Source organism: Marinobacter sp. ANT_B65, assembly GCF_002407605.1.
Taxonomy (GTDB): domain Bacteria; phylum Pseudomonadota; class Gammaproteobacteria; order Pseudomonadales; family Oleiphilaceae; genus Marinobacter.
Genome location: NZ_NXGV01000004.1, coordinates 1 through 56,855, shown reverse-complemented (window position 1 = coordinate 56,855; position 56,855 = coordinate 1). Strand labels below are relative to the sequence as shown.

At 54.5% G+C, this 56,855-nt stretch carries 53 protein-coding genes, 1 tRNA gene and 1 rRNA gene (1 of these 55 running past the window's edge); 20 read left to right on the top strand and 35 right to left on the bottom strand.

Translation table 11 applies throughout. The annotated features are described in order from the left end of the window. Positions 1-620: the 3' portion of an alpha/beta hydrolase-fold protein gene (locus tag CPA50_RS16325; protein ID WP_179397251.1), read on the top strand. The gene continues 970 nt to the left of window position 1, outside the view; only the last 620 of its 1,590 coding nucleotides appear in the window; its start codon lies beyond the left edge, outside the window; it ends in the stop codon at positions 618-620. A gap of 15 nt (positions 621-635) precedes the next feature. Here the strand turns inward: CPA50_RS16325 and CPA50_RS16320 are convergent, their stop codons facing one another. Further along, entirely contained in the window at positions 636-1,454 is an 819-nt protein-coding gene (locus tag CPA50_RS16320) for an RluA family pseudouridine synthase (protein ID WP_096783606.1), read from the bottom strand. Further along, on the bottom strand, positions 1,454-2,341 hold the full coding sequence (locus tag CPA50_RS16315) for a universal stress protein (protein WP_096783605.1): 888 nt from the start codon (positions 2,339-2,341) through the stop codon (positions 1,454-1,456). The genes CPA50_RS16320 and CPA50_RS16315 overlap by 1 nt, the downstream gene beginning before the upstream one ends. Before the next feature lie 179 nt (positions 2,342-2,520). On the opposite strand from CPA50_RS16315, the gene gmk reads away from it, so the two are divergent. The 4 genes from gmk to CPA50_RS16295 all read left to right on the top strand — a co-directional run bounded on the left by gmk (position 2,521) and on the right by CPA50_RS16295 (position 6,255). Next, entirely contained in the window at positions 2,521-3,165 is a 645-nt protein-coding gene (gene gmk / locus CPA50_RS16310) for a guanylate kinase (RefSeq protein ID WP_096783604.1), read from the top strand. A gap of 88 nt (positions 3,166-3,253) precedes the next feature. After that, positions 3,254-3,466, top strand: coding sequence for a DNA-directed RNA polymerase subunit omega (gene rpoZ / locus CPA50_RS16305; protein WP_096783603.1), 213 nt, complete (start codon positions 3,254-3,256; stop codon positions 3,464-3,466). A gap of 180 nt (positions 3,467-3,646) precedes the next feature. Further along, a complete protein-coding gene (locus CPA50_RS16300) occupies positions 3,647-5,788 on the top strand; it encodes a RelA/SpoT family protein (RefSeq protein WP_096783602.1) in 2,142 nt (713 codons plus the stop codon). Positions 5,789-5,868: 80 nt separating this feature from the next. Next, complete coding sequence (locus CPA50_RS16295; protein ID WP_096783601.1) at positions 5,869-6,255, top strand: RidA family protein; 387 nt, start codon at positions 5,869-5,871, stop codon at positions 6,253-6,255. Positions 6,256-6,299: 44 nt separating this feature from the next. Here CPA50_RS16295 and CPA50_RS16290 read toward each other — a convergent pair whose 3' ends face one another. Next, positions 6,300-7,181, bottom strand: a complete 882-nt coding sequence (locus tag CPA50_RS16290; protein WP_096783600.1) for an NAD-dependent epimerase/dehydratase family protein — start codon at positions 7,179-7,181, stop codon at positions 6,300-6,302. A 76-nt stretch (positions 7,182-7,257) separates the two neighbouring features. Between CPA50_RS16290 and CPA50_RS16285 the strand changes: the two genes are divergently transcribed. The 3 genes from CPA50_RS16285 to CPA50_RS16275 all read left to right on the top strand — a co-directional run bounded on the left by CPA50_RS16285 (position 7,258) and on the right by CPA50_RS16275 (position 11,746). After that, positions 7,258-8,193 carry a hydrogen peroxide-inducible genes activator gene (locus CPA50_RS16285; RefSeq protein ID WP_096783599.1) on the top strand — a complete coding sequence of 312 codons (936 nt, stop codon included), beginning with the start codon at positions 7,258-7,260 and terminating at the stop codon, positions 8,191-8,193. An 8-nt stretch (positions 8,194-8,201) separates the two neighbouring features. Next, positions 8,202-10,277 (top strand): ATP-dependent DNA helicase RecG, encoded by a 2,076-nt coding sequence (recG, locus tag CPA50_RS16280; RefSeq protein WP_096783598.1) that lies wholly within the window; start codon positions 8,202-8,204, stop codon positions 10,275-10,277. A gap of 104 nt (positions 10,278-10,381) precedes the next feature. Next, entirely contained in the window at positions 10,382-11,746 is a 1,365-nt protein-coding gene (locus CPA50_RS16275; protein ID WP_096783597.1) for an aminoacyl-tRNA deacylase and HDOD domain-containing protein, read from the top strand. A 287-nt stretch (positions 11,747-12,033) separates the two neighbouring features. On the opposite strand, the gene CPA50_RS16270 is transcribed toward CPA50_RS16275, so the two are convergent. The 11 genes from CPA50_RS16270 to rpsU all read right to left on the bottom strand — a co-directional run bounded on the left by CPA50_RS16270 (position 12,034) and on the right by rpsU (position 23,288). Continuing rightward, a complete protein-coding gene (locus CPA50_RS16270; protein WP_096783596.1) occupies positions 12,034-12,489 on the bottom strand; it encodes a DUF2489 domain-containing protein in 456 nt (151 codons plus the stop codon). Between the two features lie 19 nt (positions 12,490-12,508). Continuing rightward, entirely contained in the window at positions 12,509-14,806 is a 2,298-nt protein-coding gene (locus CPA50_RS16265) for a molybdopterin oxidoreductase family protein (RefSeq protein ID WP_096783595.1), read from the bottom strand. A gap of 188 nt (positions 14,807-14,994) precedes the next feature. Continuing rightward, positions 14,995-15,252, bottom strand: a complete 258-nt coding sequence (locus CPA50_RS16260) for a YdcH family protein (RefSeq protein ID WP_096783594.1) — start codon at positions 15,250-15,252, stop codon at positions 14,995-14,997. Between the two features lie 123 nt (positions 15,253-15,375). Continuing rightward, positions 15,376-16,185 (bottom strand): OmpA family protein, encoded by an 810-nt coding sequence (locus CPA50_RS16255; RefSeq protein WP_096783593.1) that lies wholly within the window; start codon positions 16,183-16,185, stop codon positions 15,376-15,378. 26 nt (positions 16,186-16,211) lie between these two features. Next, positions 16,212-16,586, bottom strand: a complete 375-nt coding sequence (locus CPA50_RS16250; RefSeq protein ID WP_096783592.1) for a DUF4398 domain-containing protein — start codon at positions 16,584-16,586, stop codon at positions 16,212-16,214. Between the two features lie 395 nt (positions 16,587-16,981). Next, complete coding sequence (locus CPA50_RS16245) at positions 16,982-17,548, bottom strand: hypothetical protein (protein ID WP_096783591.1); 567 nt, start codon at positions 17,546-17,548, stop codon at positions 16,982-16,984. Positions 17,549-17,958: 410 nt separating this feature from the next. Then, positions 17,959-18,534 (bottom strand): hypothetical protein, encoded by a 576-nt coding sequence (locus CPA50_RS16240; RefSeq protein ID WP_143750759.1) that lies wholly within the window; start codon positions 18,532-18,534, stop codon positions 17,959-17,961. Between the two features lie 527 nt (positions 18,535-19,061). Then, positions 19,062-19,138 (bottom strand) — tRNA-Ile (locus tag CPA50_RS16235). Positions 19,139-19,234: 96 nt separating this feature from the next. Beyond that, positions 19,235-21,076 (bottom strand): RNA polymerase sigma factor RpoD, encoded by a 1,842-nt coding sequence (gene rpoD / locus CPA50_RS16230; protein ID WP_096783589.1) that lies wholly within the window; start codon positions 21,074-21,076, stop codon positions 19,235-19,237. A gap of 118 nt (positions 21,077-21,194) precedes the next feature. Next, positions 21,195-22,922: a DNA primase gene (dnaG, locus tag CPA50_RS16225; RefSeq protein WP_096783588.1), complete on the bottom strand. Its 1,728-nt coding sequence runs from the start codon at positions 22,920-22,922 to the stop codon at positions 21,195-21,197. A 150-nt stretch (positions 22,923-23,072) separates the two neighbouring features. After that, positions 23,073-23,288, bottom strand: a complete 216-nt coding sequence (gene rpsU, locus CPA50_RS16220; protein WP_072794797.1) for a 30S ribosomal protein S21 — start codon at positions 23,286-23,288, stop codon at positions 23,073-23,075. A gap of 240 nt (positions 23,289-23,528) precedes the next feature. On the opposite strand from rpsU, the gene tsaD reads away from it, so the two are divergent. Then, entirely contained in the window at positions 23,529-24,587 is a 1,059-nt protein-coding gene (gene tsaD / locus CPA50_RS16215; protein WP_096783587.1) for a tRNA (adenosine(37)-N6)-threonylcarbamoyltransferase complex transferase subunit TsaD, read from the top strand. A gap of 12 nt (positions 24,588-24,599) precedes the next feature. Here tsaD and plsY read toward each other — a convergent pair whose 3' ends face one another. Further along, positions 24,600-25,190, bottom strand: a complete 591-nt coding sequence (gene plsY, locus CPA50_RS16210; RefSeq protein WP_096783586.1) for a glycerol-3-phosphate 1-O-acyltransferase PlsY — start codon at positions 25,188-25,190, stop codon at positions 24,600-24,602. 142 nt (positions 25,191-25,332) lie between these two features. Between plsY and folB the strand changes: the two genes are divergently transcribed. Both folB and folK (CPA50_RS16200) read left to right on the top strand, forming a co-directional pair. Beyond that, on the top strand, positions 25,333-25,710 hold the full coding sequence (gene folB / locus CPA50_RS16205; protein ID WP_096783585.1) for a dihydroneopterin aldolase: 378 nt from the start codon (positions 25,333-25,335) through the stop codon (positions 25,708-25,710). Continuing rightward, positions 25,703-26,224: a 2-amino-4-hydroxy-6-hydroxymethyldihydropteridine diphosphokinase gene (gene folK, locus CPA50_RS16200; protein WP_096783584.1), complete on the top strand. Its 522-nt coding sequence runs from the start codon at positions 25,703-25,705 to the stop codon at positions 26,222-26,224. Before folB ends, folK (CPA50_RS16200) begins: the two co-directional genes overlap by 8 nt. On the opposite strand, the gene pgi is transcribed toward folK (CPA50_RS16200), so the two are convergent. The 10 genes from pgi to dksA form a co-directional block, all read right to left on the bottom strand. After that, complete coding sequence (gene pgi, locus CPA50_RS16195) at positions 26,210-27,871, bottom strand: glucose-6-phosphate isomerase (protein ID WP_096783583.1); 1,662 nt, start codon at positions 27,869-27,871, stop codon at positions 26,210-26,212. The genes folK (CPA50_RS16200) and pgi overlap by 15 nt on opposite strands. A gap of 34 nt (positions 27,872-27,905) precedes the next feature. Further along, positions 27,906-28,754: a pantoate--beta-alanine ligase gene (panC, locus tag CPA50_RS16190; RefSeq protein WP_096783582.1), complete on the bottom strand. Its 849-nt coding sequence runs from the start codon at positions 28,752-28,754 to the stop codon at positions 27,906-27,908. Then, on the bottom strand, positions 28,751-29,545 hold the full coding sequence (gene panB, locus CPA50_RS16185; protein ID WP_096783581.1) for a 3-methyl-2-oxobutanoate hydroxymethyltransferase: 795 nt from the start codon (positions 29,543-29,545) through the stop codon (positions 28,751-28,753). The genes panC and panB overlap by 4 nt, the downstream gene beginning before the upstream one ends. A gap of 62 nt (positions 29,546-29,607) precedes the next feature. After that, positions 29,608-30,105, bottom strand: coding sequence for a 2-amino-4-hydroxy-6-hydroxymethyldihydropteridine diphosphokinase (gene folK / locus CPA50_RS16180; protein ID WP_096783580.1), 498 nt, complete (start codon positions 30,103-30,105; stop codon positions 29,608-29,610). Next, a complete protein-coding gene (pcnB, locus tag CPA50_RS16175) occupies positions 30,105-31,430 on the bottom strand; it encodes a polynucleotide adenylyltransferase PcnB (protein WP_413772173.1) in 1,326 nt (441 codons plus the stop codon). Before pcnB ends, folK (CPA50_RS16180) begins: the two co-directional genes overlap by 1 nt. A gap of 759 nt (positions 31,431-32,189) precedes the next feature. Continuing rightward, on the bottom strand, positions 32,190-33,587 hold the full coding sequence (locus tag CPA50_RS16165) for a sigma-54-dependent transcriptional regulator (RefSeq protein WP_096783787.1): 1,398 nt from the start codon (positions 33,585-33,587) through the stop codon (positions 32,190-32,192). A 7-nt stretch (positions 33,588-33,594) separates the two neighbouring features. After that, on the bottom strand, positions 33,595-36,558 hold the full coding sequence (locus tag CPA50_RS16160) for an ATP-binding protein (RefSeq protein ID WP_096783579.1): 2,964 nt from the start codon (positions 36,556-36,558) through the stop codon (positions 33,595-33,597). After that, entirely contained in the window at positions 36,548-36,724 is a 177-nt protein-coding gene (locus CPA50_RS19490; protein ID WP_179397250.1) for a hypothetical protein, read from the bottom strand. The genes CPA50_RS16160 and CPA50_RS19490 overlap by 11 nt, the downstream gene beginning before the upstream one ends. A gap of 50 nt (positions 36,725-36,774) precedes the next feature. Beyond that, positions 36,775-37,650 carry a tRNA glutamyl-Q(34) synthetase GluQRS gene (gene gluQRS, locus CPA50_RS16155; RefSeq protein WP_096783578.1) on the bottom strand — a complete coding sequence of 292 codons (876 nt, stop codon included), beginning with the start codon at positions 37,648-37,650 and terminating at the stop codon, positions 36,775-36,777. A gap of 63 nt (positions 37,651-37,713) precedes the next feature. Beyond that, positions 37,714-38,145 (bottom strand): RNA polymerase-binding protein DksA, encoded by a 432-nt coding sequence (gene dksA / locus CPA50_RS16150; protein WP_096783577.1) that lies wholly within the window; start codon positions 38,143-38,145, stop codon positions 37,714-37,716. Positions 38,146-38,326: 181 nt separating this feature from the next. Between dksA and sfsA the strand changes: the two genes are divergently transcribed. Continuing rightward, complete coding sequence (gene sfsA / locus CPA50_RS16145; RefSeq protein ID WP_096783576.1) at positions 38,327-39,058, top strand: DNA/RNA nuclease SfsA; 732 nt, start codon at positions 38,327-38,329, stop codon at positions 39,056-39,058. On the opposite strand, the gene CPA50_RS16140 is transcribed toward sfsA, so the two are convergent. The 3 genes from CPA50_RS16140 to CPA50_RS16130 are packed head-to-tail and all read right to left on the bottom strand — an operon-like array spanning position 39,042 to position 41,409. Then, the gene (locus CPA50_RS16140) at positions 39,042-39,428 is read right to left on the bottom strand and encodes a Rieske (2Fe-2S) protein (RefSeq protein WP_096783575.1); all 387 of its coding nucleotides are present in this window, start codon (positions 39,426-39,428) and stop codon (positions 39,042-39,044) included. The two genes, sfsA and CPA50_RS16140, sit on opposite strands and share 17 nt — an antisense overlap. Beyond that, a complete protein-coding gene (locus CPA50_RS16135; RefSeq protein WP_096783574.1) occupies positions 39,425-39,781 on the bottom strand; it encodes a pentapeptide repeat-containing protein in 357 nt (118 codons plus the stop codon). Before CPA50_RS16135 ends, CPA50_RS16140 begins: the two co-directional genes overlap by 4 nt. A 50-nt stretch (positions 39,782-39,831) precedes the next feature. Then, complete coding sequence (locus tag CPA50_RS16130; RefSeq protein ID WP_096783573.1) at positions 39,832-41,409, bottom strand: AAA family ATPase; 1,578 nt, start codon at positions 41,407-41,409, stop codon at positions 39,832-39,834. A gap of 207 nt (positions 41,410-41,616) precedes the next feature. On the opposite strand from CPA50_RS16130, the gene mrcB reads away from it, so the two are divergent. Further along, positions 41,617-43,860 carry a penicillin-binding protein 1B gene (gene mrcB, locus CPA50_RS16125; RefSeq protein ID WP_227519694.1) on the top strand — a complete coding sequence of 748 codons (2,244 nt, stop codon included), beginning with the start codon at positions 41,617-41,619 and terminating at the stop codon, positions 43,858-43,860. After that, positions 43,857-44,429, top strand: coding sequence for a tetratricopeptide repeat protein (locus CPA50_RS16120; protein WP_096783571.1), 573 nt, complete (start codon positions 43,857-43,859; stop codon positions 44,427-44,429). Before mrcB ends, CPA50_RS16120 begins: the two co-directional genes overlap by 4 nt. A 111-nt stretch (positions 44,430-44,540) precedes the next feature. On the opposite strand, the gene hemL is transcribed toward CPA50_RS16120, so the two are convergent. From hemL to CPA50_RS16095, 5 genes are read right to left on the bottom strand one after another with little or no spacing between them, the layout of a single operon-like run. Next, positions 44,541-45,821, bottom strand: coding sequence for a glutamate-1-semialdehyde 2,1-aminomutase (gene hemL / locus CPA50_RS16115; RefSeq protein ID WP_096783570.1), 1,281 nt, complete (start codon positions 45,819-45,821; stop codon positions 44,541-44,543). Then, positions 45,818-46,504 (bottom strand): thiamine phosphate synthase, encoded by a 687-nt coding sequence (thiE, locus tag CPA50_RS16110; protein WP_179397249.1) that lies wholly within the window; start codon positions 46,502-46,504, stop codon positions 45,818-45,820. Before thiE ends, hemL begins: the two co-directional genes overlap by 4 nt. Beyond that, entirely contained in the window at positions 46,492-47,280 is a 789-nt protein-coding gene (gene thiD, locus CPA50_RS16105; RefSeq protein WP_413772172.1) for a bifunctional hydroxymethylpyrimidine kinase/phosphomethylpyrimidine kinase, read from the bottom strand. Before thiD ends, thiE begins: the two co-directional genes overlap by 13 nt. 12 nt (positions 47,281-47,292) lie before the next feature. Beyond that, positions 47,293-47,715 (bottom strand): protoporphyrinogen oxidase HemJ, encoded by a 423-nt coding sequence (gene hemJ, locus CPA50_RS16100; RefSeq protein WP_096783567.1) that lies wholly within the window; start codon positions 47,713-47,715, stop codon positions 47,293-47,295. 3 nt (positions 47,716-47,718) lie between these two features. Next, entirely contained in the window at positions 47,719-49,494 is a 1,776-nt protein-coding gene (locus CPA50_RS16095; protein WP_096783566.1) for a chloride channel protein, read from the bottom strand. A gap of 154 nt (positions 49,495-49,648) precedes the next feature. Between CPA50_RS16095 and argC the strand changes: the two genes are divergently transcribed. From argC to erpA, 4 genes are all read left to right on the top strand, one after another. Continuing rightward, positions 49,649-50,686: an N-acetyl-gamma-glutamyl-phosphate reductase gene (gene argC / locus CPA50_RS16090; protein WP_096783565.1), complete on the top strand. Its 1,038-nt coding sequence runs from the start codon at positions 49,649-49,651 to the stop codon at positions 50,684-50,686. Positions 50,687-50,695: 9 nt separating this feature from the next. Continuing rightward, a complete protein-coding gene (locus CPA50_RS16085; protein ID WP_096783564.1) occupies positions 50,696-51,436 on the top strand; it encodes a DUF6776 family protein in 741 nt (246 codons plus the stop codon). 2 nt (positions 51,437-51,438) lie between these two features. Next, the gene (locus CPA50_RS16080) at positions 51,439-51,918 is read left to right on the top strand and encodes a bactofilin family protein (protein WP_096783563.1); all 480 of its coding nucleotides are present in this window, start codon (positions 51,439-51,441) and stop codon (positions 51,916-51,918) included. A gap of 84 nt (positions 51,919-52,002) precedes the next feature. Then, the gene (gene erpA / locus CPA50_RS16075) at positions 52,003-52,335 is read left to right on the top strand and encodes an iron-sulfur cluster insertion protein ErpA (RefSeq protein ID WP_202971786.1); all 333 of its coding nucleotides are present in this window, start codon (positions 52,003-52,005) and stop codon (positions 52,333-52,335) included. Between the two features lie 42 nt (positions 52,336-52,377). Here the strand turns inward: erpA and CPA50_RS16070 are convergent, their stop codons facing one another. Further along, positions 52,378-53,475 (bottom strand): anhydro-N-acetylmuramic acid kinase, encoded by a 1,098-nt coding sequence (locus CPA50_RS16070; RefSeq protein WP_096783561.1) that lies wholly within the window; start codon positions 53,473-53,475, stop codon positions 52,378-52,380. A gap of 5 nt (positions 53,476-53,480) precedes the next feature. Continuing rightward, positions 53,481-54,866 carry a M23 family metallopeptidase gene (locus tag CPA50_RS16065; protein WP_096783786.1) on the bottom strand — a complete coding sequence of 462 codons (1,386 nt, stop codon included), beginning with the start codon at positions 54,864-54,866 and terminating at the stop codon, positions 53,481-53,483. Between the two features lie 302 nt (positions 54,867-55,168). Here CPA50_RS16065 and tyrS point away from each other — a divergent pair, with 302 nt between their 5' ends. Both tyrS and CPA50_RS16055 read left to right on the top strand, forming a co-directional pair. Continuing rightward, the gene (gene tyrS / locus CPA50_RS16060; protein WP_096783560.1) at positions 55,169-56,371 is read left to right on the top strand and encodes a tyrosine--tRNA ligase; all 1,203 of its coding nucleotides are present in this window, start codon (positions 55,169-55,171) and stop codon (positions 56,369-56,371) included. Positions 56,372-56,739: 368 nt separating this feature from the next. Further along, a 16S ribosomal RNA gene (locus CPA50_RS16055) occupies positions 56,740-56,855 on the top strand; the annotation flags it as partial.

Below are 56,855 nucleotides of genomic sequence, written 5' to 3'. Positions count from 1 at the left end.
TGGTTATTTTCTTTGACGGAGATGATTATCTGAGCAAAGTGCCTGCACCGAGAATTCTGGATAACCTGAGCCGCAGTGGAGAGATTCCTCCGGTTGTTGCTGTGTTTGTGAGCAATCCGAACCGCAGCGCGCGCAATAGTGAATTGCCTTGCAACGAAACCTTTGCCGATTTTATGGCGCTGGAGCTGCTGCCTTTTGTCGCGGGCAAAACCGGACTGGTATTTTCCGGGGAGCAGACGCTGCTGGCCGGCGCCAGTTTCGGGGGGCTGGCATCGGCCTGCACGGCCTACCGTTACCCGGAGTTGTTTGGTCTGGTGTTGAGCCAGTCCGGATCCTTCTGGTGGAGTCCGGAAGAGGATGTACGTCCGGAGTGGTTGAATGCAAGGCTGGCGGAAGCCCCCCTTTTGCCGGTCCGTTTTTATCTGAGTGCAGGGGTATTCGAGACTGATTTTGGTGAAAGTGGCATCCTGAATGCCAATCGACAACTAGAACAGATCCTTTCCGTAAAGGGTTACGATGTGATGCTGGAGGAATTCGGTGCCGGGCATGATTACTATCATTGGCGTGCCACGTTGGGGCGGGGGTTAGTCCACTTGCTGGGTGAGTTTGCCGATCAGTGATTCAGCCCTGGCCGGTCAGACAGGGCTCAGTCTGTTCAGAGGCTCTGGCAGTTCCAGTTTTACCCGTTGCCGGCTCAGAGGGCAGTCGAATTCGAGGCTGAGGGCCAGAAGTTGCAGGGGAGTCTTGGCAGGCCTTCCGTAAAGGCGATCCCCGACAATCGGATGCCCGATGCTCTGCAAGTGCTTGCGGATCTGGTGTTTTCGCCCGGTTTCAATGGCTACTTGCAAGAGGCTGGTCTGACTGGGCTCATCTGTGGTCAGGGTGGTGGCCCTGCTAATGGCGGCTTTGCCGTCAACCGGCATGTCGATGAGCTGGTCCTGGATGCAGATAATGCCTGTAACTCTGGCCAGGTATTGCTTGGTTATGGTGCGCCCGGAAAAACACTGGGAGAGGGCGCCGGCGGCTTTCGAGTCGTGGGCGATGAGCATCAGCCCCGCTGCATCGGCGTCGAGCCTGTGGATCAGATAGCACGGGCGCTTGAGTTCAAGCTCGGCCCAGCGTAGCAGGCTGCAGTGATCACCCCACTGTGAGCCCTGTGCCAGCATGCCGTGGGGTTTGTACCATACGCTGTAACGGGCTTTGTCCGTTATCAGGGTTGCGGGTTCAGGCTTCCGGTCCAGTACGTTTTCGTCATAGTACAGTTGTAGTCGCGTACCCGCCTTGACCTCCTTGGTTGCACGTCGCAGACGTACAAGTTTGCCTTTAAGTGTCCACCAGCACGCGCCCTTGTTCATGGCGTCTTTTATGCGTTGGCGTGGAAGCCCTGATGCCTGGCACAGGGCGTCAGCAGCGGTTTCAGGCTGGTCAGTCGTGATGTCGAATTTTCTGCGCATTACTCTCCAGCCTCTCCGGGTTTGATGGCAAGCAGGTCGGTTCTCAGGTGAGTAAGGACTTTCTCCGCAGTATTGCCAATGACTCTCGCTCTGAGGCCGGTTTTGCCGCTGGTGCCAATGACTACCATGTCGGCTTTCAGTTTGCTGGCAACGCTGGGGATTACCTTGTGTGCAGGGCCAACGGCCAGGTGGATCTGATCGGGGCGCAGGTGCCAAGTATTACACAGGTGGGTGATGGCAGGTTCCAGCGTTTCTTTACGCTTCTTCTCGTGCTCAGCCACATTAATAATCTCAAGATCTGCCAGTATTTCGGAAATATGCAGCGCGTGAACCAGGTGCAGCTCCACTCCGAAGGCTTTTGCCAGGGCGTTGGCCTGTTCGATGATTTTCGTATTGAGCGCTTTTTTGACTGGCTTACCAGAGCTCAGGTCTATAGCTGCGAGAATCGGGTGGGCATGGTTCCATTTCTGCTCCGCAACCAGCATGACCGGCACAGGGCATTCCCGGATAAGGTGCCAGTCGGTCGGCGTATAGAGTAATGTCTCTGAGCGTTGGCCGGTTTTGATGACGGCCTTGAAGCGGTTGGGGTGGCAGTGTTCGATGATCCACTGGTGTATGTGTTTTTCCCACACCGTATGGGTGGTGATGTTCAGGTCGCTGCAGTCAGAAAGTGCCAGTATCTGGTCCAGCCAGCGCTGGCGGAGCTCAATCATGGCACCCCGTGCCTGCTGCTGTATGGCGGGATCTGAAGGCAGGGCGCCAAGGTGTTCATGGGTGAAGGCCACGACTTCCAGATGAGCGCCGGTGGCGCGTGCCAGTTCGATTCCCCGGGCCAAAGCCTTTTGGTGCTTTTGGGCTGGGTCCATGACAATCAGAAATTTATCCATGCTACCTTTCCGTCATTTTGCTGTGCTTGGGGATGATGTTGCGGTATTTCCGGCCGCCAGCCCAATGTTACCAGTTGTCGGGGTATCCGGGATGCGGTGTTTGGTCAAAGCCCGTATAATTTCCGGTTTTCCGGGCCTTCAGTGATGGTGGCCAGATCCAGTCCAGGAGTTGTTGAGTCATGAGTCAGGCCGGTGAAACGGGTACTCTGTTTGTCATTTCTGCACCGTCGGGTGCTGGCAAGACCAGTCTTGTGGCAGAAATGGTGCGTGCGGACCAAAAGCTTGGAGTGTCTGTTTCGCACACTACCCGCCCCATGCGCGAAGGGGAGAAGGACGGCGTTAACTACCATTTCGTGAGCCGTGCTGAATTTGAAGCCATGATTAGCCGCGGGGAATTTCTGGAACATGCTGATGTTTTCGGTAATTACTACGGTACGTCCATGGTGTGGGTGCGGGAAACTCTGGCCAGAGGGCACGATGTCATTCTCGAGATCGACTGGCAGGGTGCCGAACAGGTGCGGCGGCTGATTCCCGAGTGTGTCAGTGTTTTCATTGTGCCGCCTTCGTATGAAATATTGAGGGATCGCCTTGTGGGCAGGGGGACCGATGCCTCGGATGTGGTGGAGCGGCGATTGTCTGAAGCCCGGGAAGAATGCCGTCATGCTGAGGAGTTTGACTATCTGGTCGTGAACGACGATTTCCGGGAAGCCCTGGCCGATTTGCTGGCCGTTGTGCGCAGTCAGCGCCTTCAGATTATTATTCAGCGGTCACGACACCGGCATCTGCTTGCGGGGCTTTCGGGCGAGAATGATAAGCCTGCATGATTAAGGCTTTTTCTGTATACAAATTGTGCCGCTGGCAGTAAACTACGCGGTCTGCTAAATCAGTCATTTTTATTTTGTCGGGGAAGTTATGGCACGAGTTACCGTTGAAGATTGTCTGGAACACGTTGATAACCGCTTCCAGCTGGTCATGCTGGCTACCAAACGTTCCCGTCAGCTTGCCACCAAAGGTGCTGAGCCGATGGTCGCTGAAGAAAACGACAAGCCTACAGTAATTGCTCTGCGCGAAATTGCTGCAGGCCTGGTCAGCCGCGATCTCCTGAACGAAATCGAAGAAGATTAAGGCTGGTGCGGGCATTTTAGTCCGCCCGGCACAGGAAAGCATTGAAATCTGTCTCTGCAGTTTATAGTGTGTCTATAGATTGTTGCTGGAAGGACAGAGTACAAACCCGAATGCCTGCATTCGGGTTTTTTTGTTTCTGTCCCATATAATAGTAGGAAGTCGGAATAATACGGAGGCGCGGTGTCGCTTGAGGCTACAGTAGAAGGGCTGGCGGTTGAGCTTAGCACCTATCTGGATACCAATCGCATTAATCAGGTGCGAAGGGCCTACTATTATGCGGAGCAGGCCCATGAGGGCCAGATGCGCAAAAGCGGCGATCGCTATATAACTCACCCCCTTGCCGTTGCTCATATCCTTGCCGGTCTGAAACTCGATCATCAGAGTCTGATGGCGGCGATGCTTCACGATGTTATTGAAGACACAGGTATTCCCAAGGATGCTCTTGCCGAGCAGTTCGGAGAAGACGTAGCTGAGCTGGTTGATGGGGTCAGCAAGTTGACTCAGATAGAGTTTCGCTCCCGTGCAGAAGCCCAGGCGGAGAACTTCCAGAAAATGACCCTGGCGATGGCCCGGGATATCCGGGTTATTCTGGTGAAGCTTGCTGATCGCCTGCACAATATGCGTACTCTGGGGCCCATGCCCTATGAAAAACGCCAGCGTATTGCCACTGAAACTCTCGACATATATGCCCCGATAGCCAATCGTCTTGGTATGCATGCGATCTCTACCGAGTTGGAAGATCTGGGCTTTTCATCTCTGCATCCGATGCGCTCCCGTTATATCTCCAAAGCCGTAGACAAACTGCGCGGCAGTCATCGGGAGATTATTGAGGATATTCGCGGCAAGCTTCAGGAAAAGCTGGAAGAGCGTGGGCTTCCGGGCAGGATACTCGGCCGTGAGAAGCATCTGAACAGTATCTACAACAAGATGAAGCTCCAGCAGAAGTCGTTCTATGAAATCATGGACGTGTATGCTTTCCGCATCATCACGGATACTGAAGACGACTGCTACCGGATTCTTGGTGCGGTTCATAACCTTTACAAGCCAATGCCGGGCCGGTTCAAAGATTACATCGCAATGCCCAAGGCCAATGGCTACCAGTCGTTACATACCACCCTGTTTGGCATGCATGTGAACATCGAAATCCAGATCCGCACAGAGGAAATGGAGCATATTGCTAACGATGGTATCGCCGCGCACTGGATGTACAAGAACGAGCCGACCAATGCGACCAGCGTGAATCAGACAAGGGTCGACCGTTGGGTTAAAGGTCTCATGGAGATGCGTGAGCGGGCAGACGACTCCCTCGAGTTTATAGAGCACGTAAAAGTGGATCTCTTCCCGGATGAAATCTATGTGTTTACTCCAAAGGGTAAAATCATGGAGTTGCCCCGGGGCGCAACGCCAGTGGATTTTGCCTACACGATTCATACGGATATTGGTAATGCAACCGTAGCCTGCCGGATAAACCGGAATCTCGGGTCTCTCAGCAAACCCCTGCAGAGTGGCCAGACAGTGGAAGTGATTACGGCACCCGGCGCGCGGCCCAACCCCGCATGGCTGAGCTTTGTGGTTACTGGTAAGGCCCGTAGCAGTATTCGTCATACACTCAAGAGTCAGAAGCTGGCGGAGTCGCTGGAGCTGGGGCGTGCCCTGCTGAAAAAGTCTCTCAATGGGTTCGGTGCCAGCCTGTCCGATATCAGTGACGAACAGAAGCAGACTGTCGTCGGCCACAATCAGGTCAGCAGTTTCGATGATCTGGTCAGCGATATTGGTCTGGGCAAACGCATGGCTTACCTTGTCGCTCGCCAGCTTGTCAGTGGTGCTGAAAGTCCAGAGCAGCAAGATCCGGCTGGGGATGTAAGTGAGAGTGACGAAACGCCTGTAACCATACGTGGTACGGAAGGAATGCTTGTTCGTTTCGCAACCTGCTGCAAGCCTATTCCCGGGGATCCTGTGGTTGGGGTAATGGAATCCGGTAATGGCATGGTTATCCATTCGGATACCTGCTCCCGTCTGCCAGAAGATAATGGCGGCCGGTCTCGACTGACCCACCTTACCTGGGCCAAGGACATTACCGATGAGTTTTCCGTAGAGCTGCGTGTTGAGCTTGAGCGCCAGCGTGGAGTAATAGCCGAAGTTGCCAAGGCTGTTGCCATGGCAGATGGAAATATAGAGCGTATCAGCGTGGATGAGCAGAATGCGCGTTTTGGTGTGGTCAGCGTGGTCGTCAAGGTTCACGGCCGCAGGCATCTGGCTCGCGTAATGCGCCGGGTCCGTAATATCAAAGCGGTCACATCGATTAACCGTGTAAAATACTGAGCCCGCGGGGACTGTCTTATTGACAGCTCCCGCGGGTAACAGCGACGATTGGCGTTTTGGACGAGAGGAAGCAGAACGGTATGACCAACAAATCCATAATTCAGACTGAAAATGCACCACGTGCAATTGGCACATACTCCCAGGCCGTAAAGGCGGGTGACACGGTCTATATTTCAGGTCAGATTCCTCTGGTCCCTGAGACCATGGAGGTAGTTTCCGGAGACTTTGCTGCCAATACCCGCCAGGTGTTCGATAACCTCAGGGCTGTGTGTGAAGCTGCAGGAGGGGAGCTGAAGGATATTGTAAAGGTAAATATCTACATGACCGACCTGTCGAACTTCGCGACGGTCAATGAGATCATGGCGACGTATTTCCAGGAGCCATATCCAGCCCGGGCTGCGGTAGAGGTATCGGCGCTACCCAAGGGTGTGCCTGTAGAGATGGAAGCGGTAATGGTGCTGAGCTGAACCAGCTCAGAGTCACGGAATAAAGGCAGCCACACTGGCTGCCTTTATTCGTTCCAGGCCGGGCTTTTATCGATCATTTCACGGTACCCGGCCCGGAAATCCGGATAGCGAAATCTGAACCCGGTTTGTAGCAATCTCTGATTGTTGCAGCGTTTACTGCCGGCCCGTCCGCCCTTTCTGGCCTCTGCTACCGGCTCGGCGCAGGGAACCTGCTGGCGGACCCATGCAACCACGTCATCAAGGCGAACCGGCTCGCAGTCGCTGGCCACATAGCAGTTGTCCAGAGGTTTTCCAGCAAGTGCCAGCCCACTGAGATAAGCCACAACTGCGGCAGCGTCTTCCTCATGAATACGATTGCTGAAAGGTGCAGGCTTCTCCGGGTTCATGCGCCCCTCAATAACTTCCTCAAGAAAGCGCCTCCGTGAAGGCCCGTAAATTCCGCTGAAGCGGACAACTGTTGCGGGATGGCCGCTATCCAGTGCTGTCTGTTCGCCGGCAAGTATCTGTTGGCCTGTGACGCGGGCAGGGGAAGCCGGGCTGGTTTCATCTACCAGGCTGTCGTCGTCCTGGGCATAAACACTGGTGCTGCTGATAAAAAAGAGCCGTTTGAGCTTTTGGTTGCCCAAGGCTTCAAGCAGGTTGAGGAGGCCGTTAACATAAGCATCTCTATACCCCTGTTCGTCGTAACTCGAAGGGGTCAGACAGTAGATAACGCTGTCCAGATTCGCCGGTAGCATATCCTTCAGGCTTTCCGGGCGGTTCAGATCTGCGCCGATGGGCAGTATGCCTTCCGGAACCCTGGACGGATTGCGGCGTAGTCCATAGACCTGTGCAGAGTCTTTCAGCAGATCGGCGATAGCACCACCGAGCTTGCCGCAACCGGCAACAAGAATTCCTGGCATACTATTGCGTTCAGTGATTGCCATAGACAATATCAATCCTTATCCTTTGACTCATTCATAAATGAAATCTCGACCCGTATCCTTTTGACCGGAGATCACCATGACTCTTACCGAGTTACGATACGTCGTTACGCTTGCCCGCGAAAGGCATTTTGGCAGAGCTGCAGAGCGCTGCCATGTGAGTCAGCCTACACTCAGCGTTGCGGTCAAAAAACTGGAAGACGAGTTGGGTGTCCCGCTTTTTGAACGCAGTAAAAGCAGTATTCGGGTAACGGAAACCGGCCAGCGTATTGTTGAGCAGGCCCAGCGGGTTCTCGATCAGGTCAGCGTGATCCGCGACATGGCTCAGGATGGTAAAAACCAGTTGTGCTCACCCTTGAAGGTCGGGGCAATTTATACCATTGGGCCTTATCTGTTCCCTCATCTGTTGCCGGAGTTACGCCGTGCAGCGCCTGAGATGCCACTCTATATCGAAGAAAACTACACAGCCAGTCTGCGTCAGAAGTTGCGACAGTCGGAGCTGGACGCAATTATCATTGCATTACCGTTTGAAGAAGCGGAAGTGTTGACGCTGCCGCTATACGATGAACCCTTTGTAGTACTTCTGCCTGCCGGCCACCCGCTCGCCGCGAAGAAAGAGATCACTGGCGACGAACTTGCCCGTGAGCAATTGCTGTTGCTGGGCCCCGGGCATTGCTTCCGGGATCAGGTGCTGGAATCCTGCCCACCGCTGGTGGATGCGGTTACCCGTCGTGCTGACATAGGCTCGCCATCGCTGGTTACTGAGGGCAGCTCTCTGGAGACTATTCGTCATATGGTTGCCTCTGGCCTGGGGATTACCGTTCTTCCGCTCTCCGCGGCTACCGCCATGGGGTATAGCGAAGACGTACTTGTTACCCGGCCTTTTGCGGCTCCTGTGCCTTTTCGGACAGTGGCTCTGGCCTGGAGGGTCACCTTCCCGAGGCCCAAAGCCATTGATGTTCTTTCACTGGCAGCAAGTCAGTGCCGGGTGATTGAAAAAGCAAAAGCGGACTGATCTGACGCATGGCATCACTGGATGATATTCCGGTTACTGAGCTTAAAGGCGTAGGAAGCGCCCTGGCTGAGAAGCTGGCGCGACTGGGAATCGCATCGCTGCAGGATTTGCTGTTTCACCTCCCTCATCGTTATGAAGACCGCACCCGCATTGTGCCCATGGGCAACCTGAGAGTAGGTGACGTGGCTGTGGTGGAAGGTGAGGTGATGAAGGCGGATCTGGTGATGGGGCGGCGTCGCAGCCTGCAGGTTACCTTGAAAGACAGCAGTGGATTTCTGGTGATGCGGTTTTTTCATTTTAACGCAGCACAGAAAAATCAACTTTCCGAAGGCTCGCTGGTCAGGTGTTTTGGTGAAGTACGCCCGGGCCGCGCCGGGTACGAGTTTTATCACCCCGAGTATCAGGTCAACCCTCCACCCATGCCTGCTGACGGCCAGGCTACCCTGACGCCAGTTTATCCTCTGACGGAAGGCATACAGCAGCCGCGCGTCAGAGGGCTGTGCCAGCAGGCTCTGGGATACCTTCAACGTCATCCGATACATGATTGGTTGCCGGCAGAGTTGTTGGCCAAGTTCCAGTTGCCAGGCATTACAGAGGCTGTCCAGCTGGTACATTCTCCTCCTGCCAATGCTCCGGTTCATCTGCTCATGGAGGGGCTTCACCCGGCACAGCAGCGACTTGTTATGGAAGAACTGCTTGCCCACCAATTGAGTATGCTGCAGGTCCGGCAGCAGATTCAGGCCCGCCAGTCTTTACCCCTGCTGCCTGCCGGCGATTTGTCTGAACGATTTCTGGAAGAGCTGCCATTTGCGCTGACGGGTGCGCAACGTCACGTTATGAGCGATATCCGGCAGGATCTCAGCCAACCTTTGCCAATGCTGCGACTGGTTCAGGGCGATGTGGGTTCCGGTAAAACCGTGGTTGCCGCTCTGGCGGCGCTTCAGGCGATGGGTGCGGGTGCCCAGGTTGCGCTTATGGCACCGACAGAAATACTGGCCGAGCAGCATTACCAGAACTTTTGTAGTTGGTTTGAGCCCTTGGGAGCCCGCGTGGCCTGGCTGTCCGGCAAGGTCAAAGGGAAAGCCCGAAAAGAGACTCTGGAAGCCGTTCATAGCGGCGTCGCAGACATTGTAATCGGAACCCATGCTCTGTTTCAGGATGATGTGTTGTTTCACCGTCTGGCTCTGGTAATCGTAGACGAGCAGCATCGGTTTGGTGTGCACCAGCGTCTTGCGTTACGTGAAAAGGGCGTGGGGAGCACTCTGGCACCACACCAGTTGATTATGACAGCGACTCCAATCCCGCGCACATTAGCGATGAGCGCGTACGCGGATCTTGATACCTCGGTGATTGACGAGTTGCCGCCGGGCCGTAAGCCCATAGAAACTATTGTAATCCCTGACAGCCGCCGGGAAGATGTGATTGAGCGTGTGCGTGGGGCCTGCAACGATGGTCGACAGGCTTATTGGGTCTGTACTCTTATTGAAGAGTCGGAAGCATTGCAATGTCAGGCGGCTGAAGTAACTGAACAGGAACTGACGGAGCGGTTGCCGGGCCTGAAAATCGGGCTGGTCCATGGGCGCCTGAAATCCGCAGAAAAAGCGTCTGTTATGGACCAGTTCAAACGGGGTGAGCTTGATCTTCTGGTTGCTACCACTGTAATTGAGGTGGGCGTTGATGTTCCCAATGCATCGCTGATCATCATTGAGAACCCGGAGCGACTGGGGCTGGCTCAGTTGCACCAGCTTCGTGGCAGGGTGGGGCGGGGTGAACAGGCCAGCTTCTGTGTGCTTATGTACCACCCACCCCTCTCTGCTAATGGCAAGGCGCGGCTGCAGGCCCTGCGTGAGAGTCAGGATGGCTTTGTGATTGCCGAGAAAGATCTTGAAATACGGGGGCCAGGTGAAGTGCTTGGCACGCGTCAGACTGGCATGATGCAGTTCCGGCTGGCAGACTTTGAACGAGATAAGGGCTGGATTGAACCCGTGCGCGAGATGGCGCCGGGGCTCATGGGGCACCCCCGGCTGGTGCAGGCACTGATCAGGCGCTGGCTGGGTGAAAAAATGCGGTATGGAGATGTGTGAACAGACTCAATATCAACTTCAGACACAGACTATGTCCTATACTGAGGCCCTCACGGTTGATTTGAAGGCCGTACGGCAAGCAGCAAAACACTTGGGAGAAAACGATGGAATTACCTGTCACGGTTCAGCAGGCCTTGGGCGATGCCGCTAAGGGCGTGTCGCTGAGAGACGCACGTCAGGCTAACAGGCACGAGCTGTTGCGGATGGTGTTGCTCGAAGACGGGCAGGATAATCTCCAGGTCATTTGCTGCAAAGAAGATTTGATTGACCTCGAGCGCTTGAACAAGCAACTGGAGCGGAATTTTCGTCTTATGAAGCCCCGGGAGCAGGTACGTGTAAAAAAACGCGCCGGCCTGAGGGAGCTTCCGGCTCTGCCTTCGCTTACAGGCTGGCCTACCATAGTGGATCGCAGGGTAGATGATTTGCCCGCAGTAGCCCTGGAGCTGGGTGAACAGAATCTGGCCCTGGTGATGCCTGCTGAAGATTTTCGCGCGCTGACGTCATCTGCGGATCGCCGGTCGTTTACGGTGGCATCGGAAAATATAGCTGTAAATCTGGATGACCCGGACAAAGACCGTGCCCAGCTGACTTTCGCCCTGAAAAAATTTACAAGCCTGCGCATCCGGCAGCGTCTTGAAGACACGATGGAACTTCCACCGTTGCCGGAAACAGCTCAGCGAATCATTCACTTGCGGGTAAATCCCAATGCAGTAATGGGTGATCTAGTGGATATCGTTGAGAGTGATCCCAGCCTGGCCGCTCAGGTTGTCAGTTGGGCATCATCTTCCTTTTACGCGGCCGCCGGGCAAGTTCGGTCCGTGCACGATGCCGTATCCCGGGTACTCGGGTTTGATATGGTCATGAATCTGGCGATGGGGCTGTCCCTTGGGCATACGCTCAAGCCGCCCCAGGACCACCCTGATGGCTATGTGGATTACTGGCAGCAGGCAATATGGCAGGCGCAGTCAGCGGGCATTCTCGCCAGTATGATGCCCCGGGGTGAGCGCCCTGCGATCGGGCTGGCATATCTTTCGGGTCTTCTGCATAACTTTGGCTACCTTCTGCTTGCGCAGGTTTTTCCTCCCCATTTCAAACTGGTATGCCGCTCCCTGGAAGTAAACCCAGCCATTGATTCCTCGGTTACGGAACATTACCTCCTGGGTATCACCCGTGAACAGATTGCCGGCCAGTTAATGGAGAACTGGGGTATGCCGGACGAGGTCACTATGGCTCTCAGGTATCAGAAGCATCCAGGATATAAAGGTGATCACAGTGTTTATGCCAGGCTGCTGTGGCTGGGCCGGCAACTGTTGGCTGCCAGAGGCATAGCTCTTGGTGCCAGCGAAACCGTAGAGCAGGAAGTTTTCGACGAGTTAGGGCTGGATCGCAAGCAGGTAGAAGAACAGTTTGATGAACTCGTAGACGGCAAAGACAACATTATGGCTATGGCCGGCATGATGACGCAGTAACAAAAAAAACCGGCCCAGAATAAAGGCCGGCAAGGCTTTCGCTTATAGCAGAGTCGTCCGAACATATCAGGAGAAACAACGCAGGGCGGTCATCGATGCAGTAAAAAATCACCGCCCTGATTTCAATTTAGACAAGGTTTGTAAAAAGAAAAGGTATTGAGGGTGGGAGATTGAGCCTGAGCGCTTTGTCATTTTTGACTGCTTGGGACAAGCTGCTGATATTCAGAATAATAAATGCACAGGCTACACATTTCCCGGTTACAAAAAGATACAAATGTGGGAGCTGATCAGAACGGGTGATTCCGGATGGCGGTCGCGGCGCTGCGAATTTCATCAGCATGGCGCTTCTCTACCGAGAACCGTTCCTTGTCCATTTTTTCCACGAAACGTGCTTCCGTATCCTGGCGCGCCTGGTGAGTGGGCATATGGCGAAGTTGCTCATATACCTCCAGAAATACCCGGTAGGGTGCTTGTTCCATGAGCGCAGGCTCCACATGATCAAGCAGGCCCTTGATGCGTAAGCAGGCTTCCGAGTATTCGACCTGATTTTCCTCAATAGCCATAGCGATCATACGGATACTGTCGATCATGTCCTCGCGCCGTCGGGCCTGAAATGCATCTGCTTTTTGCTGGCGTTTGCGGTTGTCAGACAGAATAACCGTTTGCCTTCGGATAAAACCCAGTAATACAACAATAGCGATAGCACCGGTAATAATCAGGCTCCACTGCAGCCACTCAGGCATTTTCTTCTCCCCGTTTTGTTCAGGCCGGTACAGGTTTCTGTTCCGGTTGCCAGACTTTGACAGTTACCGACTGACCATTCAATACGGATGTACCCGCCACCGGATCTGTATGTTCGTCGCTCAATACGTCGTTAATGCTTGCGCCTGGATGACTGGCTGCGGTGGACTGGCCTGTACCGTCGCGGTCATGACCCCAGCCGTGGGGAATGGAAACCACGCCTGGCATCATGTCTTCGGTAACTTCCACCGGCAACAGGATCCGGCGGTCAGCAGAACTTATCTCCGCCTGACAGCCGTCTTTAAGGCCCAGCCGGCCTGCATCATTGGGGTGGACCAGTAAAGTGCAGCGATCTTTGCCCTTCACCAGTCTGCGGCTGTTGTGCATCCATGAGTTGTTGCTGCGAACATGGCGCCGGCCAATCACCAGCAGCTCACCGGGTGAGTCCGGTTCAGACAGTTTCCGGTGAAGACGTTCTACATCTTCAAGATAGCGCCGTGGAGCCAGATGTATCTTTCCGTCCTGTGTGAACAGTCTGTTGGGCAGGGCTGGTCGCAGAGCTCCCAGATCAATTCCGCTGGGACTCTGCTTCAGGCGCTTGAGGGAAAGCCCTTTGGGCAGTTCCTGCCATTGAGGATTAAGGGAGCTCAGTCTGGTGAGGGCGCGCAGAGGGTGGCGTTTGGGTAACAGGTCCATAGCCAGGCTTGTGGCCGGCTCCAGTATCGCACGAGCACGCCCGGTATCTGTGCCATAAGGGCCGGTTCGGAGAAGCAGATCAATGATCGGATCGGGACCTGCCTGTTTGAACGCTCGCCAGCCCAGTTCGGAGCGAATAGCCAGTTTTCCGCCTTTACGCAACTTCTCTAACCTGTGAGCCAGTTCCAGTAGAATCTCCCAGTCATGCCGGGAGTCCGGGCCTGCATCAAACAGCGCCTCGCTGTATTTTGATACGTTCCGTACGGCCAGCATGTTGAATACGATATCGTAGTGACTACGCTCAAGGGCTGCGGTCGGGGGCAGGATGATGTCTGCGTGGCGAGTGGTTTCGTTTATGTAGTAATCCACCGATACCATAAAATCCAGCCCGCTCAGAGCCTTGTCCAGCCGGCGCCCATTGGGGCTGGAAAGCACCGGGTTACCGGCGATGGTCACAAAGGCGCGAATCTGCCCCTCACCCGGTGTGAGTATTTCGTCGGCCATGGTGCTGGCGGGATACTCCCCGGCAAACTCCGGCAGTGCTTTAATCCGGCTATGGCGCTTACCAAAATGCCCTCGTTGACCGGACAATGCCCCCAGGGCAACGAGATCAATGGCTGGCTGAGTGAACATAACTCCGCCAACGCTATCCAGCTTTCCTGTCAGAATGTTCAGACAGTAAGCCAGCCAGGTGGCGATGCTGCCGAATGTCTGGGTGCTGGTGCCCATGCGGGTGTACAGAGCAGCTTTGGGGGTCTTTGCAAGCTGGTGCGCAAGGTTACGTATGGTCTCCGCGCTAATGCCCGTGCGCTCAGCAACAGCGTCGGGAGTGAATGGCATGCAGGCCAGGCGCAAGAGGTCCATGTCTTTAACAAGATCTTCTGCAGGGCCGGGGTGGATTAATCCGTCCGTAAACAGGCTATTCACCATAGCCATCAGCAGGAAAGCATCGGTGCCGGGGCGGATGAAATGAAATTCCTCTGCAAGTTTTGCAGTTTCTGTGCGCCGGGGATCCACAACTATCATCCTGCCATTGCGCTGCTTCAGAGCTTTGAGCCGGCCGCGAAAGTCAGGGACGGTCATCAGGCTGCCGTTGGACGCCATGGGGTTCCCGCCAATGCAGATAAACAGGTCGGTGTGATCGATATCCGGGACAGGAAACAGAACCTGATGACCGAACATCTCCAGGCTGGCAAGCATATGCGGGAGTTGGTCGTTGGAGGTTGCAGAAAAACGGTTCTGGGTGCCAAGCGCCCGTAGAAACGGCATGGTTGCGATCAGCGAGCCGTGGTTGTGGACGTTTGGGTTGCCGAGGTACACACCAATGCTGTTGCGACCATGGCTGGTGCGTGTGCGATGCAGTTTTTCCGCTACAGTTCTGAAGGCCTCATCCCATTCGATCTCCTGCCAGCCAGTGGCCGTTTTGCGAACCGGTTTACGCAGCCGGTCCGGATCTTCATGAAGATCCTGCAGAGCAACTGCTTTCGGGCAGATGTGTCCATGGCTCAGGGGGTCGTTTTCATCGCCCTTGATGGCGGCAATGCGCCCTCCCTTCATTTCAACGGCAACGCCGCACATGGCTTCACACAAATGACAGGTGCGATAGTGGGTACCGTTTTCCATGAAAGTCTCTCCTGATGTTTTTGTTATGACAGGCTGGGTTTCATTGTGCAACCAGATTAGCAGTAAAACGATCCAGGTGGGAAACCCTGTGTGGTGCTGTCATTCATTCAGAAGAAGATCGGGGAAACTAGCAGAAGGGGAAACGCACCCGGCAGACGGGCGGCAGGGTGCGCCGAAATACGCGGGACTCAGCTTGCCATCGAAGCTTCATAATCGCGGATCATGCCGTAAAGCTGATCCTTCAGGCTCAGCCGCTTTTTTTTCTGCTCCTCAAGATAGTCATCGGAAGGAGTCTCGACGCCCTGTTCGATACGACGCACTTCATGATCAAGCTCGTGATACGTTTCGAAGAGTTTCGCAAAATGCTGATCGGTCGTTTTCAGTGTATGGATGGCGTCTTTAGATTCTGGCAGTTCATTTAACAGATCGTGTTTTTCCAGTGCCATTCAGCAGTACTCCTGATGTGTGTCAACGTATTCATCAATTTCAGTTTAAGCCGTTTGGTATTGATACGCTTGACCCCGGTCAATGTGTCCGGAGTTCGAGCCTCTGCAATACCAGTACCGGCTTTACCGGGCCTCGATGTTGCCGTCTTTGTCCGAGATCACGATCTCTACACGACGGTTTTGTTGCCGCCCAGTGGAGGTGTCATTGCTGGCGACAGGGAATTGTTCACCGTAGCCCTGGATTTCTACCCGGCGGCGCTCAATGCCCTGTGCGACCAGTTCGTCCCGAACTGCCAGAGCCCGACGTTCGGATAACTGCTGGTTGTACAAGTCGTTACCAGTGCTGTCGGTGTAACCTTCCACGCGGACTCTCCTGTCTTCATACTCTCTCATGAACTGAGCGAGGCGGCCGATGGTTTTCTGCCCTGAAGCTTTAAGGTCTGCTTTATTGAGATCGAAAAGGACATCTCCCAGTGTCAGTACCATGCCTCGATCAGTACGCTCTGCCTGCAGTTCCTCCATTCTCTTGCGCAGCATCTCGGCTTCCTTGCGTGCCCGCTCTGCTTCACTGGAACGCTGGTCAAGCATCAGCTCACGGCGGCGTTCTTCCGCGGAATCAATCTGCGCCTGAAGTCGCGCGCGCTGGGCCTGTTCGCTGGCGATCTGGGCGTGGCGGTTTGCAAGGTAGGCTGCGTGCTCAATGCGGACAGTATCTTCGCCGTCAGCGAGCAAAGCTTCAGCACGTTTAAGCTCATCTCTTGCACTACGTAGCTGACGATCTCCGCTGCGTGCAACATCCGGGTCGTCTTTGATTTTGGAGTAAGAGGCGCGAGCTTCATTAACCATCGGATTTTCTGGCTGGGTTGTGGCGCAGCCGGCGACCAGTACTGAAAAGCCCACAGCCATGCCCAGTGTTATGTTGCGTTTGTTCATAACGGTCTCCTTTTTAGATATGGCGATTACTGGTCTTGATTGATTTGTTTGCGCAGCGACTCAATGTTTTTATTGATCTCCTCTACAGCGTGTTTGGCTTTAGCCGTTTCCGAACGCGTACCAGCCAGTTGGGCGTCAACAGCGGCCTGTTCAAGAAGACGCTCGGCTTCCACGTACTTTTCCTGCTCTATAAGGCTTTTTGCGTCGGCGACTTTGTTTTGCGCATTATTCAGTAGTACTGGTTCAAACTTCCGGGCGTCTGCGGCAACGGCCTGCTGAAGAGAACTCTCTGCGGATTGAAGGTCTGAATCCGGTCGCTCGCCAGGGCTGGCACAGCCGCCGATAGAAAGAGCAATGCCGGTAATACCGGCGGTGTATAACATCGACTTATGCTTGTTCATGCACGATCTCCTTTCAGCGGTATATATAAGCGTTACAGGAAAGTGTTGTATGCAGGAAACCTTCCTGCTGTCGGAATTGACGGATTCCTATGAACGGTGAGCCAGACCGTAAAACTGCAGAATGCCGTTTGCACCTATGAACTGAGCATAGCAGTCAGCCAGAGAACAACCATGACTGATCCGCAACAAATGCTCGTGCGAGGGCTGTGTATCGATGTAGTACAGTTATGTGTTTTGTATTTAATGTATTGAAATATATGGAGTGATCTGGATTTTTGCGTAATGACAAAGCTGTCATTGGGGAGTGGTGTCGTAAGGAGCAGGGGCGGCATTTTGCCGGCGGTCAGGGCGCAAATCCTGGAACCGCCAAAACCCCTCAGGACAGTATCAGTGCGTTATGCTTGCCTGTACAGACGTACCCATCCCAGACCAGCGATACCTATAATCATCAGCGCCAGACTCCCGGGTCCATCAAGCTGGTAAGGGGACATATAGGTTTCAAAGAAACCATCTGAAAATTCCACATCATAATTACCATAGGCAAAAAATATGGAGTTGTTTGAGAGGCCCCAGTCTTCCGCAAAAAACAGATACAAAAAACTGGTCATTGAGGCGCCGGAGTACTTGTCCACCTCAAAATACAGACCGTTATCTAAATGAAGGGTTTCGGATAGTTTTCCTGGCCCGGAAAAAACACCAGGGAGGGTATTCTGCAAATGCGCGGAAGGGTAAAAATACGCATCAAAGCCTTGGACAGGTGGGTGCGGAGGCTCGTTCCAGCTGGTTGACGATGCATAATATGCCCCTTCACCGTAGTCGTGTTCTTTAAGATCGACTACCAGTTTCGAGCCATCTTTGTATAAAGCTGTGTAGCTGGAAATAATTATCGCATCTGAAACCTGCGAAAATAATATCAGTGCGAAAAATACGGCCAGCGGGCCGGCCCTGTTCATGAGTTTCATTTCCTTTGCTCCTCAATTGATTATTCTTTGAATCGGCTGGTATCTCCGTTACAGCCTGAAACCAATCCTGCTTTCCCCAGTTGATCTGCACAGCGTGTTTTCTCTACAGAGAGCTGTCTGTGTCCGAAGAATGGATATGTATAGCTAAAGCAAGCTGGCTTGCGGTGCTCAAGTAGGGTCAGCTGAAGCCAGATGCCAGAATAGGATTCCAGATTGCCAAAAGCAATACTGGTGGCAGGTTAGTGGTTGTATGTTTTCAGAAGTGAGAGGTTGGCGAGTGTGAGGCGGTAAGGCACGCCAGAAAAAGCCTTATCCAGTGTGCTTGTCCCAGCTTGAGCTGAACATCCAGGCATCTGCTACTCACTTCCTGAGTGCCAGATGCCCTGAAGTGCTAAACAACAAACAGGGCATCACTTTTCAAGACTGAGTACAACGACCCGGGAGTCGGACCATATGGCACCAAAAATAAAATGTGCCGACTCCTGGCTATCGCCCAGGATGCTCCCGACACCAGTGAACTCACCTGCTTTCGCGCAATTACTGATCGTAGCATTGATGTCCATTATGCCGCCTTCAATACGGTGGTCAATTAGTGCCCCCGAGTAAACGCAGCCAGTGGAATCCGAACCAGTGAAACTGTTATTTGCATCGATGGTAATAGTCGTTGTTTCTTCACCGGAACTCTGGCTCCAGGACCCGCTGGCGTCAACACTGGAAAGGCAGACATTCGACGTCGGCTTTCCGTATTGAGCCTCAAATCTATAGGATCGAACCGGCTCAAGTAGCTCCCGGGCATCGTCACAGGAGCTGCAGTTGGCCGACAGCCCACCCTGGCCTGTGAGATAGCCATTCAGAGGTAAGCTGTCTGCTGCGGCTTCTGAGGACCACAGCTTTACACTTCCATCGAAAGTGGATGTGCCGTCCACGGGAGAAGGTTCAGGCAGAGAAAATAAACCGGTCACCAGCCCGTTGTTAGCGAAAAACATGAGGCGCCCAGATGGGGAGAGAATCCCTGTACCTTCCCGGGTTGTGGATGTTTCATATATATGTTCAAAATATCCCAGGTAGACTCCAGCCGCTTTCTCCGTTGGGCTGGAAAATATCTCTCTGGCTGGTTCGCACGTTATATTATTGCTTTCGGAGCTGCTTCCAGAGCTGCTATCACTCCCACCCCCGCCACATCCGGCGAGGGCTGCGGTCAAAGCTATCCATATATAACGCATCATCTCTAATACCTTAGTGGCTCACCTATGCTCTTAGAGAGTAGCTGTATCCCGTGTTCTTTCAAGGCACTTCTATGGGTACTTTTGTTAATCGGGGTGCGAGTGACAGTTCTTCGCGCTCACTTGCAGCACATTTATCGATCGTAAGGCCTGCGTCTCTGTTCAGAAACTCAGTTGGCGGATCCCAGAGGTATATTCGAAGGGCAGGGTAATGGTAGGGGCTAAAGCCCTGGTTTCAGGGGCTTTGACAGGTGCTTTGAGTTCCGGGAAGTATTTGTAAAAGCGAGTAATGGTGGGCCCACCTGGACTCGAACCAGGGACCAAAGGATTATGAGTCCTCTGCTCTAACCAACTGAGCTATAGGCCCGTTCAGCGAACGCTGTCAGGAAAGTGTTTCCCGTTAAGGAAACAAAGCGGGCGCCATTATACCGGGGAGGTGCGGCGCCCGCTACTGTTGTGAAGCTTATCCGTTGCCTTGATCGTCAATAAATCCACGAAGATGGTCGGAACGAGACGGATGACGCAGTTTGCGCAGCGCTTTTGCCTCGATCTGACGGATGCGCTCACGGGTTACGTCGAACTGCTTACCGACTTCTTCCAGTGTGTGATCGGTATTCATCTCAATGCCGAAGCGCATACGCAATACTTTGGACTCACGAGCAGTGAGGCCCGCCAAAACGGAGCGGGTGGCTTCACGCAGGCCTTCAGCCGTTGCGGAATCCACTGGCGAGAGTGCCTGGATGTCCTCAATGAAATCGCCCAGATGGCTGTCTTCATCATCACCGATCGGCGTTTCCATGGAGATCGGCTCTTTGGCGATCTTCAGTACCTTGCGAATCTTGTCTTCAGGCATTTCCATACGCTCACCCAACTCTTCCGGCGTGGGCTCGCGGCCCATTTCCTGAAGCATCTGGCGAGAAATGCGGTTGAGCTTGTTGATGGTCTCAATCATGTGCACCGGAATACGAATGGTGCGCGCCTGATCCGCAATAGAGCGGGTTATGGCCTGACGAATCCACCAGGTAGCATAGGTCGAGAACTTGTAGCCGCGACGGTATTCAAATTTGTCTACGGCTTTCATCAGGCCGATGTTGCCTTCCTGGATCAGATCCAGGAACTGCAGCCCACGGTTGGTGTATTTCTTTGCAATAGAAATAACCAGACGCAGGTTGGCCTCAACCATCTCTTTCTTGGCGCGACGAGCTCGTGCTTCGCCAATAGAGACGCGGCGGTTGATTTCCTTGATATCGACAACGTCCAGATCCACTTCAGTCTGTACATTCTGAATGCGTTTCTGAAGCCGGATGATTTCATCAATACGTTCGCTCATCGCCGCGGCGTAGGGCTTTTTACTCTTGATGATTTTTTCCGCCCAATCCTGGTTCGCTTCATTGCCCGGGAAGGATTTGATGAACTCCTTACGCGGCATTTTGCAGTCACGAACGCAAATCTGGAGTATTGCTCGCTCATTCTGGCGTACAAGGTCGTTGGTAGAACGTACAACGTTGACCAGCTCATCAAATGCTTTGTTGCCCAGTTTGAATGGAGCAAAAACCTGACCCAGCTCATTTAGTGCGGTCTGGGTTTTTTTATCTGCACGACCGAGTTTTGCAAGCAAAGCTTCAGCAGTTGCCAGTTTTTCCCTGAGGAGCTCGAAACGCAGACGGGTTTCTTCGGGATCCGGCCCGCTTTCGGTTTCTTCCTCTTCTTCATCTGAATCGTCGTCATCAGATTCGTTGCTGGCCGCTTCGGGCTTGGCAGGTTCTTCCGGCATGAACGGTTCTGCACCGTCCGGATCCAGGAAACCGGTTACGATGTCGCTGATACGACCTTCGTTTTCGATGATGCGATCGTAGGCCTGGATTACTGTGCCAGCGGTGCCAGGGAAGTGGGCAACCGCTGCCATAACATCACGAATGCCTTCTTCGATTCGCTTGGCGATAACTATTTCGCCTTCACGAGTCAGCAGCTCCACGGTACCCATTTCGCGCATGTACATGCGCACCGGGTCGGTGGTGCGGCCTGCGTCGGATTCTACCGCGGCGAGAGCGGCGGCAGCTTCAGCAGCTGCGGCTTCATCGGCGGTGGAATCGCCATCGGTCATCAGCAGAGTATCGGCATCCGGTGCCACTTCAGATACCTGAATGCCCATGTCGTTGATCATGCGAATGATGTCTTCGACCTGATCCGGATCGGCAATGTCTTCCGGGAGGTGGTCGTTTACCTCGGCGTAAGTCAGGTAGCCTTGTTCCTTGCCTCGTGCAATGAGGTCTTTCAAACGTGATTTCTGCGAATTGCCTGACATAGACACCCTGTGAACTCGCTTAAATAAAGATAAAATGAAACAGCCATTATAGCTGTCGCTCTAATGCTCTGCCACCGAATGGTTAGATGGTGATCAGTGCGCCAAGTTTCAAGTGCTGTTAATCCGGAGTTCCTCCGCTCAGCTCTCGCAGTTCTTGTCGTTCCTCGGCAGTAAGGTTTGCGAAATTCCGCAATAATGTGGCCAGCTTTTGCTGCCGCGATGCTTCTTCATTCGGGTTCAGTATCTCTCGTGCCGCGGCCAAGGTGCTTTCCCTTGCGGGAATGTGCTCAATGCCGTCAAACAGATGGTAGAACCGTTCACGCGCCTGATTGTCCAGGGCGAGCTTTGTTACCAGTGCTTTTCGATTCCGGATTTCATGTTCCAGAATAAATCCCGCAAAATTCCGGGCCTGATTATACTGGCGAGACTGTCGGGCCAGTTCGGTGACTTCGCTTGCCATGTCTGGCGCTTCAAGCAGCGCCAGGCACAGAATGCTGTCTTTGTTCAGTTTTACGTCGATACGCTCTTCGGTGACGCGATCTCTCCGTTCACCCTTCCACTTGCCCCACTGCTGGGGCGGGCGGTTCTGCCACTGGCTGCGGCCTCCGCATAAACGCAGCATTTCGTGCCACATGGCATCCCGCAGGGTGCATCTGGGCATTTTATTCAGCAGAGGCTCTGCTCTGGCTCTCAGTTCGCCGCGATTTTCCGGTAACTGCAGATCCAGACCCTCGCTCTGGCGATCAAACAGGTATCTGGACAGCGGCGTGGCGCCGTCAATGCGCTTCTGAAACGCCTCGGCGCCTTCCTTACGCACCAGAGTGTCCGGGTCTTCGCCCTCCGGAAGCATCAGAAACTGTAGATGCAGTCCGTCGGCCATAAGTTCGAGAGCGTTGTCCATGGCTCTGTCTGCGGCTCTGAAGCCAGCCTGGTCGCCATCAAAACAGAACACTATGTGCCTTGCCTGTTTCAGCAGGGCGGTCAGGCTATCCTGGTTCGTTGCTGTGCCAAGGGTCGCAACGGCGTAATGAATGCCGTGCTGGGCCAGGGCAATTACGTCCATGTAGCCTTCTACTACCAGCAGCTTGTCGAGCTGTTTCAGTGTCTGTTTTGCTTCAAACAGGCCGTATATCTGACGGCTTTTGTGAAATACATCTGACTCGGGGGAGTTGATGTACTTCGCCTTGTCATCGCCGAGCGTCCGCCCGCCGAAAGCTATGGTTTTGCCCCGGCTGTTACGGATCGGGAACATGACCCTGTTACGGAACAGATCCCGTGGTCTGCCGTATTTGTCAGAGACTGTGCCGGTTTCAATCAGCGGTCCCTGAAGATCCTTGTTCGCGGCATCAAACAGTGATGTACCTGCTGCCGGTGCGTACCCTATCTGGTACTGCTGGATAATGTCTTCGTCGAGCCCGCGTTGCTTCAGGTAATCGCGAGCAAAGGCGCCTTGCTGGCTACGCAGCGAAGACTGATAAAACCGACTGGCAAAGTCCAGAGCGTCTGTCAGCGTTCGTGCCTGCTGAATTTCCTGCTTTGCGGCCTGGTCGTACGGTACTTCCAGCCCCGCTCTGCGTGCCAGTTCTTCAACGGCGTCGGTAAAGCCGAGGCCGTCAAACTCACGTACGAAGCTGATCGCATCGCCATGAGCGCCACAGCCGAAACAATGATAGAAGCCTTTGTCCGGTCTTACATTGAACGAGGGCGTCTTTTCATCATGAAAGGGGCAGCAGGCTTTGTAATTGCCACCAGCCTTTTTCAGAGTGATGCGGGAGCCGATCAGCTCTGCCAGGTCCACCCGGTCGAGCAGGTCTTCAACAAAGCGTTGGGGGATCAGTCCGCTCATAGAAGCTCCACATCAGACCCGTCACGTACTTGGGCCAATAGCCAAAAATGCCGCCGAAGCCAGGCCCCGGCGGCATTTTTTGGTCGCTCTGTGCAGCCTGCGGCTGTACAGGCAATCAGTGCTTTGCAGTCAAGCGGCGTCTGCTGGAACTCAGTACAAACGCTCGAACTTGCGCTGTTCCCGCTGAAGCTTCTTGAGATGACGCTTAACGGCTGCGGCTGCTTTACGTTTGCGAACGGAAGTCGGCTTCTCATAGTGCTCGCGGCGACGCACTTCGGAGAGCACACCCGCTTTTTCGCAGGAACGCTTGAAGCGACGCAGTGCTACGTCAAACGGTTCGTTCTCTTTCACTTTAACAGCTGGCATTCGACAATCACCTACCTGATAGATTCGGTTTCAATTTTATGCACGCCCGGCGTTGCCAGACTGGCTCTATCCCTGGTCCTATTGGCTAAAACTCGACCAGTTCGTAATTTAGGGCGGCAATGATAGCGCCTGGGTTGTGGCCAGGTCAATGTTTGTTCGATGAAACTGCCAGTGAGTTTGGGGTTTCTGCTAAAATGCGCACCGCTTATCCATTTATACCAACTGATGTGGCCAGGTTATATGTTGATTCTGGGTATTGAAACGTCCTGCGACGAAACCGGCGTTGCCTTGTTTGACACCGATGAGGGGCTGCTAAGCCACGCATTGTTCAGTCAGGTGGACATGCACGCCGATTACGGCGGTGTAGTGCCAGAGCTTGCATCCCGCGATCATGTGCGCAAGCTGCTGCCCTTGTGTGATCAGGTGCTCTCGGATGCGGGACAGACACGCAAGGATATTGAAGGTATTGCTTACACTGCGGGGCCCGGACTGATCGGGGCTCTTATGGTGGGTGGCTCTGTTGCCCACGCCCTTGGCTTCGCTCTTGGCATACCGGTGCTTGGCGTGCACCACATGGAAGGTCATCTGCTGGCGCCCATGCTGGAGGAGAATCCGCCGGCATTCCCGTTTGTGGCTCTGCTTGTGTCGGGCGGGCATACACAGCTGGTGCGGGTGGATGGCATCGGGGAGTACGAAATGCTTGGCGAGTCAGTAGACGATGCAGCTGGTGAGGCCTTTGACAAAACCGCGAAAATGCTGGGGCTGGACTATCCCGGCGGCCCTCGGGTAGCTGCGCTGGCTGAAAAGGGTGTGCCGGGCCGCTACCGGTTCCCCCGCCCGATGACAGACCGGCCTGGCCTGGACTTCAGTTTCAGCGGGCTGAAGACTTTTACTCTCAATACCGTTAATGGGGAGAAAAAGTCGGCGGACGGGCTTACGGACCAGGTGCGTGCTGATATTGCCCTGGCTTTTGAAACGGCGGCCGTGGATACGTTGGTAATCAAGTGCCGGCGAGCGCTTGAGCAGACTGGCTGTGATCGTCTGGTAATTGCCGGAGGAGTCAGTGCCAACAAGAGGCTGCGGGCCGGTCTTGAAAAAATGGCGGAAAAGCTGCGTGCTCAGGTGTTTTATGCCCGCCCGGAATTTTGTACCGATAACGGGGCGATGATTGCTTATGCCGGTGCCCAGCGTATGAAAGCGGGGCAATGTGACGGTGAACGGATTGTGGCTGTGCCCAGGTGGCCTATGAACCTGTTGCCGTCTCTCGCAGAGACTCGCCTGACCGGGCTTGTTGATTGAGCCAGGGCTGGGTTAAAGGCCGATTTCCCGCCCTTGGGCGAGGCGTATCAGATTATTGCGGTGACGCACGACGATCAGAATCGCCAGCAGGCCAAACATGGGCAGGTTTTCCGGTTCAATAAATGCGCTGATAACCGGCCCGCTGATGATGGCTATCACAGATGCCAGTGCGGAGATTCTCCAGCGCCAGAGTACCAGTAGCCATAGAGTTGCCATTGCCAGTGTTGTCGCGGGTGCCAGTGCAAGGCCTGCGCCCAGCGCTGTTGCAACGCCTTTGCCGCCCTTGAAGCGATAGAATGCCGGAATCATGTGCCCGGTCACGGCAAACAGTGCGACCATCGCCTGCACCAGGCCGGATAATCCTGCGTTATGTGCGAGCCAGACAGGCAGCCAGCCTTTGGCAGCGTCCAGTGCCAGAGTGACCATGGCGGGTTGCCAGCCACCAGCCCGGTAAACGTTGGTTGCCCCGGGATTTCCCGAACCCTGGGCCCTCGGGTCGGGCAGTCCCCAAAGCCGGCAAACCGGGAGTGCAAACAGCACTGAACCGGCCAGATAGGCCGCGGTACATAGCGCAACAGTTATTGCCGGGTCACTCAGGATCATTTTGCGAGCTCAGAGACAAAGACGTATCAGGGTATTGTATGCGAAAATGCCGGCCCTGAATTTGCAGGCCGGTGTAGTTACAGTATCCGCAGTCTGTGTGTTATTCAATCAGCAGTGTGCGGGATAGTCCCGGGAGTCCCCCTTGGCAGATAGTGTATTGATCGAAGGCCTGGTTGTAGAAACCGTGGTGGGTGTGTACGACTGGGAGCGGGAAGTAACCCAGGCTCTGGTGGTGGATCTTGAGATGGCCTGGGATAACTGTATTCCCGGGGCGTCGGATGACGTAGCGGATGCCCTTGATTACGCGGCGGTGAGTGCAAGAGTTGAATCCTGCCTTAAAGAGCTTGAGCCACAGCTGCTGGAGCGCGGAGCGGAGGTCCTGGCTGAGGTTATACTGCGGGAGTTCGGCGTTGGCTGGCTCCGGCTGACGATGCGCAAGCCCGGCGCTGTGCCCGCAGCTCGTTCAGTAGGGGTCTGCATTGAAAGGTTTGCCAGTAGAGGAGAGCTCGGTAATGGCTGATCAGGTTCCGGTCTATATCAGTATTGGGAGCAATGTTGACAGGGAACGGTACATCCGTGCATCTCTGGATGCTCTGGCGGGCTGGTTTGGTGAGTTTGAGATCTCTCCGGTTTATGAAAGTGAAGCTGTAGGGTTTGACGGCTCTCCATTTTTTAATCTGGTGGTGGGTATCAGGACCAATTCTTCGGTAGGTGCGCTTTCACGGCGCTTCAAGCAGCTGGAGGCAGAAAACGGCCGTCTCCGGGGTGCCCCGAAATTCAGTGCAAGAACATTGGATCTCGATATTTTGACATACGGTGAGGCTGTAGGCCGGATGGACGGTGTGGAATTGCCCAGGGCCGAGATTCTCAAGAACGCTTTTGTGCTGCGCCCTCTGGCAGATATTGCTCCGACGGTGAAACATCCTGTGTGCCGGAAGAGTTATCTTGAGCTCTGGCAAGGCTACAATACCGGCCAGAAGTTGTGGCCGATAGATTTCAGCTGGCAGGGGCGGGTGATTTCAAAGGCGGTTTGATTTGCGGAACAGCTCTATCAGATTATCCGTGGCACTATCGCTCGCTTTGCTCTCCGCGCCGGGTTTCAGAAGCCTCGGAAGAATGTCCTGCCCCAGCTGTTTGCCCAGTTCAACGCCCCACTGATCAAACGAATCTATATCCCAGATAACTCCCTGTACAAAGGTTCGGTGTTCGTAGAGCGCAATCAGAGCTCCGACGGTTTCCGGCGTTACTTTTTCCATCATAAGGGTGTTGCTGGGCTGATTCCCCGGGATGACCTTGTGAGGTGCCAGGCGTTCAACGTCAGCCTCGCACCATCCGCCTGCAGCGAGCTCTGCTTTGGCTTCTTCCAGGGTCTTTCCTGTCATCATTGCCCTGGACTGGCCCAGGCAATTGGCAAAAAGGTCTGCATGGTGTGTTGCAACGGGGTTATGGGTCTGCAGGGGGATTATGAAGTCCGCGGGAATCAGGCGGGTGCCCTGGTGAATCAACTGGTGGTATGCGTGCTGGCCGTTGGCTCCTACGCCACCCCAGATGACGGGCCCTGACTGGTAATCCAGCGATTCCCCGTGTTGACTGACCCGCTTGCCGCTGCTTTCCATATCCAGTTGTTGCAGGTGATCTGGCAGGCTGCGGAGGTAGTGATCATAGGGCAGGATAGCGTGTGTTTCGGAGCCCCAGAAATTGTTGTACCAGATGCCCAGCATAGCCATGACGACCGGCAGGTTTTTTTCCAGGGGGGCGTCACGGAAGTGAGTATCCATGGCGTGTGCACCCGCAAGTAGCGCCCGGAAGTTGTCCATGCCGACTGTCAGTGCGACAGGCAGTCCGATAGCTGACCAGAGTGAATATCTCCCGCCTACCCAGTCCCACATCGGGAAAACGTTATCAGGATCAATGCCGAAGGCCTGTGCGGCAGGTGTGTTGGCGGTAACGGCCATAAAGTGGCTGGCAACAGCTTGTGTGTTGCTGCAGTGATCGAGAAACCACTTCCGGGCAACCTTGCTGTTTTCGAGTGTTTCCCGCGTGCCAAAGGATTTTGACTGAACCAGAAACAGTGTGGTCTCAGGATTGACTTTTGCCAGTGTTTCGCAAATTTCAGTGCCGTCGATGTTGGCCACATAGTGGCAACGAAGGCCGGGTTGACGGTATGGCTGTAAAGCCTCTGTCACCAGTTTTGGCCCAAGAAAAGAACCGCCGATACCGATGCTGACCACATCGGTAAATGCCTTGCCTGTATAGCCTTTGCGTGACTGGCTCAGCACTTCCTGCACAAAGGTATCCATACGCTTAAGCGTTGAATTTACTTCGGCGATCACATCCACGCCATCAACCACAAGGCTGTCAGCCCCGGGGTTCCGCAAAGCCGTGTGCAGTGCAGGGCGGTTCTCGGTGACGTTCACCTTTTCGCCACCAAGCAAAGCGGCTCTGCGGTCTCCCAGTTTGCACCGGCGAGCCAGTGCCATCAGTGCGTCAAGCACATCGTCTGTGAGCCGGTTTTTCGAGAAGTCCAGAGACAGGCCTGCACCGTCAATGAAATAACGCTTTGCCCGCCCCGGGTCGTCCGTAAAAAGTGCCCGCATGGGGCTGCTTTTCAGACGCTCCTGGCAGGTTTTCAGTTCCTGCCATTCGGGTGTTGATGTCAGGGCGGAGCGTGGCGATGTCATCAGAGAGTCCTTTCCTGGTGAATTGGCTAATGTCTCAGCGAATTACCGAGATGTTGTCAATCAGCCGGGTGGTGCCGAGAAAGGCTGCAGCCAGCAATGTAATTTCCCGGTCTTCCGGAACCGCAGGTTTCAGGGTCTGGCTGTTTGCAATATTGAAGTAGTCTAGGCGCAGGCCTGCATCGCTCAGGCTGTTTCCGGCCTCTTGGGCAAGCGTCTCAAAATCTTCACGGCCATCGGCAATTTTTGCCGATGTAGCTTCCAGTATCTGATATATAACTGGCGCAATCGCTCGTTCCTCATCGGACAGGTAGCTGTTGCGTGAGCTTTTGGCGAGGCCGTCATCCTCCCGGATAGTTGGCGCGCCAATTACTTCAACCGGGACCATAAGGTCCTTTGCCATCTTGCGGATGACCGCCAGTTGCTGGAAATCTTTTTCGCCAAACACAGCGCAATCGGGCTGAATCATATTGAACAGGGCTGCGACCACAGTCGCAACACCTTCAAAGTGCCCCGGGCGGCTGGTGCCGCAGTGGCCTTCACTGACCTCCGGCACGATGATCCGGGTGTGTCGGGCGAGGCCGTCCGGATAGACTTCGTCGGCTGAAGGAGCAAAGACCAGAGTGTTTCCTGCAGTTCTGAGCTTATCCTGATCTTCGATCAGGGTACGAGGATAGGTATCGAGATCCTCGTTGGCGCCAAACTGCAGCGGATTGACAAAAATACTGGTAACCACAATGTCGGCCGCTTCCGCTGCCTTACGGACCAGTGAGATATGCCCCTCATGCAGGTTTCCCATGGTCGGTACCAGGCCAATGGTTTTTTCCTGCTGGCGATAGCCGCGGAGGATGGCACGCAGCTCTTTCAGTGAATGTACGGTTCTCATGCCTTGAACGTATGCTCCTCGGCGGGGAATGTGCGCTCGCGCACTGCTTTAGCGTATGCGGAAATAGCTTCCTGGATAGAGTCTGTCTCTGCCAGAAAGTTTTTCACGAAGCGTGGTTTGCGGCCGGTGGTGATACCCAGCATATCGTGTAGCACCAGGATCTGGCCATCGGTTTCGGCGCCTGCACCAATGCCGATAACCGGCGCCTTTACAGCTTTGGCAATCCGCGCAGCCAGGGGAGCGGGAACGCATTCAAGCAGAATGACATCAGCACCGGCAGCTTCCAGTTGGCAGGCATGCTCGATCATGGTGTCTGCTGACCTTTCATCGCGGCCCTGAACCTTGTAGCCGCCAAACTTGTTTACGAACTGTGGTGTCAGCCCCAGGTGGGCACACACGGGTACAGCCCGCTCGGAAAGCGCAGTGATGGTGTCTTTCATCCAGTCGGTGCCTTCCAGCTTGACCATATGAGCGCCTGCGCGCATGAGCTCTGCGGCGTTCTCCAGAGCTGCATCTACGGTGCCATAACTCATGAAAGGCATATCCGCCATGATCAGTGAGCCACGGTTGCCTTTGGCGACGCAGCTGACGTGGTAAACAATCTGGTCCATGGTGACCGGCAGAGTGCTGTCGTGGCCCTGAAGAACCATGCCCAGCGAGTCGCCTATCAGAATCACGTCCACTCCGGCTTCGCTGACTACCTGGGCAAAGGTGGCGTCATAAGAGGTGAGGGCAGAGAAGGCCTCGCCCTTTTGCTTGTATTCCCGCAGGGTATTGATGGTAACCGCCATAAAATCCATGCCTTTTGGGTATGTGGGCCAAGACCGCGCCGGAGATAACCGGCGTTCAGGTGCTAAGGGTAATCCGGAGGTGGAAGTTTGCGCAACCGGTTGTCGGGGCATTGTGCCCTGAGGCTGGCGATTGTGGTGCCGTCTGGCAGCCTGAGGTCAGGTTTCAGATCCAGCAGCGGCTGAAGGGCGAAGTCCCGGTTGGGGAGTTCCCGGTGGGGGACAGTAAGCCGGTCGTCATCCAGCACACAGTCGCCGAACACCAGCATGTCAAGATCCAGAGTGCGCGGACCCCAGCGCCGGAGTCTCTCCCGGCCATGGGCCTGTTCGATGGCCTGGAGTTGATTGAGCAGGATGTGCGGGTCAAGCCCGGTGCTCAGCCATACTGCGCCGTTGATATAGTCTGGCTGATCCTGAGGCCCAACTGGTCTGCTGGCGTAAAAGGGCGATTGGGATACGAGAGTGGTTTCCGGGAGGGCCGCAAGCTCTGCAACAGCCCTTGCCAACTGAGCTGCGGGTTCTTGCAGGTTACTTCCCAATCCAATAAAAGCATCCGTTCTCATCAGGGCGCAGGCCGTTTGACCGGTTTACGGCGCCGTCGCTTTTTCGGTGCGTCATTGCTGAGTTCAGAAAGCATGCGCTCCTGTCCGCGCTCGTCCAGGCGCTGGAATTCTGTCCACCACTTGCCTAGCCCTGGCTCGATTTCGCCGCAGGCTTCCCGGACCAGCAGGAAGTCGTAGGCTGCCCGAAACCTGGGGTGGCTCATGGTAACAAGGGCCCGTTTGCCCTGACGACGGGGCAGACGCATCTGAAGTTCCCAGATTTCTTTCATGGGCCCTGAGAAGCGTTTGGGTATGGATGTTGCCTGAACCTGCCGGCCAATTACCTTGGCTATTGCGCCGTGAAGTGCTGGTTGTACCGGGTCACCGTTATCCTGGCGGTGGTTCCATTCTCTCTGAAGTGCTGGCCAGAGCATGGCGGCGAAGAGAAAGTAAGGAGTGACCGACTTGCCTTGTGCAATCCGGGCGTCGGTGTTGCGTAAGGCCTGTCGAATCAGTTCATCCGATTCTCCTGCCTCAATGGCCTTCACAGTTTCCGGGAATAATGGCGCCAGGAGATTGTAGTGGGTCAGAAGGTCATAGGTGGCCTCTCCGTGCCCGGCGGAAAACAACTTCAATACTTCTTCAAACAGGCGAGCTGCTGGGATGTGGGTCAGTAAGGGTGCCAGTTCCTGAATGGGTTTTTCTGTTTCTGCTTCTATATCAAAGCCAAGCTTGGCCGCAAAGCGGATGGCGCGAAGCATGCGGACCGGATCTTCCCGGTAACGGGTTTCCGGGTCTCCAATCAGGCGGAGTTGTCGGTTACGAAGGTCTTCAATGCCGTTGGCAAAATCAATAACGGAAAAATCCCGGATGCAGTAGTAAAGCGCGTTGATTGTAAAATCCCGGCGCAGTGCATCTTCTTCCTGGTTGCCGTAAACATTATCGCGCAACAGCAGGCCGTGCTCGCTGGTTTTGCGGTCATCGTCGGTGCTGTCATCGTCTGCTGCACCCGCGTTGCCACGAAACGTCGTTACTTCGATAACTTCACGCCCAAACACGACATGAACAATTCTGAATCGCCGGCCGATAAGGCGGGAGTTGCGAAACAGGTCGTGAACTTCTTCCGGGGTTGCGTTGGTAGCAATGTCGAAATCCTTGGGCTGCTTGCCCAAAAGAATATCTCGCACACCACCGCCCACAAGGTAAGCCTCATACCCCGAATTGTTCAGTCGGCCGAGAACTTTCTTGGCAGGATCGCTGATAGCCGAGCGTGAGACGTTGTGCTGGTCCCTGGAGATTTCCCGTCGCTGGTAGACCGGTGTCTTTCTTTTACCGTTTCCGGGCATGAAAGAGCGGAGCTTGTCGACGGAATGTTCAAAAATGGAGGAAAGTGTTTTTTGCATTGAAATCCGTGGTTGCGTTGAGCAAAACCCAGAGTTTAACGGTTTGAGCAGGGTTTGCACACTTTGCCTGGGAATCTTGTGGTCCCCGGATAATCAAAAGGCGGATCCGCTTTCACGAATCCGCCTTCAAAACGTTGACTATTTGCATTGTTTTTATTTTTATGTCGGGATTTTTCTTCGTTTTTGTACCCCGCTGTATATCCTCAAACCGAGGCTTCTCAGCAGTGCAAACGGAAAGCTTTGAACACAATGAGCAGTCAAAGACAGCGAACAAGTCATCTGTAGGTGCTGCGTCACCTCTGGGGTGATTCTTCTTTGCATCTCTACAACTCGCACATGCCAACCAACTACCAAAAAAGCAAAGTACTCAAAACACTCAATTCGCTCACGTTCTGTTTTTGTTTTTGTTGCTGAACGTATTCCCGCAGCTTTTTGTTTTTGTTGAGTCGCTGCTTTGTCACTATTGTTTTTGTTGTCGTGCGCTTAAATAGGTTGCAGTTGGTGTGCCAGTTTTTGAAATATTAACAATAACAATGACTTAGTATTTTTCGCCTTGTAAGTGTTACCCCGTATCTCCCATAAGTGTTACCCGCAGTCTGCTCATTTCCTGTGGAGTGTTACCTTGGGGAACATGCGGTAACAACTGAACGTGAGTTCGTACTTTTGGGGGCTGGGCGGGCAAGCCCCCGGGTTGTGAGATGGTCAGTTTCCTGAGGTTTTCTTTCGGGGAATACCGAGCCGTTGCCTGCGCTCCCATAGGGATTTCCGACTGATACCCAGTTTCTGGGCGAGTTCGGTCTCGCTCATGCGGTCCTGATTTTCCAGTACAAAGTGCTGGAAGTAGTCTTCCAGAGAAAGGTCGCTGGCGCTGTCTGCGTCACGGGTGTGGAGCTGCTCATTGTTGCCCTCCACAAGCGTTTCGGGGATGTACTCGTCACCACCCTCGCTGTCCAGGTCCAGCAGTGAGGGCGTAATGATGTCTCCGTCGCACAGGATACTGGCTCGCTCGATAGCATTTTCCAGTTCCCGTACGTTGCCTGGCCAGCGATGCCTCTCAAGAACCCGCATTGCTTCGGGGCTGAGATTCAGGTTGGGTTTGCCCACTCTCTGGCCCTGGGTAATAAGGAATCGCCGGGCCAGTCCGAGAATGTCACTCTGACGTTCACGCAGGGGAGGAATTCGTATCTGCATCACGTTCAGGCGGTAGTACAGATCTTCCCGGAACCCGCCGGTACGGGTCATTGCCTTAAGGTTGCGGTGGGTTGCCGCGATCATTCGAACGTTGACCTTTCTGCTCTGGGTTGAGCCCACTTTGCGGATCTCGCTTTCCTGGAGGACCCGTAGCAGGCGCGCTTGCGCTTCGGCCGGCAGTTCACCAATCTCATCCAGAAACAGACTTCCACCGTCTGCCGCCTCGATCAGCCCGGTTCTGGCAGAAACTGCACCCGTGAACGCGCCTTTTTCATGTCCGAACAGTTCGGATTCAATAAGGCTTTCCGGAATGGCTGCGCAGTTTACCGAGATCAGTGGCTTTGCAGCACGAGGGCTTAACAGGTGCAGCGCCCGGGCGACAAGCTCTTTACCTGTACCGGATTCGCCCTGCACAAGCACGGTTGTTTCTGTTGGTGCTACTTTCCGTATAAGTGTGAAAACCCGCTGCATGGGCTCGCACTGGCCGTACATGATGCTGGCGGGGTCACCATTTTCGGACGGGGCTGCCGCTTCCTCCCGGCGCTCCTGGGCTGGCGACATTGTGCGAGCGAGAATGCTTTCGACGGCAGCCAGCATCTCGTCATGATCAAACGGCTTGGCTATATATTCCACGGCACCCATTTTCATGGAGTCGACCGCAGACCGCAGGCTGGCGTAACTGGTCATGATGAGTACCGGGGTGTTCGGTGCCCGGTTGATCAGTTCGGTGCCGGCAACACCCGGCAGGCGCAGATCTGAAATGATCAGGTCAAACTTGTCAGGATCGTGGTCCTGCTCTGCTTCTTCCACAGAACCAACATCTTCAACGTCATAGCCAGCGTGCAAAAGCAGCTTGCGGACAGCGGAGCGAATAATGTCTTCATCTTCCACGATTAAAATACGGGGCATGGCAGTTTCAGAACCTTTCATTCGGGCGGATGGCGGAGTTGTCTGTCTCCGGCTCATAGGCAGGCAGTTTCAGTCGTACGCAGGTACCGAGCCCGGTTTCCGGGTCGGCTGGGCTTTCGACCTGAATGTTGCCGTAATGCTCTTCAACAATGCTGTATACCAGAGACAAGCCCAGGCCGGTGCCCTTGTTGGTTGCCTTGGTGGTGTAGAAGGGCTCAAAAATATGGTCAAGCTGGTCTACAGGTATTCCCGACCCCTGGTCAATGACCTCGATGATAGCTGAGTAGCCGTCATCCATGCCAGTGACCCGGATTGAACCGCCCTCGGGGGACGCGTCCCGGGCGTTAGCCAGCAGATTTACGAAGACCTGCACAAGACGTTGCTCATCGCCCAGTATCTGAAGTGTTTCCGGGCAGTCGTTGAAGTAATGGATGCCAGGCACTCTGTCGCCCAGGGATAGCAGGTTGATCGATTCCTCGACACACCGGCGGACGCTTACTGGTTCGTATCGGTTGGCCTGGGCATGGTTGCCGGTCCGTGCGAAGTTCATCAACGATTGCAGAATGGTTGATATGCGCCGGGTCTGCTGCTGAATCTGGCTTGCAGTATCAAGAATGTCCGGGTTGTCGGTTTCCAGTTTGAGGTTCTGTGCCAGAGAAGAAATGCCTGTCACCGGATTGCCGATTTCATGTGCCACACCTGCGGCCAGTCGTCCGACCGACGCCAGGCGCTCGCTATGCATGAGCTCATCTTCCAGCAAGCGGATTTCTGTCTGGTCTTCTACCAGGATGATGCTGCCTCCGTCGGGGTGGTCTGGCCCGCTGATGGCAGCTTTGTGCAGATTCAGCCAGTGGGGCTTGCCTTTGAGGTCCAGCCGGTGCTTGTAACGATGCAGGTCTTCTCCGCTGTTGAAGTCATCCAGCAGATGGTGCCAGTGGTCTGGCAGGGCCATCAGGCGCGCTCCTACAACATCGTCGGCTGTGATCCCGGTCAGTGCCTCAATAGCATGGTTCCACATGAGAATCTCACCATCATCGCCCACTGAACAGGCCGGAATAGGCAGGTTCTGCAAGGTTTGACGGTAGTGCCGGCGAAGGTTGTCGAGTTCGCCTGCTAGACCGGTAAGGCGGTTCTGGTAGTCGCCAAGTGCGCGTTCTACATAACGGATATCCTGAGCGGTGCCGCCCCGGGCTATGGGTTTGAAGCCCAGGTGGCGCTTAACCATGTCTCGGGCTACTGATGGCCCAAGCAGACCAGAGAGGTTGATTTCAACCTGATCACGAAGACGTCTCAGTTGATAGGGGCGATATTCCACATTGGGGAGTTTCAGTTGCCCGAGGGCTCTCTCCACTTCCCGCTTCGCAACTTCCTGGCCAAGAGGCTCGGACATCTGGCGTATAAAGTCAGCGGAAGAACTTGCGAGCAGTTCTCTGCGCTGGGGGCGCGAGAGTGCGCCCAGGGTGCAGGCTTGTGCGGCGCTTGTCTCTTCGTTGGTGGTTTTGCTGAGAGCGGAGATCAATGTAAAGACGGCAACGTTTGCAGTCAGGCTGATAAAGGTAAATATGTGCCAGTTGCTGTAATCCGGGACCAGGGGCGCGTTCAGCCATTCCAGCAGGTTCGCGGTATGGGAGAAAGGCAGTACCAATGTTGCTGCCCAGACCATCAGCCCGGCAATCAGCCCCGCAATCAGCCCGCGACGGTTACCTTCCGGCCAGTAAATAACGCCCAGAGCACCCGGTAACAATTGCAGTGTTCCGGAAAGTGAAATTGCCCCGAGAATGGAAAGGTCCAGGTTTTTGCCGAGCGTTTCATGAAACAGCAGCGCCAGCATGATAATTGCGGCAATCAGAAGGCGTTTGATCCATTGCAGCCAGCGATAAATGTCACCCTGGTCTTTTGGCGTTTTCAGTGGCAATACCACATGGTTCAGGACCATGCCGGCGAGAGCCAGGGTGCTGACGATCATCAGGCCACTGGCGGCCGAAAGCCCGGCAATGTACATCAGTAGGGTGAGTGCAGGGCTTTCCAGTGCCTGGGCAATCCCGAGCGTATAAAAATTCGGGCCGGTCGCAACTTCCAGAGCCTGACCGCCCCACAGAATCAGGGGGACAGGGATCCCCAGTAACAATAAGTAGAGGGGGAGTCCCCAGCTGGCTTTTGCAAGAGCCTTGGGAGACGGGGTCTCGCTGAACGTCATGTGATACATGTGCGGTAACACAAGTGCGCCGGCAAAGGACATCAGCATAAGAGCCCGCCAGCTCCCGTCATCAACGCTAAGTGACATGGTGGTGGCTGGCGTGGTGTTATTGGCCAGCCAGACTTCCAGCTCGCTCATGCCTCCAAACACACTGAAAAGGACAACGCCGCCAATGACCAGGAGGGCAACAAGTTTAACGAGAGAGTCAAAGGCAATAGCAAGTACCAGCCCCGGGTGGCTTTCAGCATCCTGATTGCGGCGGGCGCCAAACAGCATGGCGAACAGCACCACTGTGAGGCTGAACATAACGCTGATCAGTTGCGGGGAGGTGTCCGGGGCGAGGATGCTGGCAGATGTGGTTACGGCCTGAATCTGCATGCTCAGTAAGGAGAGGATGGCGCACCCGGAACACAGTGTGACAAGCGTGCCCGCCCACTGGCTGCGATACCGGTAGGCAAACAGGTCGGCGAGCGAGGTGAGCTGGTAGGCCCGGCCTATTCTCATAATGGGGTTGAGGAGAACCGGAGCCAACAGGAAGGCGCCGCTGATGCCCAGGTAATAGGCAAGGAAGCCGTACCCGGATTCGGCCGCCATGCCGACCGCCGCATAAACCGCCCAGATGCCTGCGTATACACCAAGGCTCAGCGTGTACACCAACGGATGGCGTACCCAGTGGCGAGGTACTATGCCATGCTCGGTTATCCAGGCAATGCCGAACAAAAGGACAAGGTAGAGCAGGTTTGCGAGCAACAACCCTGAGGCGCTAAAACTCATCTGGGTCTCGCCGCCATTCCAGCCAGAATCCGATGGCTATGAGGCCAGCCCAAACCACGAACGGGCTGTACCAGGCATTCCCGGGTGAAGTCCACCAGTCGAGAATGTTCGGTGAGAAAATATAGATGGCCAGAACAAGTAGAAAAACCAGACGGTAGATATACATCAGGCATAGGATCCGCGCTGAAGTTTGTGAAAGGCTTTATACCACGACTGTTACCGGGATGTCAGGTGAATGGCCCTGCGTTTCCAGTGCGCGCAGGCCCATTCCAGCAAATCTTCCACCGACCCGCCAAGTAGTGATTCCGGTGGCTTCTGGTGCAGCGCAGTCAATGCATTGAACAGGTTTCTTGCTGGAGTGCGGTCATCCAGTGCCGGAGCGTGGTTTTGTTTCGATAGTTTTTGTCCTTGCTCGTTAACAATTACCGGTATGTGCAGCCATCGTGGTGGCGTTGCCTCCAGAGCCTGATAGATCTGTAATTGCTGGCCGGTCATGTCCAGCAGGTCTGAGCCGCGAACCACGTCGGTAATGCCTTGCTCTATATCATCTACCACTACGGCAAGCTGATAGGCAAAAAAACCTTCCTTGCGCAAAAGGACAGGGTCGTCGATTTCCGCCCGGATAACCTGGTGCTGTGGCCCCAGTATCTGATCCTGCCAGCAACACTGTTCATCGTGGAGAGCAAAGCGTATGGCGAAGGGCTGGCTGGAGGATGCGGTGCTGACCTCTCTGCAGTGTTGGGGGTGTCGGCCATGATTGGCCAGGAGTTGTTTGCGGGAGCAGCTGCAGCGATATGCACGGCCGGTGCTCAGCAGATGTTCTATCGCTGTGTGATAGGCGCTTTGGCGCCGGGACTGGAAGAGTACTGGTGTGTCGGGAAACAGTCCGTGGGCGTCAAGGCTGTTCAGGATCTGGCCTGTTGCTGACGGTGGCTCCCGGAGCGGGTCGAGATCCTCAATGCGAATCAGCCATCGTCCACCCAGGGACTTTGCTTCCAGGTAACTGGCCAGGGCCGTAACCAGCGAGCCAAAATGAAGTGGCCCGGTGGGTGAGGGCGCAAAACGGCCCTGGTAGTTGTAAAAACCGTTCATGAATAAAGCTGATCGGCCGGCGGAACCTCAAAGGGCTGCGCCAGCCAGATCGGGCTTGTCGTCTCAGATGCCAGTCTGGCGCTCGCGAATTTCGGCCAGGGTTTTGCAATCAATGCACAAGGTTGCTGTCGGGCGCGCTTCAAGTCGGCGAGTGCCTATCTCAACACCACACTGGTCACAAAAACCGTAGTCGTCTTTGTCGATACGCTCAACAGTCTGATCGATTTTCTTGATCAGCTTACGCTCGCGGTCGCGGGTGCGCAGTTCCAGGCTGAACTCTTCTTCCTGGGTTGCACGATCACTGGGATCCGCGTAGTTTGCCGCATCTTCCTGCATGTGATGCATAGTGCGGTCCACTTCTTCCATGAGCTCCTGTTTCCATTGACGCAGCAGCTCCTTGAAGTGCTCCCGCATGTCGGCACTCATGTACTCTTCACCCTTCTTCATTTCATAAGGGGTGAAGTTGGTGAAACTTTCGTTCGATGTATTTGCCATTTAACCCGGCCTCTTTTTTACACTTCACAAGGACGTTCTGCTTCCCTGCGCGCCAGCCCCCGCTGCGGCGCGATCAATAGTTTGGATAAAGCAATCGTCCTGAAACGGGATTTGGCGGAAAATAGCAGATTAGTTACGGTGGTGCCAGCCCTGTGACACCTACTTCGCATTTGGAGAGCCTATGAAGTTCCCCCAGCCCCTGATTGAAGGGCGCCTTATCCGTCGTTATAAACGCTTTTTGGCGGATGTCCGATTGCCCGACGGCACTGAAGTAACGGCCCATTGCCCGAATACGGGCTCCATGCTCGGATGCCAGCCTCCCGATGGCAGAGTGTGGCTGAGCATCAGCGATAACCCCGCTCGCAAGCTGCCTTATACCTGGGAGCTTGTTGAAACGTCACCGGGAATACTTGCCTGCATAAATACGGCGAGACCGAACGCACAGGCCCGTGAGGCAATTGAGACAGGCCGTATCAGCGAGTTGACCGGCTACAGTCATTGTCGTCCGGAAGTGAAGTATGGCGAGGAAAAAAGCCGGATTGATCTGTTACTTTCCGGGCATGAGACAGAGCCGGATGCCTGGGTGGAAGTGAAGAACGTGACGCTTGAGGAAAACGGCCAGGGTTTCTTTCCGGATGCGGTGACAACCCGTGGGCAGAAACATTTGCGGGAACTGATGGCTCAGGTTGCGCTTGGCGATCGCGCTGTGTTGTTTTTCGTGGTTAACCATACCGGGATCGAAACTGTCCGGCCTGCGGATCATATCGACCAGCAGTACGGCCAGTTGTTGCGGCAAGCATGTGACGCGGGTGTTGAGGTTATAGCCTATCGGGCGAATCTGGCCAACGCCGACGGCAGTCCATCCGGCGAGATGGGGCTTGTTGAGGCGGTGCCGGTTATTCTGGAAGTCTGACTTCCAGAATCTCTCCGTTTTCCCGCACATCCAGCGCGGTGAGTACATCACCCTGACAGGGCCCTGCAATGCATTCGCCGTCTCCGGGTTTGAACAAGGCACCGTGGGTTGAGCACTGAATGAACAGATTGTCAGTGTCCATAAACCGGCCCGGCATCCAGTTCAGTTCAATGCCCGTGTGAGGGCATTGGTTCAGGTAGGCCCTGGGTGTGGTGTCATCCAGAAACACGAAGCCCCTCTGTGGCAAGGTGTCAGCGCTCTCCGTCAGGCCGGGCCCGGCTCGATCCATTGAAAACTCAATGAACAGGCCTGGCTGCAAGGATTTCCTGTTGCAGACCGGCTGCCACTGTGTAGTTTGCCTGCCCGTCATATGTCTGCGCTGTATCGCATTCGTGTGCCGTGGTTCAGGGACATAAGGATTTCATCGGCCTTTAGTCTGTCGGGAAAGAAGCATCCGGAGATCTTGGCGCCGGCAATGCTGGCTCCCTCCATATTTGCCTGGCTGAAATCTATACCCCTGAGGTCGGCACCCCGAAAATAAGCATGGCTCAGATCCAGGCCCTGAGCGTCAAGCCCGCGTAGTTCCAGCCCTCTGAAATCTCCATGAGCAAAACTCGGCAAGTTGGTCCGCGCTGCTTTTCCGGCATTGAAGGCGGTGATGTCCTCCTTGCGAAGTGTTTCATAGAGCGGGTCATTGATGTGTCGAACGGCATCGGTTTCCATGATAGATCCTTGTGATCTTCTGTTCCGGTTGTTCCGGGAGTATCGCCCGTTTATTTCGCTGGCAGGCCAAAGTGCTGCCGGATTCTGTCTGCAACCGCTTCTGCAACATGTTCCTGATCTGTATGCAGGTGAGCGGTATAGGTGCTTTCTTTGTCCGTAAGGGGCTCGAACCAGTCTTTCTGGATATCCAGCAATTCAATGGTCGCTTCCGAGGCATCACCTTTACGTTTCCGCACCCACTCTTTTCGCAGATCCTCCGGGGCTTCGCAGTGAATCAGTGCGAAGGGGGCTCCCTGGCTCTCAGCGACAGAGCTCAGCATCGTGCGCTCTCGCTCTTTCAGGCAGGCGGCATCGACAATAACCGGAAATCCCGAGGCGAGCAGATCTCCAGCCAGCTTTGCGAGACGTTCATAGGTTTTTTCGGTGGCCTCGTCGGAGTACAGATTGCCCCCGGTCGACGAGCGGCTGCTCTCCAGTGGTGCCAGGCCATGCAGGCGCTTACGTTCAACGTCAGAGCGCAGGCGGATAAGACCAAGCTCACGGGACAGCGCGGCGCTTACACATGTTTTGCCACTGGCAGACAGGCCAACTGTAGCGAGCAGGTAAGGGTTTGGAATGTTGCTGTAATCTTCCGCAAGCTGGGCATAGTCGCTATAGCGTTGCATGAGTGCCGTTTTTTCTTCTTCACTCAGGGACGGATTCGCCAGAGTGAAAAGAGCAATCTTGGCGCGCACCAGCGCCCTATATGCCTTGTAGAGCGGAAGCAGAGGCAGGGCTTCAAAATCGTCGCGGTATTCCAGATAGGTGTTCAGAACCAGGTTTGCCAGAGCCGGCTCGCCCCGGGATTCCAGGTCCATCAACAGGAATGCCAGGTCGTTAATGACGTCAATCCAACGGAAGGGCTCGTTGAATTCGATGCAGTCGAAAATCGTGACCTTGCCGTCGTAAACAGTGATGTTAGCCAGGTGCAGGTCGCCATGGCATTCCCGAACCAGGCCATTTTCACGCCGTTTGGCGATCAAGTCCCGCTGGCGCTCGAAGGTGGTTCGTGTCCAGGCTTCAAGGTTATCAAGCTGGCTTAGTAACCCTCCTTCGTCGAGCATCGGCCGTATCTGGTCGAAGTTCTCCTGCATAGCTGCGTACACGGCTTCGGGAGTTCCCAGAGGTTTGTCTTCTGCTACCGGCTCCAGTCCGCTGTGAAAGCCAGCCACCTGCTGTGCCAGGCTGGACAGCAGTTCCGGTTTCAGATCGCCGGTTTCCTGCAGGTGATCAAACAGTTGATCCTGACGGAACTGACGCATTTTCAGCGTGTATTCAAACGGCTCACCCTCGCCGCCGATGACTGGCTCCTCCGGGGTACCGGTTATGGGGAGAACTTCCAGATAAAGTGGTTCTGCCAGGCGCCGGTTGAGGCGCAGTTCTTCTTCACAGAAGTGCTTTCGGCGCTCCAGGGTGGAGAAGTCAAGAAACCCGAAATTCATGGGTTTCTTGATTTTATAGGCGTACTGACCAGTCAGAATTACCTGGGAAATGTGAGTTTCGATAACCTGGAACCCGTCAACCGGATGGTTGTACAGTTCCGGGTCCTGCAGTGCCAGTAACAGATTGTCTGGAGATGTTTCACTCACGGTGCGCTCCTCGCTTCCCTGAACTCATTGATTTCTATTGTCCTATCATAGCGGGGAGGTTACAGAAATAACACACAGTTGGTCTGCCTTATGTCGTGCAGGCTTCGTTATAATCCAGCCATGAAAAAAAACAGATCCCCCTCGAAACCAAATAGAAAATCCCGAAGCAAAAACAACCGGAAAGAGCGTGGCTCCTGGTTCTGGAAAATGGTCGTCCGTGTTTCCGCCATTGGGTTTGTGTTGCTGGCGGGCTGGATGGTCTATCTCGATGCAGTCGTTACTGACCGGTTTGAAGGACGGAGGTTTGAAGTGCCATCGCGGGTTTATGCCCGCCCTATGGAACTTTATGACGGCGCTGGTGTGAGTTCCGGGGCACTGGAACGGGAGTTGGCACTATCTGGCTATCGTAAAGGTGATGGCGCGAAACCTGGCAGTTATCTCCGCAATGGCGGGCATTTTATTATCAGTACCCGGGGCTTTCGCTTTCCTGACGGGGACGAGCCCCGGCGGAAGCTTTCACTGAACATTTATGGTGACAGGGTTCAGGATTTTTCTGTCCTGGCCGGAGATGGCGCGGCAATCGTGCGGCTGGAGCCGGCCCGCATCGGCGGAATTTATCCCGCCCACAAGGAAGACCGGATTCTTGTGCGCCTGGATGATGTTCCTTCTCTGTTGCCAGCTGCACTTATGGCGGTGGAAGACAGGAATTTCTACGATCACTTCGGAATCGCACCGGCCTCTATCGCCCGGGCCATGCTGGCGAATCTGCGCGCCGGGCAGATCGTCCAGGGTGGCAGTACCCTGACTCAGCAGCTGGTAAAAAACTTCTTGCTTACCCGGGATCAGACGCTGTTGCGAAAGGGAAATGAGGCGTTAATGTCGATCCTGCTCGAGCTGCATTACGAGAAAGACGACATCCTGGAAACCTATCTTAACGAGGTGTATCTGGGCCAGGCGGGCACCCGAAGCATTAACGGGTTCGGGCTTGCCAGCCAGTTTTATTTTGGTGAGTCACTGAGAGATCTGGGTGTGCATCAGATTGCTCTGCTTGTGGGTATGGTCAAAGGTCCGAGCTACTATAATCCGCGCCGGCACCCGGAGCGAGCTACCCAGCGCCGGAATCTGGTTATCAGTGAGATGGAAGAAGCGGGCCTCATTGATGCATCGAAAGCCGCGCGCGCGCGCGGCCTGTCGCTGGGAGTCAGCGCAAAGCCGTCGTACTCTGAAAACCGTTATCCTGCCTACATCGATCTTGTACGGCGTCACCTGGCGCGTGATTACAGGGAAGAGGACCTGCGCAGCGAAGGGCTTCGCATATTTACTACCCTTGATCCGGCTATTCAGTATGCTGCCGAATATGCCATTACGGATACAGTGCCCCGGCTGGCCCGCGGCGATACCGCTAAGGCTCTGGAGGCAACTCTTGTAGTAACGTCCAAAGATACCGGCGAGGTCCTGGCACTTGTTGGTGGAAAAAATCCTCAGTTTGCGGGGTTCAACCGGGCTTTGGATGCCCACCGTCCGATTGGCTCGCTGATCAAGCCCTTTACATACCTGACTGCACTGGAGCAGCCGGAACGCTATACCCTGATGACCCCGGTGCTCGACAAGTCCTTCGCTCTGGAATTCGATGATGGCAAGCGCTGGGAGCCCAAAAACTATGACGGTAAAGAACGCGGAGAGGTTCCTCTGCATCTTGCCCTTTCTCGCTCATACAATCTGCCGGCAGTGCGGGTAGGTCTGGATGTTGGCGTTCCTGCTGTCCGCGAGACCCTGCGAGCTTTTGGTGTGGTTACACCTATTTCGGAATACCCCTCAATGCTGCTTGGTTCGGTTGCCATGAGTCCGGTAACTGTAGCCCAGATCTATCAGGGGTTGGCCACCTCGGGATTTAATACGCCCCTGCGCACCATCCGGGAAGTGACTGATTCCGATGGCAAAGCGCTTTCACGCTATAGCCTGGAAGTGGACCAGGTTGCAGATCCTGCAGCCGTGCATTTACTGCAGTACGCAATGCAGGAAACCATGCAGGAAGGTACCGGGCGCTCGGCTTACTATTCGCTTCCAAAAGAACTGACGCTGGCTGGTAAAACAGGAACAACCGATGATGGTCGTGATTCCTGGTTCGCAGGATTCAGTGGCGACTTGCTGGCGGTGGCCTGGGTAGGGCGTGACGATAATGGCCCAACGGCACTGACCGGAGCCACCGGAGCCCTGCCTGTATGGTCCCGCTTTATGGCTCAGGTTCCCCAGCACGGTTTTTCTCCGGTGGTTCCCGATGGCGTGAGCTATCACTGGGTAAATCCTGAAATGCAGGCATTAACTGACGAGTATTGCGATAATGCGCGTCTTATGCCGTTTATATCGGGTAGTGAGCCGACACAGAAAGTGTCCTGCTCTGGTACTCTGGAACGGAAAATTCGAGGCTGGTTTGAAGGGTTGTTCCAATGAGTAGGCAAGGTATTCTTAATACGGGTATGGTCCTGGCGTTACTGAGTCTGGCTGGGTGTGCCTCCGGCCCGGGTGGTTCTGTTTATGTGCCTGCAGGCGGAGAAGCTTCCAGCGCCCCGGAGCCACCACGTACTACGGAGAATAACGAAAAGCCGCAGGTCTGGCGAAAAAGTGAGCAGCCGGAGGTCCGTAAGCCGGAACAGGCTCCGCGTAGTAGCAAGCCCAGCTACAGTGATGCCGGGGATGAGCTGTCACCAGCTGCGTTGAGCCTGGTGCGTGAGGCAGACCGCCTGTTGAGTAATGGCAATGCCGAGGGCGCGATTGTGCGGCTGGAACGTGCGCAACGCATCGCGCCAAGGTCGGCGGAGGTTTACTTCAAACTGTCGGAAGCATACGTGGCTGGCAACAAGCTTGGCACGGCAGAGCAGTTTACGCTTAAGGGGTTGTCGCTGGCGGGGAATGATGCCCGGCTGCAGCGTGCGGGCTGGTTATTGCTGGCGGATATACGTCGGGCCCGGGGTAACGTAGCGGGGGCCAGTCAGGCAGAAGAGCGGGCCTCTGCCCTGTAGTGGATATATTGCCTTATGTCCCTGCCTGGAAATTTCCAGGCAGGGAGTAGCGGCGCCAGCAGTGCAGTATCTGGCGTTTAGCCCGCCAGATCATTTTTAAATGAGTAGCCGTTAGAGAGTAGCCATCACTTTTTTCGCTGCTCTGACCGTTTCGGCAATATCCTCATCCGTTAGTGCCGCACTGGTGAAGCCGGCCTCAAATGCAGAGGGGGCAAGGTAAATTCCCTCTTTAAGCATGCCCTGGAAGAACTTTTTGAAGCGTTCCACGTCGCACTTCATCACTTGATCAAAGCGGGTGATGCTGGGTTGATCCGTGAAAAAGAAACCGAACATGGCTCCAGCGCCCTGAACAGTGAGGGGTATGCCTGTTGCATCCGCAGCTGACTTGAGGCCGTCCCGTACCGCAAGCGTTTTTTGTGCCAGACGGTCATGAAAGCCCGGCTCAGAAATAGCATTCAATGTGGCGAGGCCAGCGCACATGGCCAGGGGATTTCCGCTCAGTGTGCCCGCCTGGTAAACCGGACCAAGAGGAGCTATGTGTTCCATGATTTCCCGTTTTCCGCCGAAAGCGCCAACGGGCAAGCCTCCACCGATAACTTTGCCCAGTGCCGTCAGATCCGGAGATACGCCATACAGGCCCTGAGCCCCACCCAGAGATACCCGGAATCCGGTCATTACCTCATCGAAAATCAGCACGGTTCCGTACTCATCGCAGACTTCCCGCAGCCCTTCCAGGAAGCCAGGAACTGGCGGGATGCAGTTCATGTTGCCTGCCACAGGCTCTACGATGATAGCGGCAATCTGGTCGCCTATTTTACTGAAGGTCTCGCGGACGCCCTCAATATCATTGAAGTCCAGAGTCAGTGTCAGTTCGGCCAGGCTGGCGGGAACACCAGGTGAGTTGGGTACGCCCAGAGTCAGCGCCCCGGAGCCAGCCTTCACCAGCAGAGAGTCCGCATGACCGTGATAGCAACCTTCAAATTTCACGATCTTGTCGCGCCCGGTGAAGCCGCGGGCCAGACGAATAGCGCTCATGGTGGCTTCTGTACCGGAGTTCACCATGCGGACCAGATCAATCGACGGGACCAGTTCACAGACTTTCCGTGCCATATCGGTTTCGATTGAGGTAGGAGCCCCATAGCCGACACCCTGATCAACCTGAGCGTGCAGGGCATCTTTAATGCGCTGTTCCGAATGGCCAAGAATCATTGGGCCCCAGGAGCCAATGTAATCGATATATTTCTTGCCATCCTCGTCGTACAGGTAAGCACCCTGGGCGTGGTTAAAAAAGATCGGGGTGCCGCCCACGCCGCGGAATGCACGGACGGGTGAGTTTACGCCGCCAGGGATATATTTTTGAGCCTGTTCGAATAGGGTTTCGGAGTGCGTCATTTTTGAGAGCTCCTGTTATCGGGGGTCGAAAAGAGAGGGTGGTGGCTGGTAAACAGCCTTTGAAATTCCTGTGCCTTTTGCTTGATGGCTTCGGGGCTATCCCCAAAAAGCCCGCCGACAACGGCCAACAGGTCGGCGCCAGCCCGGATCAGCTGCTCACCGTTTTCTGTGGTGATACCGCCAATAGCAGTAACTGGCAGGTTGAAGCGCTTTGCTTGAGCCAGTATGCCGGTAGGAGCTGCAGGGGCTTCGGGCTTGGTTGATGAGTTAAAAAAACGGCCAAAGGCCAGGTAGTCTGCTCCGGCCTCCATGGCGGTCTTTGCAAGTGCAGGGTCTGCATGGCAGGTAATGCCGATGATGGCGTCATAGCCGAGCAGTTGGCGGGCCTCAGAGGCAGAGCCATCTGACTGGCCAAGGTGAACCCCTGCAGCACCTACCCGTTTGGCGAGGGTGGCGTCATCATTAATAAGTAATGGTACTCCAGCTGCAGAGCATACTGATTGCAGGCTTCTGGCCTGGGCCAGGCGCTCCGCCATCGGGGCGAGCTTTTCACGGTATTGTACCATCACTGCGCCACCCAGAATCGCCGCTTCCACGGACGCAACCAGTGTTGCAGGAGGTGTAAGTCCGCTATCGGTAATTGCGTAAAGCCCTGTCGGCACGCGGGGTTTCATCGTTCCCACAAAATGCCCCGGTCTGGAACTGGCTGTCCCCTGCCCACCTCAAGTGCGTGCAGGATCGTGCGATGCACGTAGTTTTGAGCCTGGGAAATTGCGGCACGGGGGGATAACCCCTGAGCTCGCCCTGCCGCAATAGCTGCTGCGAGCGTACAGCCGGTGCCATGATATTCGCCTCCAATACGCTCTATGTTCCACGACATCGGGGTTGGAGAATAGGTGTAAAGTGTATTGGTGATGCGAACGCCGGTTCCGTGGCCTCCGGTTGCAAGCACCGATGTGCACCCTTCCTCAATTAGCCTGCGTGCAGCCTCATCGGGATTGTCATTCTCTCCCAGCAGAGCCAGCTCTACGCCGTTGGGAGTTATCATTTCAGCCAGGGGGAACAGTCGCTTTTTCATGGCTGAAAGCAGGTCGTCATCTGCAAGATCGCCGCCGCCCGCTGCCTTGATTACCGGATCGGTGATAACCGGGATGTCAGGGTAATTCTCAAGAAACTCCGCGAGCACATCGACTACTGCGGCGTTGCCAAGGGCCCCGGTTTTGACAGCGTGAATGGGGACATCTTCGGAGAGGCACCGGAGTTGTTCACGAATCAGTTCCGGGTTGACGGCCTCGGCATCGTAAACATTGCGGGTGTCCTGAACAGTCAGGCAGGTAAGTACCGGCAATGGGTGGCACCCCAGTGACGTGATGGCCTGGATGTCGGCCTGAATGCCGGCGCCGCCGGAGGGGTCCAGGCCGGAAAGAACAAGTACCTGAGGGCGAGTGTAATGTTTGATGGCTAAAACTCCCTAAAAAGGTTTAACGACAGCGAGGATAACAACGGCCAGCAGAATGAATACGGGCAGTTCATTGAACCAGCGGTAGAAGACATGGCTACGGGTGTTCTGGTCGTCTCGAAACACCTTGACCAGATGACCGCAATAAAAGTGATAGACAATCAGTAGTGCCACAAGAACCAGTTTTACATGCAGCCAGCCCTGGCTGAAATAGCCTGATACGTTATAACTGAGCAGCCAGATACCAAATATCACAGTGGCAATCATCGACGGGGTGGTAATGCCCCGGTAGAGCTTCCTTTCCATGATTTTGAAGCGCTCACGTCCGGGTTTATCTTCGCAGGCAGCATGGTATACAAACAGTCTGGGCAGGTAAAAAATACCTGCAAACCAGCACACCAGAGATATTATGTGAAAGGCTTTAACCCACAACATTGATCAGCTCCGTCGATATTGGTAATAACTTTCGATATCGGATTTAAGCACGACACCATAAATCCGTTGAATCATTGGCGCCACATGGCGTTGTACATACAGAGCTTCGGCGCTTGTCGTTTCGAATTCCTGCAGGGCTTCTTCGAGCGTGGCCTGATATTGCACGGGTGCAATATCACGACGGTTAGCCGGGATATCCATCAGATCAATGGATTTTGGCTGTTCAGCATCGTTCTCTGCAGCCACTTCGCCGTGGTCTTCCAGATACCGCGCCAGATCGACTGCGGGTAACAGGGAGGTTGGCCCGTTGCTGCCCTCTACCACCAGCCACTTAGGCTCCGCTTTCAGGGCCTTCCGGGCCTCCTCGGTTGTCAGGTGCCTTTCGATGCGCAGAATGCTTTTGTCCATGATCGCGGCCACGGATACCCGGCGCAGGGCCTGAATAACCGGTGAACTTTGATAGCTCAGACCCTGGCTTTTCAAAACCGTAAGGAACAGGGACTTTTGTCCAAATGCCTCGCTCGTGATGAGGGTGGATGTAGTGATAATAAGCATGCCCGGGAGAATGATGTGTGGATTCCGGGTCAGCTCCATCAGCGCCATGAGCGCAGCCAGCGGCGCTTGCAGCACTGCGCCCATCATGGCGCCCATCCCGAGCATGGCGTAAAAACCCACAGATGACGCATGCTCGGGTATGATCTCGGCGCCTATCAGTCCCATGGCTCCACCAAGGGTGGCGCCCATGAACAGTGTTGGACCGATAATGCTGCTTGGCATACCCAACCCTACAGTCAGGGCTGTGATCACAAGTTTGGCCGCTCCCGCGCTCAGTAACAGCCAGAAGCCGAGCTCGCCGTTTATGGTTTCATTGACCGTGTCGTAGCCAATTCCCATGGTCTGAGGCACCAGTATCGCGGCAGGAACCATCAGAACGCCGGCAATAATCACGCGGAGGAAAATGGGGCGGTCATTGAAGCGTCCCATGGAATCGACCAGGCGGATGAAAAGCGCTGCAGCGATACCAATAACGATGGCAATAACCAGAATCCAGGGTATCTCCAGCAGCGAGTTCATTGTCAGGGCCGGAACGCTGAACGCTGGCTCTGTGCCGTATACGACCTGGGTTACGATAGCAGCACTGACAGCTGCAAGAATGATGGGGGTGAAGCCTGCAATGGTATATTCCATCATCACCACTTCCATGGCAAAAATAACTCCGGAAATCGGCGTGTTGAATGATGCGGAAATGGCTGCAGCGCATCCACAGGCAACCAGCGTGCGGATGCTGTTGTTTGGTAGCCGCATCCACTGCCCCATCAAACTCGAAAACGCAGCTCCCAAATGCACGGCCGGCCCTTCACGGCCTGCGGATTGTCCTGTGACGACGGTTGTTACGCCCAAAATGAATTGGATAACAGCGCTTCTCATAGTGATGTAACCCTGGTGGTAGTTCAGGCGCTCCATGACGTGAGCAACCCCTACCTTCCGGTCCTGAGTTGCCAGACGGTGAAGTAACAGACCGAGGCCAAGAGCCCCCGCCAGGGGGAGCAGCCCCCGGGTAAGAATGTCCAGACTCTCAAATGCTTCTGACCCCTCGCCTGGCAGAAAGTGTTCCAGGGGCCACTCGATGGCCAGCCTGAAAATCAGAATGACTGCACCGGTAACCAGCCCCGATAGCAGACCGAGGATGGCCAGTTGAGGTAATGAATCTACGCCGGAGAATCTTGGCGGGAATGCCGTGATCAGTTTTTCGCCAATCTTATGCCAGAATTTATTCATGGATGCCGGTGTTCCGGAACAAGAGGGTGGCCTGCCAGAGGGTTTCTGACAACATTGTAACCGTCGTCCTGCAAGCTGCAATAAGTCGTTGGTTTATCATGATAGTATAAGAGATTCACTTCCAAGTCCTGATACGACGTCGCTGGAGAGTAAGTTGATTAAAGTAGGTATCGTTGGCGGCACCGGGTATACCGGCGTCGAGCTGCTCAGAATTCTCGCCGTTCACCCTGAAGTTACGGTGAGTTGTATTACCTCCCGGTCAGAGGCAGGGATGCCCGTGGCCGAAATGTACCCGAATCTCCGCGGGCATTTCGACCTGGCATTTTCAGAGCCTGATCCCAGTGTTCTGGCGCAGTGTGACCTGGTGTTTTTTGCGACGCCCCATGGCGTTGCCATGCGTATGATCCCCGAGCTTATGGCATCCGGTGTCCGGGTAATTGACCTCTCTGCAGATTTCCGTCTGAAGGACCTTAATGTGTGGTCCGAATGGTACGGAATGCCACACGAATCCCCCGAATGGGCTGAAAAGGCAGTATACGGATTACCGGAAGTTGTGCGGGATGAGATTGCCAGGGCTCAGTTGGTTGCCAATCCTGGATGTTACCCGACGGCAGTCCAGCTTGGCTTTTTGCCTTTGCTGGAAAAAGGGCTTGTAGATCCGTCCCGGTTGATTGCCGACGCAAAATCCGGTGCCAGTGGCGGTGGCCGGCAGGCCAAGATCGGCATGCTGTACGGTGAGGTCAGCGAAAGCTTCAAGGCCTACGGTGCATCGGGTCATCGCCACTTACCGGAAATCCGGCAGGGCTTGTCTGCCGCCGCCGGCACTGCAACCGGTGTAACCTTTGTACCGCACCTTGTGCCGATGGTTCGGGGCATAGAGGCAACGCTATATGCGGAGTTGAAGAACCCGGCTGATTTTGATCGCCTGCAACTGCTGTACGAAGAACGGTATCGGGATGAGCCGTTTGTTGATGTGATGCCTTTCGGCAGCCATCCGGAAACCCGCAGTGTGCGGGGAGCGAATCTGTGTCGTATGGCGCTGCACCGGCAGGAGCAGAGCAACATTGTTATCATTTCGTCTGTTATAGATAACCTGGTTAAAGGTGCTGCGGGTCAGGCTGTTCAGAATATGAACATAATGCTTGGTCTCAAAGAAACGCAGGGTCTTGACGCGCCTGCATTACTGCCCTGAGGAATGCTAGTGAGCGAACAGCGTAAACCGGCGGAGGAGTATGTGGTTATCCGCCACCGGCCGGGGTACCGGCTGAGACGGTCGTTGATTCTGTTGGTGTTTACATTAGTGGCTGCAGTGGTTGGTTATGCAGTTGGCGTGGTGCAGGGCGGTTATCGTTTCACCAGTGCTGAAGAATCCAGTGAGCGGCTGGAGGATAAGATCACTGCGCTGGAAGCCAGCCATAGTGAGGCACTACAGCAATTGGTCAATCTCGAACGAGGCCAGTTAATGGATGAACAGGCGCTGAAACAGGCCCGGAAAACCATAGTGGATCTGGAGACCCGTGTCAGCGCCCTGCAATCTGACCTGACTTTCTACAAAAATATTATGGCTCCATCAGAGACAAGCAAGGGATTGCAGGTGGACCGCTTTTCGCTGGCCAGCGATCGCCAGTCCGGCGTTTACAGTTTCAAGTTGGTGCTGACGCAGGTAGGCAATAACAAGAGTTATATTTCGGGCGTCGTGGCCGTTAACATAATTGGCATGCGTGACGACAAGAAGGAAGTTATTGCGCTGCGCGATTTGTCGCAGGAAATTCAGGATCTTGGCGTGAAATTCCGGTTTCGGTACTTTCAGGACGTGGAAGGCAGACTGGCGCTGCCTGATGATTTCGAACCACTTGAAGTACAAGTGGTTGCTCAGGCTGAAGGGCGCAAATCCTCGCAGGCTGAACGCACATTCAACTGGGACGATTTAACGGAGAACTAGAAATGCTAGGCAAGAAAAAACAGAAGCCCCGCCGGCCAACTGGGAACTTTGACACTTTGATTTCGTCACGAACGACCATCGAAGGTGATGTGCATTTCTCTGGCGGCTTGCATGTTGATGGCCATATTCGTGGCAAGGTATTAGCCGAGGACGGCAGTGATGCGGTCTTGCGCGTGTCGGAGGTGGGGGAGATTACCGGCGACATTTCTGCGCCTCACGTGATTATCAATGGTACGGTCCATGGCGATGTCTATGCGTCTGCTCATCTGGAGCTGGCGGAGAAGGCCGCTGTCAACGGAAGCGTGTACTACAATCTTATCCAGATGGCCATGGGAGCGTCGGTAAACGGCAATCTTGTCCATCAGCGTGAGCCTTCCGGACTGCTGACGCAGGATAAAACACCAGCCGCCAACTCCGGCGGTGCCAGGCTTGATGATGACGTCAGCGAACTGGCGGAGCATGCTGGTGGAAAATCTGAATAGTTGATTGTTTTACTCAGGAATACCATAATCCCCATAGTTGTATCAGGTAATCCGGAGGCGAACTTGAGTGTAGTTCAGCAGCAAATGGCAGTACCACTGTTCTTAAGCGACAGTGCGGCCGGCAAAGTACGCGAATTGATTGAGGAAGAGGGGAATCCCGAACTCAGGCTTCGCGTGTTCGTCACAGGTGGTGGCTGTTCCGGATTTCAGTATGGGTTCTCATTCGATGAGAGTCAGGATGAAGAAGACACGGTTGTGGAGCGGGATGGAGCCGTTCTTTTGGTAGACCCTATGAGTTACCAGTATCTTGTGGGTGCCACCATTGATTATCAGGAAGGTCTCCAGGGTTCTCAGTTTGTGGTGCAGAATCCGAATGCCAGCTCTACTTGCGGCTGTGGAAGTTCATTTACTATCTGAGAACTATTGAAAGCACCGGTCGCTCAGAAAGACGTTGCTGGCTCAGGCCGGGTATATCGCGCCAAGTATACGGGGCCCTTTTGCTCCGGTTACCTCTGGCAGATTTCCCGGCTTGCCTTCCATTGTTTGCCTGGCCAGCCATGCAAACGCCGTTGGCTCTACCCATTGGGGATCAAGCCCCAGTTCTGCGGTATCGAGTAAACGGACAGGGCTGAGCGCCAAAGCCAGTTCTTTCATCAGTAGCCGGTTTCGTGTCCCTCCCCCGCAGGCATAAACAGCCATGGCCGGAGACTGCGGCATTTGCCGGACTGCCGTTATTACTGTCAGTTGTAGCAGTGTGCGTTGCACGTCTTCTGGCCGGATTTCACCATGTCGTTTTACCACGGTTTTAATCCAGTCGAGATTGAACTTCTCTTTGCCTGTGCTTTTGGGTGCCGGACGCTCGAAGTAAGCGTCCGACAGCATGTCGGTAAGTAGTGCCTGCTGGACAATGCCTTCCTGGGCCCATCGGCCATCTTCATCATAGAGTCGTCCGGTCTGGTCATGACACCAGGCATCAATCAGGGCATTTGCCGGTCCCGTATCGAATCCTGTTACAGGGCGGCCGGAGCTGGATGGAATCCAGGTTATATTTGCGATTCCACCAAGGTTCAGAATGCACCGGTCTTCGCTTCCAGAGCCAAAGAAATGCTTGTGGAAGGCGGGAACCAGTGGGGCTCCTTGCCCACCTGCAGCCATGTCCCGACTACGAAAATCACCTATGGTTGTGATGCCGGTTTTTTCCGCAATGATGGAGGGATTGCCTACCTGAAGAGAAAAGTGGCTCGGGCCTGAGGGCTGATGACGTAGTGTCTGGCCGTGGCTGCCGATTGCACGAATTGAAGAGTGGTCCAGGCTACAGTTGTAAATAAGCTGTTCTGCTGTCTCTGCAAACAGCACGCCTGTCAGCGTGTCCAGTTCGCCAACTTCGTCTGGGGTTGCGTGATTCTGGCTTGCAAGTAACAACCGTTGGCGCAGTTCTTCGGGGTATGGCTTGGAGAATGTTTCGTGGATGCAGAGAGTATTGTCCTGAAAGGACACCAGCACGGCGTCAATGCCGTCCATGCTGGTGCCGGACATAAGTCCTATCCAGGTATCCACGGAGTTTAGTCTTCCGAGGCCAAAGCAAGGTGCTGATAGTTGCTTCTGAATGCTTCAAACTGTGCAACTTGCTGCCCGGTAATCTTCTTGAACCGTGCCAGTTCAGATGCCGGAACAGGCTGGGCGTCCGGGAGCTTCACAGTTCTGGAGTTGCGTGGAGAGCCGTTGACCCGGAACTCATAGTGCAGGTGAGGGCCGGTGACCATGCCGGACGAGCCAACATAGCCGAGGGTGTCGCCTTGTTTGACGCGCAACCCGTTTTTCATGTTCTTGCCTATTCGGCTCATGTGCGCATAGAGGGTTGTTATATTATCGCCGTGCTTCAGGATGACTGTGCGGCCATACCCGCCTTTCCAGCCAGCAAACTGCACCCGCCCATTACCTGCAGCTTTGATTGGGGTGCCTGGGGGGGCGGCATAGTCCGTACCTTCGTGAGGGCGAACAACATCAAGCACAGGGTGGCGGCGCTGAAGGTTAAATGCTGAAGATACCCTGGCGTTTATAGGTGTGCGCAAGAAAGCTTTGCGCATACTTTTTCCGTCCGGGGTGTAGTAATCAGTGTTGCCCTTGCTGTCGGTATAACGAAGAGCGATGTTTTCCTTGCCGCGGTTTATAAAGCGGGCTGACAGGATACGGCCAGTACTGAACTTTTCCCCGTCCAGGTATAACTCTTCATAGACCACTTCAAACTGATCGCCTTTGCGGACGTCGTAGACAAAATCGATATCCCAACCGAAAATCCCGGCAAGCTCCATCGTCAGGCGATCGTTAAGTCCAGCTTCGCGGGCAGCGAGATAAAGCGAACCATCAATTGTACCTGAAGCAAATGCAGGTCTGGACTGAGGCTCACGCATTTTCGTTTCGCCTTCAAACGACCCGTCCTGCTTCACTATCTTTAATGATTCCAACAAACTGCGCTGGAGCTCGATAGCAACAAGCTCGCCCTGGCTGTCCGTGGCAAACCGGATTGTTTCTCCTGCGTAAAGGTGTTGCAGTTTATCGGCTTCGCCCTCGCCATGGATAACGGAGAGCATGATCCCATCATTGAAGCCGGCTTTTTTGAAGAGGGAAGACAGGGTGTCGCCAGGCTTTATGTCGAATGTTTGCCATGCTATGCGTGGTTTTGCCTCATTCTTAGCCGGGTTCTCCGTTTTCGGGATAGCGTCTGCCTGGCTGGCGGCAACGGTAATAATTCGCTCTCCAGTTGCAGCGGGTTCTTGCGGCGTTGCATTCGAGATGATCTCCGATGCGTTTCCCTGCTCCAGGTCTATAGAGTAGGACATCCGGTTTGCCTCAACATCTGAGCTGGGGCTCATCAACAGAGCGGCGGTCACTACAATGGTTGCAGCAGCGGCAATAGTAATATGGATTTTGGGGAACATTTTCAGCACGTATCGCATCCGTTTTAATCGGTATTCCGGCAGGTTGAGCTACCTAATTAAAGCTGTTGTTCAGGTATGAAACGACAGATTACCGTATTAAAAGCATGTGGAACAGCACAGAACATTACGGTTGTTGTATTGCCCGCCGGATTTCTTGCGGCGTCGTTGATATAATGCGCCAGCTCTGTCTGTCAGGTTTTGTTTAAAAACTGAACACCTACACATTAGCAGGGCGCCGGGTAACTCACAGATTTCTTTTGTAGAGGTCTGTAACAGATAATTTTGTGAAACTGACTGGGGACGGGTAATTCATGGCATCTATTGATGAAGTCCTGGCTATTATCAAGCGAGGCGCAGACGAGCTGATTCCGGAAGGCGATCTGATAGCAAAACTGAAGGAAGGTCGTCCTCTCCGGATTAAGGCGGGTTTCGATCCGACTGCTCCCGACCTCCATCTTGGGCACACTGTTCTCATTAACAAGTTGCGTCAGTTTCAGGATCTTGGTCATGAGGTGATTTTTCTGATCGGCGATTTTACCGGGAAAATCGGTGATCCCTCTGGTAAGAGTGCTACCCGGCCGCCGCTGACGGATGAGCAGGTGGCGCAGAATGCGGTTACCTATAAAGAGCAGGTCTTCAAGATTCTGGACCGAGAAAAAACGCGGGTTGTTTTCAATTCTGAATGGATGGGGAAAATGACAGCGGCGGACATGATTCGTCTGGCCGGTCAGTATACGGTCGCAAGGATGCTGGAGCGGGATGACTTTACTAAACGGTACAGCTCCGAACAGCCGATTGCTATTCATGAGTTTCTGTATCCTTTGATACAGGGTTACGACTCAGTGGCGCTGGAGGCTGATGTTGAGTTGGGGGGTACAGACCAGAAGTTCAATCTTCTGATGGGGCGTATTCTGCAGAAGCATTATGGTCAGCGCCCTCAGGCGGTGCTCACGATGCCGATCCTTGAGGGTTTGGATGGCGTACAGAAGATGTCCAAATCTTTGGGTAACTATATTGGTGTCAATGATTCCCCTGGTGAAATGTATACCAAGCTCCTGTCTGTGCCAGATGAATTGTTGTGGCGTTATTTTGAGCTATTGAGCTTCCGTCCCCTTGCAGAGGTAGATGAGTTCAGGGGCGCGGTGAATGCCGGAGCTAACCCTCAGGATTATAAAAAGCTTTTGGCAGAGGAGATCATCGCCCGGTTTCATGATGAGGATGCTGCGAAAACGGCTCATAAGTCTGCGGGCAATCGGGTTGCGCTCGGAGAGATTCCGGAGAATGTTCCATTGGTTGAGGTTTCGCTGGATGGTCAGTCAGAGGTTTTGATGGCCTCGGTGTTGCGGCTTGCAGGTCTTGTTAAGAATGGAGCAGCAGCGAGAGATGTTCTCGGGCGGGGTGCTGTTTTCGTGGATGGCCAGAAGTTTGAGGGCGATCGCGCGTTTGTAGAGGGTGATAGTTGCGTAATCCAGGCCGGGAAGAAGAAAATAGCCCGTATTCTGATCATTGCGTAACCAATTTAAGGTTATTTTGAGTTTTTTCGAGATGGCCGTTGACAGATCTGTGTGGGTCTGTAGAATGCGCATCTCGCTTGAGGGACACACCGGAACAGCGGAGTGTTTTGAGAGAAATAACTGTTTGAAAGTATTGAAGAAATAGCTTTTAAAGTTCTTCAAAATAACAGTTGACAGGGTCGGCATTCAATGTAGAATACGCCTCCTTGATTGAGCAACGGCTCAAACGCTCTTTAACAAATTGACCAAGTAATTCGTGTGGGCGCTGGCTGGAGTATTTCGACAAGAAATACCAAGGCAAGCGACTCGTCGAAAATTGAGTTTTGTCTTGAGCAAGAATTAAGAATCTTCGGATTCTTGTATGATTTAAACTGAAGAGTTTGATCATGGCTCAGATTGAACGCTGGCGGCAGGCTTAACACATGCAAGTCGAGCGGAAACGATGGTAGCTTGCTACCAGGCGTCGAGCGGCGGACGGGTGAGT

What these genes read in the sequence shown, in the direction of transcription:
- panB (WP_096783581.1), bottom strand. Translation starts at nt 29,545, where the DNA reads ATGGCGGTTACCATCAATACCCTGCGGGAATACAAGCAAAAGGGCGAG.
- mrcB (WP_227519694.1), top strand. Translation starts at nt 41,617, where the DNA reads ATGGTCGTCCGTGTTTCCGCCATTGGGTTTGTGTTGCTGGCGGGCTGG.
- CPA50_RS16140 (WP_096783575.1), bottom strand. Translation starts at nt 39,428, where the DNA reads ATGACGGGCAGGCAAACTACACAGTGGCAGCCGGTCTGCAACAGGAAA.
- CPA50_RS16275 (WP_096783597.1), top strand. Translation starts at nt 10,382, where the DNA reads ATGGAATTACCTGTCACGGTTCAGCAGGCCTTGGGCGATGCCGCTAAG.
- pcnB (WP_413772173.1), bottom strand. Translation starts at nt 31,430, where the DNA reads ATGCCCGGAAACGGTAAAAGAAAGACACCGGTCTACCAGCGACGGGAA.
- CPA50_RS16270 (WP_096783596.1), bottom strand. Translation starts at nt 12,489, where the DNA reads ATGCCTGAGTGGCTGCAGTGGAGCCTGATTATTACCGGTGCTATCGCT.
- CPA50_RS16255 (WP_096783593.1), bottom strand. Translation starts at nt 16,185, where the DNA reads ATGAACAAACGCAACATAACACTGGGCATGGCTGTGGGCTTTTCAGTA.
- CPA50_RS16120 (WP_096783571.1), top strand. Translation starts at nt 43,857, where the DNA reads ATGAGTAGGCAAGGTATTCTTAATACGGGTATGGTCCTGGCGTTACTG.
- CPA50_RS16285 (WP_096783599.1), top strand. Translation starts at nt 7,258, where the DNA reads ATGACTCTTACCGAGTTACGATACGTCGTTACGCTTGCCCGCGAAAGG.
- sfsA (WP_096783576.1), top strand. Translation starts at nt 38,327, where the DNA reads ATGAAGTTCCCCCAGCCCCTGATTGAAGGGCGCCTTATCCGTCGTTAT.
- CPA50_RS16290 (WP_096783600.1), bottom strand. Translation starts at nt 7,181, where the DNA reads ATGGCAATCACTGAACGCAATAGTATGCCAGGAATTCTTGTTGCCGGT.
- CPA50_RS16315 (WP_096783605.1), bottom strand. Translation starts at nt 2,341, where the DNA reads ATGGATAAATTTCTGATTGTCATGGACCCAGCCCAAAAGCACCAAAAG.
- tyrS (WP_096783560.1), top strand. Translation starts at nt 55,169, where the DNA reads ATGGCATCTATTGATGAAGTCCTGGCTATTATCAAGCGAGGCGCAGAC.
- panC (WP_096783582.1), bottom strand. Translation starts at nt 28,754, where the DNA reads ATGAGAACCGTACATTCACTGAAAGAGCTGCGTGCCATCCTCCGCGGC.
- CPA50_RS16165 (WP_096783787.1), bottom strand. Translation starts at nt 33,587, where the DNA reads ATGCCCCGTATTTTAATCGTGGAAGATGAAGACATTATTCGCTCCGCT.
- rpsU (WP_072794797.1), bottom strand. Translation starts at nt 23,288, where the DNA reads ATGCCAGCTGTTAAAGTGAAAGAGAACGAACCGTTTGACGTAGCACTG.
- pgi (WP_096783583.1), bottom strand. Translation starts at nt 27,871, where the DNA reads ATGACATCGCCACGCTCCGCCCTGACATCAACACCCGAATGGCAGGAA.
- CPA50_RS16240 (WP_143750759.1), bottom strand. Translation starts at nt 18,534, where the DNA reads ATGTTTTTCGCTAACAACGGGCTGGTGACCGGTTTATTTTCTCTGCCT.
- CPA50_RS16265 (WP_096783595.1), bottom strand. Translation starts at nt 14,806, where the DNA reads ATGGAAAACGGTACCCACTATCGCACCTGTCATTTGTGTGAAGCCATG.
- plsY (WP_096783586.1), bottom strand. Translation starts at nt 25,190, where the DNA reads ATGATCCTGAGTGACCCGGCAATAACTGTTGCGCTATGTACCGCGGCC.
- CPA50_RS16135 (WP_096783574.1), bottom strand. Translation starts at nt 39,781, where the DNA reads ATGGAAACCGATGCCGTTCGACACATCAATGACCCGCTCTATGAAACA.
- CPA50_RS16245 (WP_096783591.1), bottom strand. Translation starts at nt 17,548, where the DNA reads ATGAAACTCATGAACAGGGCCGGCCCGCTGGCCGTATTTTTCGCACTG.
- CPA50_RS16320 (WP_096783606.1), bottom strand. Translation starts at nt 1,454, where the DNA reads ATGCGCAGAAAATTCGACATCACGACTGACCAGCCTGAAACCGCTGCT.
- hemL (WP_096783570.1), bottom strand. Translation starts at nt 45,821, where the DNA reads ATGACGCACTCCGAAACCCTATTCGAACAGGCTCAAAAATATATCCCT.
- CPA50_RS16160 (WP_096783579.1), bottom strand. Translation starts at nt 36,558, where the DNA reads ATGAGTTTTAGCGCCTCAGGGTTGTTGCTCGCAAACCTGCTCTACCTT.
- CPA50_RS16095 (WP_096783566.1), bottom strand. Translation starts at nt 49,494, where the DNA reads ATGAATAAATTCTGGCATAAGATTGGCGAAAAACTGATCACGGCATTC.
- folK (WP_096783580.1), bottom strand. Translation starts at nt 30,105, where the DNA reads ATGAGAACGGATGCTTTTATTGGATTGGGAAGTAACCTGCAAGAACCC.
- dnaG (WP_096783588.1), bottom strand. Translation starts at nt 22,922, where the DNA reads ATGAGCGGACTGATCCCCCAACGCTTTGTTGAAGACCTGCTCGACCGG.
- rpoD (WP_096783589.1), bottom strand. Translation starts at nt 21,076, where the DNA reads ATGTCAGGCAATTCGCAGAAATCACGTTTGAAAGACCTCATTGCACGA.
- tsaD (WP_096783587.1), top strand. Translation starts at nt 23,529, where the DNA reads ATGTTGATTCTGGGTATTGAAACGTCCTGCGACGAAACCGGCGTTGCC.
- rpoZ (WP_096783603.1), top strand. Translation starts at nt 3,254, where the DNA reads ATGGCACGAGTTACCGTTGAAGATTGTCTGGAACACGTTGATAACCGC.
- folK (WP_096783584.1), top strand. Translation starts at nt 25,703, where the DNA reads ATGGCTGATCAGGTTCCGGTCTATATCAGTATTGGGAGCAATGTTGAC.
- CPA50_RS16295 (WP_096783601.1), top strand. Translation starts at nt 5,869, where the DNA reads ATGACCAACAAATCCATAATTCAGACTGAAAATGCACCACGTGCAATT.
- erpA (WP_202971786.1), top strand. Translation starts at nt 52,003, where the DNA reads ATGGCAGTACCACTGTTCTTAAGCGACAGTGCGGCCGGCAAAGTACGC.
- dksA (WP_096783577.1), bottom strand. Translation starts at nt 38,145, where the DNA reads ATGGCAAATACATCGAACGAAAGTTTCACCAACTTCACCCCTTATGAA.
- gmk (WP_096783604.1), top strand. Translation starts at nt 2,521, where the DNA reads ATGAGTCAGGCCGGTGAAACGGGTACTCTGTTTGTCATTTCTGCACCG.
- CPA50_RS16260 (WP_096783594.1), bottom strand. Translation starts at nt 15,252, where the DNA reads ATGGCACTGGAAAAACACGATCTGTTAAATGAACTGCCAGAATCTAAA.
- hemJ (WP_096783567.1), bottom strand. Translation starts at nt 47,715, where the DNA reads ATGTTGTGGGTTAAAGCCTTTCACATAATATCTCTGGTGTGCTGGTTT.
- CPA50_RS16080 (WP_096783563.1), top strand. Translation starts at nt 51,439, where the DNA reads ATGCTAGGCAAGAAAAAACAGAAGCCCCGCCGGCCAACTGGGAACTTT.
- CPA50_RS19490 (WP_179397250.1), bottom strand. Translation starts at nt 36,724, where the DNA reads ATGTATATCTACCGTCTGGTTTTTCTACTTGTTCTGGCCATCTATATT.
- CPA50_RS16250 (WP_096783592.1), bottom strand. Translation starts at nt 16,586, where the DNA reads ATGAACAAGCATAAGTCGATGTTATACACCGCCGGTATTACCGGCATT.
- recG (WP_096783598.1), top strand. Translation starts at nt 8,202, where the DNA reads ATGGCATCACTGGATGATATTCCGGTTACTGAGCTTAAAGGCGTAGGA.
- gluQRS (WP_096783578.1), bottom strand. Translation starts at nt 37,650, where the DNA reads ATGAACGGTTTTTACAACTACCAGGGCCGTTTTGCGCCCTCACCCACC.